Source organism: Streptomyces sp. NPDC006643, from assembly GCF_042870175.1.
GTDB lineage: Bacteria > Actinomycetota > Actinomycetes > Streptomycetales > Streptomycetaceae > Streptomyces.
Map to the genome: position 1 here is coordinate 55,704 of NZ_JBIAHA010000028.1, position 55,772 is coordinate 111,475.

The 55,772-nt window shown below is 70.4% G+C and carries 51 protein-coding genes, 2 tRNA genes, 1 pseudogene and 1 riboswitch (2 of these 55 cut by a window edge); of the genes and pseudogenes, 22 read left to right on the plus strand and 32 right to left on the minus strand.

Features of this window, described 5'->3' with window-relative positions; genetic code table 11:
- Both ACFYNU_RS31760 and ACFYNU_RS31765 read left to right on the plus strand, forming a co-directional pair.
- Positions 1-1,836, plus strand: partial view of a carbon starvation CstA family protein gene (locus ACFYNU_RS31760; RefSeq protein WP_356586296.1) — the 3' portion only. The gene continues 366 nt to the left of window position 1, outside the view; only the last 1,836 of its 2,202 coding nucleotides appear in the window; its start codon lies off the left edge, out of view; its stop codon occupies positions 1,834-1,836.
- Positions 1,833-2,039: a YbdD/YjiX family protein gene (locus ACFYNU_RS31765; protein WP_356586294.1), complete on the plus strand. Its 207-nt coding sequence runs from the start codon at positions 1,833-1,835 to the stop codon at positions 2,037-2,039. Before ACFYNU_RS31760 ends, ACFYNU_RS31765 begins: the two co-directional genes overlap by 4 nt.
- Before the next feature lie 64 nt (positions 2,040-2,103).
- On the opposite strand, the gene ACFYNU_RS31770 is transcribed toward ACFYNU_RS31765, so the two are convergent.
- Complete coding sequence (locus ACFYNU_RS31770; RefSeq protein ID WP_356586292.1) at positions 2,104-2,688, minus strand: Uma2 family endonuclease; 585 nt, start codon at positions 2,686-2,688, stop codon at positions 2,104-2,106.
- 78 nt (positions 2,689-2,766) lie between these two features.
- Here ACFYNU_RS31770 and ACFYNU_RS31775 point away from each other — a divergent pair, with 78 nt between their 5' ends.
- The 3 genes from ACFYNU_RS31775 to ACFYNU_RS31785 all read left to right on the plus strand — a co-directional run bounded on the left by ACFYNU_RS31775 (position 2,767) and on the right by ACFYNU_RS31785 (position 7,085).
- Positions 2,767-3,291 (plus strand): GNAT family N-acetyltransferase, encoded by a 525-nt coding sequence (locus ACFYNU_RS31775; protein ID WP_356586290.1) that lies wholly within the window; start codon positions 2,767-2,769, stop codon positions 3,289-3,291.
- A 77-nt stretch (positions 3,292-3,368) separates the two neighbouring features.
- Positions 3,369-3,500: riboswitch (cobalamin riboswitch) on the plus strand.
- 145 nt (positions 3,501-3,645) lie between these two features.
- The gene (locus tag ACFYNU_RS31780; RefSeq protein ID WP_356586288.1) at positions 3,646-6,066 is read left to right on the plus strand and encodes a ribonucleoside-diphosphate reductase subunit alpha; all 2,421 of its coding nucleotides are present in this window, start codon (positions 3,646-3,648) and stop codon (positions 6,064-6,066) included.
- Positions 6,066-7,085: a ribonucleotide-diphosphate reductase subunit beta gene (locus tag ACFYNU_RS31785; protein ID WP_356586286.1), complete on the plus strand. Its 1,020-nt coding sequence runs from the start codon at positions 6,066-6,068 to the stop codon at positions 7,083-7,085. The genes ACFYNU_RS31780 and ACFYNU_RS31785 overlap by 1 nt, the downstream gene beginning before the upstream one ends.
- Positions 7,086-7,180: 95 nt before the next feature.
- On the opposite strand, the gene ACFYNU_RS31790 is transcribed toward ACFYNU_RS31785, so the two are convergent.
- The gene (locus ACFYNU_RS31790) at positions 7,181-7,738 is read right to left on the minus strand and encodes a dihydrofolate reductase family protein (protein ID WP_356586284.1); all 558 of its coding nucleotides are present in this window, start codon (positions 7,736-7,738) and stop codon (positions 7,181-7,183) included.
- Between the two features lie 164 nt (positions 7,739-7,902).
- On the opposite strand from ACFYNU_RS31790, the gene ACFYNU_RS31795 reads away from it, so the two are divergent.
- The 4 genes from ACFYNU_RS31795 (at position 7,903) to ACFYNU_RS31810 (ending at position 12,469) form a co-directional block, all read left to right on the plus strand.
- Positions 7,903-8,442: a GNAT family N-acetyltransferase gene (locus ACFYNU_RS31795; protein WP_356586282.1), complete on the plus strand. Its 540-nt coding sequence runs from the start codon at positions 7,903-7,905 to the stop codon at positions 8,440-8,442.
- Between the two features lie 481 nt (positions 8,443-8,923).
- On the plus strand, positions 8,924-10,780 hold the full coding sequence (locus ACFYNU_RS31800) for a TerD family protein (RefSeq protein ID WP_356586280.1): 1,857 nt from the start codon (positions 8,924-8,926) through the stop codon (positions 10,778-10,780).
- 116 nt (positions 10,781-10,896) lie between these two features.
- A complete protein-coding gene (locus ACFYNU_RS31805) occupies positions 10,897-11,322 on the plus strand; it encodes a DUF2809 domain-containing protein (protein ID WP_356586278.1) in 426 nt (141 codons plus the stop codon).
- A gap of 184 nt (positions 11,323-11,506) precedes the next feature.
- A complete protein-coding gene (locus tag ACFYNU_RS31810; protein ID WP_356586276.1) occupies positions 11,507-12,469 on the plus strand; it encodes a helix-turn-helix domain-containing protein in 963 nt (320 codons plus the stop codon).
- 24 nt (positions 12,470-12,493) lie between these two features.
- Here ACFYNU_RS31810 and ACFYNU_RS31815 read toward each other — a convergent pair whose 3' ends face one another.
- From ACFYNU_RS31815 to ACFYNU_RS31860, 10 genes are all read right to left on the minus strand, one after another.
- Positions 12,494-13,231, minus strand: coding sequence for a D-Ala-D-Ala carboxypeptidase family metallohydrolase (locus ACFYNU_RS31815; protein ID WP_356586274.1), 738 nt, complete (start codon positions 13,229-13,231; stop codon positions 12,494-12,496).
- A gap of 195 nt (positions 13,232-13,426) precedes the next feature.
- Positions 13,427-14,128, minus strand: coding sequence for a peptide deformylase (def, locus tag ACFYNU_RS31820; protein WP_356586272.1), 702 nt, complete (start codon positions 14,126-14,128; stop codon positions 13,427-13,429).
- A gap of 180 nt (positions 14,129-14,308) precedes the next feature.
- Positions 14,309-15,313: a hypothetical protein gene (locus ACFYNU_RS31825; protein ID WP_356586270.1), complete on the minus strand. Its 1,005-nt coding sequence runs from the start codon at positions 15,311-15,313 to the stop codon at positions 14,309-14,311.
- Positions 15,314-15,418: 105 nt separating this feature from the next.
- Entirely contained in the window at positions 15,419-16,726 is a 1,308-nt protein-coding gene (locus ACFYNU_RS31830) for an HD domain-containing protein (RefSeq protein ID WP_356586268.1), read from the minus strand.
- Positions 16,723-18,306, minus strand: a complete 1,584-nt coding sequence (locus ACFYNU_RS31835; RefSeq protein WP_356586266.1) for an HD-GYP domain-containing protein — start codon at positions 18,304-18,306, stop codon at positions 16,723-16,725. The genes ACFYNU_RS31830 and ACFYNU_RS31835 overlap by 4 nt, the downstream gene beginning before the upstream one ends.
- A 210-nt stretch (positions 18,307-18,516) precedes the next feature.
- Positions 18,517-18,837 carry a mycothiol system anti-sigma-R factor gene (rsrA, locus tag ACFYNU_RS31840; protein WP_356586264.1) on the minus strand — a complete coding sequence of 107 codons (321 nt, stop codon included), beginning with the start codon at positions 18,835-18,837 and terminating at the stop codon, positions 18,517-18,519.
- On the minus strand, positions 18,834-19,493 hold the full coding sequence (locus tag ACFYNU_RS31845; RefSeq protein WP_069627276.1) for a sigma-70 family RNA polymerase sigma factor: 660 nt from the start codon (positions 19,491-19,493) through the stop codon (positions 18,834-18,836). The genes rsrA and ACFYNU_RS31845 overlap by 4 nt, the downstream gene beginning before the upstream one ends.
- A 277-nt stretch (positions 19,494-19,770) precedes the next feature.
- Positions 19,771-20,454 carry an alpha/beta family hydrolase gene (locus tag ACFYNU_RS31850; RefSeq protein WP_356586262.1) on the minus strand — a complete coding sequence of 228 codons (684 nt, stop codon included), beginning with the start codon at positions 20,452-20,454 and terminating at the stop codon, positions 19,771-19,773.
- 128 nt (positions 20,455-20,582) lie between these two features.
- Positions 20,583-21,407 carry an SOS response-associated peptidase gene (locus tag ACFYNU_RS31855; RefSeq protein ID WP_356586260.1) on the minus strand — a complete coding sequence of 275 codons (825 nt, stop codon included), beginning with the start codon at positions 21,405-21,407 and terminating at the stop codon, positions 20,583-20,585.
- A gap of 168 nt (positions 21,408-21,575) precedes the next feature.
- Positions 21,576-22,091, minus strand: coding sequence for a lytic polysaccharide monooxygenase auxiliary activity family 9 protein (locus tag ACFYNU_RS31860; protein WP_356586258.1), 516 nt, complete (start codon positions 22,089-22,091; stop codon positions 21,576-21,578).
- 434 nt (positions 22,092-22,525) lie between these two features.
- On the opposite strand from ACFYNU_RS31860, the gene ACFYNU_RS31865 reads away from it, so the two are divergent.
- From ACFYNU_RS31865 to ACFYNU_RS31880, 4 genes are all read left to right on the plus strand, one after another.
- Positions 22,526-23,263, plus strand: a complete 738-nt coding sequence (locus ACFYNU_RS31865) for a M50 family metallopeptidase (RefSeq protein ID WP_388767978.1) — start codon at positions 22,526-22,528, stop codon at positions 23,261-23,263.
- Positions 23,264-23,429: 166 nt separating this feature from the next.
- Complete coding sequence (gene aroA, locus ACFYNU_RS31870) at positions 23,430-24,806, plus strand: 3-phosphoshikimate 1-carboxyvinyltransferase (protein ID WP_356586256.1); 1,377 nt, start codon at positions 23,430-23,432, stop codon at positions 24,804-24,806.
- Between the two features lie 4 nt (positions 24,807-24,810).
- Positions 24,811-25,821: a ribosome small subunit-dependent GTPase A gene (rsgA, locus tag ACFYNU_RS31875; protein ID WP_356586254.1), complete on the plus strand. Its 1,011-nt coding sequence runs from the start codon at positions 24,811-24,813 to the stop codon at positions 25,819-25,821.
- 136 nt (positions 25,822-25,957) lie between these two features.
- The gene (locus tag ACFYNU_RS31880; protein ID WP_356586586.1) at positions 25,958-26,284 is read left to right on the plus strand and encodes a multidrug efflux SMR transporter; all 327 of its coding nucleotides are present in this window, start codon (positions 25,958-25,960) and stop codon (positions 26,282-26,284) included.
- A 409-nt stretch (positions 26,285-26,693) separates the two neighbouring features.
- On the opposite strand, the pseudogene ACFYNU_RS31885 reads toward ACFYNU_RS31880, so the two are convergent.
- A pseudogene (locus ACFYNU_RS31885) lies at positions 26,694-27,149 on the minus strand (TetR/AcrR family transcriptional regulator); the annotation flags it as partial.
- Between the two features lie 133 nt (positions 27,150-27,282).
- Between ACFYNU_RS31885 and hisN the strand changes: the two are divergent.
- On the plus strand, positions 27,283-28,083 hold the full coding sequence (gene hisN, locus ACFYNU_RS31890) for a histidinol-phosphatase (protein ID WP_354604851.1): 801 nt from the start codon (positions 27,283-27,285) through the stop codon (positions 28,081-28,083).
- 350 nt (positions 28,084-28,433) lie between these two features.
- Positions 28,434-28,835 (plus strand): CBS domain-containing protein, encoded by a 402-nt coding sequence (locus ACFYNU_RS31895; RefSeq protein WP_356586251.1) that lies wholly within the window; start codon positions 28,434-28,436, stop codon positions 28,833-28,835.
- Positions 28,836-28,922: 87 nt separating this feature from the next.
- Here the strand turns inward: ACFYNU_RS31895 and ACFYNU_RS31900 are convergent, their stop codons facing one another.
- Positions 28,923-30,392 carry a catalase gene (locus ACFYNU_RS31900; protein ID WP_356586249.1) on the minus strand — a complete coding sequence of 490 codons (1,470 nt, stop codon included), beginning with the start codon at positions 30,390-30,392 and terminating at the stop codon, positions 28,923-28,925.
- Between the two features lie 126 nt (positions 30,393-30,518).
- Here ACFYNU_RS31900 and ACFYNU_RS31905 point away from each other — a divergent pair, with 126 nt between their 5' ends.
- A complete protein-coding gene (locus ACFYNU_RS31905) occupies positions 30,519-30,935 on the plus strand; it encodes a Fur family transcriptional regulator (RefSeq protein ID WP_356586247.1) in 417 nt (138 codons plus the stop codon).
- Between the two features lie 100 nt (positions 30,936-31,035).
- On the opposite strand, the gene ACFYNU_RS31910 is transcribed toward ACFYNU_RS31905, so the two are convergent.
- The 4 genes from ACFYNU_RS31910 to ACFYNU_RS31925 all read right to left on the minus strand — a co-directional run bounded on the left by ACFYNU_RS31910 (position 31,036) and on the right by ACFYNU_RS31925 (position 36,386).
- A tRNA-Met gene (locus tag ACFYNU_RS31910) sits at positions 31,036-31,109 on the minus strand.
- Between the two features lie 60 nt (positions 31,110-31,169).
- Positions 31,170-33,125 carry a tetratricopeptide repeat protein gene (locus ACFYNU_RS31915; protein WP_356586245.1) on the minus strand — a complete coding sequence of 652 codons (1,956 nt, stop codon included), beginning with the start codon at positions 33,123-33,125 and terminating at the stop codon, positions 31,170-31,172.
- A gap of 237 nt (positions 33,126-33,362) precedes the next feature.
- Positions 33,363-33,436 (minus strand) — tRNA-Met (locus ACFYNU_RS31920).
- A gap of 43 nt (positions 33,437-33,479) precedes the next feature.
- Entirely contained in the window at positions 33,480-36,386 is a 2,907-nt protein-coding gene (locus ACFYNU_RS31925) for a UPF0182 family protein (protein ID WP_356586584.1), read from the minus strand.
- Between the two features lie 151 nt (positions 36,387-36,537).
- Here ACFYNU_RS31925 and ACFYNU_RS31930 point away from each other — a divergent pair, with 151 nt between their 5' ends.
- Positions 36,538-37,143: a PPA1309 family protein gene (locus ACFYNU_RS31930; RefSeq protein WP_388767986.1), complete on the plus strand. Its 606-nt coding sequence runs from the start codon at positions 36,538-36,540 to the stop codon at positions 37,141-37,143.
- Positions 37,144-37,257: 114 nt separating this feature from the next.
- On the opposite strand, the gene ACFYNU_RS31935 is transcribed toward ACFYNU_RS31930, so the two are convergent.
- From ACFYNU_RS31935 to ACFYNU_RS31950, 4 genes are all read right to left on the minus strand, one after another.
- Positions 37,258-38,349 carry a PDZ domain-containing protein gene (locus ACFYNU_RS31935; RefSeq protein WP_356586241.1) on the minus strand — a complete coding sequence of 364 codons (1,092 nt, stop codon included), beginning with the start codon at positions 38,347-38,349 and terminating at the stop codon, positions 37,258-37,260.
- Positions 38,350-38,497: 148 nt separating this feature from the next.
- On the minus strand, positions 38,498-38,671 hold the full coding sequence (locus ACFYNU_RS31940) for a hypothetical protein (RefSeq protein WP_356586239.1): 174 nt from the start codon (positions 38,669-38,671) through the stop codon (positions 38,498-38,500).
- Positions 38,672-38,808: 137 nt separating this feature from the next.
- A complete protein-coding gene (locus tag ACFYNU_RS31945) occupies positions 38,809-39,270 on the minus strand; it encodes a molybdenum cofactor biosynthesis protein MoaE (protein WP_356586237.1) in 462 nt (153 codons plus the stop codon).
- A 135-nt stretch (positions 39,271-39,405) separates the two neighbouring features.
- Entirely contained in the window at positions 39,406-40,515 is a 1,110-nt protein-coding gene (locus tag ACFYNU_RS31950; RefSeq protein ID WP_356586235.1) for an SDR family oxidoreductase, read from the minus strand.
- A 190-nt stretch (positions 40,516-40,705) separates the two neighbouring features.
- Between ACFYNU_RS31950 and ACFYNU_RS31955 the strand changes: the two genes are divergently transcribed.
- Entirely contained in the window at positions 40,706-42,211 is a 1,506-nt protein-coding gene (locus tag ACFYNU_RS31955) for a zinc-dependent metalloprotease (protein WP_356586233.1), read from the plus strand.
- Positions 42,208-42,747: an NUDIX hydrolase gene (locus tag ACFYNU_RS31960; protein ID WP_356586231.1), complete on the plus strand. Its 540-nt coding sequence runs from the start codon at positions 42,208-42,210 to the stop codon at positions 42,745-42,747. Before ACFYNU_RS31955 ends, ACFYNU_RS31960 begins: the two co-directional genes overlap by 4 nt.
- Before the next feature lie 124 nt (positions 42,748-42,871).
- Here the strand turns inward: ACFYNU_RS31960 and ACFYNU_RS31965 are convergent, their stop codons facing one another.
- The 4 genes from ACFYNU_RS31965 to ACFYNU_RS31980 all read right to left on the minus strand — a co-directional run bounded on the left by ACFYNU_RS31965 (position 42,872) and on the right by ACFYNU_RS31980 (position 46,733).
- The gene (locus tag ACFYNU_RS31965) at positions 42,872-43,636 is read right to left on the minus strand and encodes an AIM24 family protein (protein ID WP_356586229.1); all 765 of its coding nucleotides are present in this window, start codon (positions 43,634-43,636) and stop codon (positions 42,872-42,874) included.
- 16 nt (positions 43,637-43,652) lie between these two features.
- The gene (locus tag ACFYNU_RS31970) at positions 43,653-44,333 is read right to left on the minus strand and encodes an AIM24 family protein (protein ID WP_356586227.1); all 681 of its coding nucleotides are present in this window, start codon (positions 44,331-44,333) and stop codon (positions 43,653-43,655) included.
- A gap of 13 nt (positions 44,334-44,346) precedes the next feature.
- The gene (locus ACFYNU_RS31975; protein WP_356586225.1) at positions 44,347-45,996 is read right to left on the minus strand and encodes a TerD family protein; all 1,650 of its coding nucleotides are present in this window, start codon (positions 45,994-45,996) and stop codon (positions 44,347-44,349) included.
- 113 nt (positions 45,997-46,109) lie between these two features.
- Complete coding sequence (locus ACFYNU_RS31980) at positions 46,110-46,733, minus strand: M48 family metallopeptidase (protein ID WP_356586223.1); 624 nt, start codon at positions 46,731-46,733, stop codon at positions 46,110-46,112.
- A gap of 187 nt (positions 46,734-46,920) precedes the next feature.
- Here ACFYNU_RS31980 and ACFYNU_RS31985 point away from each other — a divergent pair, with 187 nt between their 5' ends.
- On the plus strand, positions 46,921-48,156 hold the full coding sequence (locus ACFYNU_RS31985) for a ThiF family adenylyltransferase (protein WP_356586221.1): 1,236 nt from the start codon (positions 46,921-46,923) through the stop codon (positions 48,154-48,156).
- 41 nt (positions 48,157-48,197) lie between these two features.
- On the plus strand, positions 48,198-49,574 hold the full coding sequence (locus ACFYNU_RS31990; protein ID WP_356586219.1) for an AarF/ABC1/UbiB kinase family protein: 1,377 nt from the start codon (positions 48,198-48,200) through the stop codon (positions 49,572-49,574).
- A 132-nt stretch (positions 49,575-49,706) separates the two neighbouring features.
- Here the strand turns inward: ACFYNU_RS31990 and ACFYNU_RS31995 are convergent, their stop codons facing one another.
- From ACFYNU_RS31995 to ACFYNU_RS32010, 4 genes are all read right to left on the minus strand, one after another.
- Positions 49,707-50,030 (minus strand): hypothetical protein, encoded by a 324-nt coding sequence (locus ACFYNU_RS31995; protein ID WP_069630862.1) that lies wholly within the window; start codon positions 50,028-50,030, stop codon positions 49,707-49,709.
- Positions 50,027-50,395 carry a WhiB family transcriptional regulator gene (locus ACFYNU_RS32000; protein ID WP_023538814.1) on the minus strand — a complete coding sequence of 123 codons (369 nt, stop codon included), beginning with the start codon at positions 50,393-50,395 and terminating at the stop codon, positions 50,027-50,029. Before ACFYNU_RS32000 ends, ACFYNU_RS31995 begins: the two co-directional genes overlap by 4 nt.
- A 173-nt stretch (positions 50,396-50,568) precedes the next feature.
- A complete protein-coding gene (locus ACFYNU_RS32005) occupies positions 50,569-50,916 on the minus strand; it encodes a hypothetical protein (protein WP_356586216.1) in 348 nt (115 codons plus the stop codon).
- A 154-nt stretch (positions 50,917-51,070) separates the two neighbouring features.
- Entirely contained in the window at positions 51,071-53,272 is a 2,202-nt protein-coding gene (locus ACFYNU_RS32010; RefSeq protein ID WP_388768000.1) for an ATP-dependent DNA helicase UvrD2, read from the minus strand.
- A 151-nt stretch (positions 53,273-53,423) separates the two neighbouring features.
- On the opposite strand from ACFYNU_RS32010, the gene ACFYNU_RS32015 reads away from it, so the two are divergent.
- Positions 53,424-53,666: a mycoredoxin gene (locus ACFYNU_RS32015; protein ID WP_023538817.1), complete on the plus strand. Its 243-nt coding sequence runs from the start codon at positions 53,424-53,426 to the stop codon at positions 53,664-53,666.
- 98 nt (positions 53,667-53,764) lie between these two features.
- Here the strand turns inward: ACFYNU_RS32015 and nudC are convergent, their stop codons facing one another.
- Both nudC and ACFYNU_RS32025 read right to left on the minus strand, forming a co-directional pair.
- Entirely contained in the window at positions 53,765-54,715 is a 951-nt protein-coding gene (gene nudC / locus ACFYNU_RS32020; RefSeq protein ID WP_356586214.1) for an NAD(+) diphosphatase, read from the minus strand.
- A 37-nt stretch (positions 54,716-54,752) separates the two neighbouring features.
- A protein-coding gene (locus tag ACFYNU_RS32025) for a dipeptidase (protein ID WP_356586212.1) crosses the window boundary here: on the minus strand, positions 54,753-55,772 show its 3' portion. It continues 387 nt past the right edge of the window; 1,020 of the gene's 1,407 nt are visible here — the last part of the coding sequence; the start codon falls outside the window, past its right edge — the gene reads right to left on this strand; it ends in the stop codon at positions 54,753-54,755.

Sequence of the window (55,772 nt, forward strand, 5' to 3'; positions counted from 1 at the left end):
CCGGTGCTGGCCGCCCAGATGGGCTATCTGCCGGGCACCATCTGGATCGTCGCGGGCGTCATCTTCGCCGGCGCTGTGCAGGACATGGTCACGCTCTTCTTCTCGACGCGTCGCGACGGCCGTTCGCTCGGCCAGATCGCCCGTGACGAGATAGGCCCGTTCGGCGGCGCCGCCGCGCTCATCGCGGTCTTCCTGATCATGATCATCCTGCTGGCGGTGCTGGCGCTGGTCATCGTCAACGCGCTGGCCGACTCGCCGTGGGGTGTCTTCTCCATCGCGATGACCATCCCGATCGCGCTCTTCATGGGCGTGTATCTACGCGTCCTGCGGCCGGGCAAGGTCAGCGAGGTCTCGCTCATCGGTGTGGCGCTGCTGCTGCTCGCGATCGTGGCCGGCGGCTGGGTCGCCGAGTCCTCGCTGGCCGACACGTTCACGCTGGAGGCCGGCACGCTGGTCATCTGGATGATCATCTACGGCTTCCTCGCCTCCGTACTGCCGGTCTGGATGCTGCTGGCGCCGCGTGACTATCTGTCGACCTTCATGAAGGTCGGCACCATCGCGCTGCTGGCGATCGGTGTGGTCGTCGCGATGCCGACGATGAAGATGGACGCCGTCACGGAGTTCGCGAGCCGTGGTGACGGTCCGGTCTTCGCCGGTTCGATGTTCCCGTTCGTCTTCATCACCATCGCGTGCGGCGCGCTGTCCGGTTTCCACTCACTGGTCTCCTCGGGCACCACGCCGAAGATGGTGCAGAAGGAGACGCAGATCCGGATGATCGGGTACGGCGCGATGCTCACCGAGTCGTTCGTCGCCATCATGGCGATGATCACGGCGTGCATCATCGACCCGGGTCTGTACTTCGCGGTCAACTCCCCCGCCGGAGTCATCGGCGGCACGGTCGAGTCCGCCTCGCAGGCGGTCGCGAACCTCGGCTTCACCATCTCGCCGGACCAGCTCGCCCAGGCGGCGAAGGACGTCGAGGAGTCGAGCCTGCTGTCCCGTACGGGTGGCGCGCCGACCTTCGCGCTCGGCATGTCCGACATCTTCTCGTCCGTCATCGGCGGCACGGGGATGAAGGCGTTCTGGTACCACTTCGCGATCATGTTCGAGGCGCTGTTCATCCTGACGACGGTGGACGCGGGAACGCGCGTCGGGCGCTTCATGCTCCAGGACATGCTCGGCAACGTGTACAAGCCGATGCGCCAGGTCAGCTGGAAGCCGGGCGTCTGGTTCGCCAGCGCCGTGGTCGTCGGCGCGTGGGGCTACTTCCTCTGGGTCGGCGTGCACGACCCGCTGGGCGGCATCAACCAGCTCTTCCCGCTGTTCGGCATCGCGAACCAGCTCCTGGCGGCGGTGGCGCTCGCCGTGTGCACGACGCTGCTGGTGAAGTCCGGGCGGCTGAAATGGGCGTGGGTGACGGGAGTTCCGCTCGCCTGGGACGCGGCGGTCACGCTCACCGCGAGCTGGCAGAAGATCTTCTCCGACGACCCGAGGGTCGGCTTCTTCACCCAGCGCGACGTCTACCAGGCGGGCATCGACAAGGGCGAGGTGATCCCGCCGGCGAAGACGATGGACGACATGCACACGGTCGTCACCAACTCGACGGTGGACGGCGTCCTTTCGGCGGTCTTCGCGATCCTGATCCTCGTGGTCATCGCCGACGCGGGCCGGGTCTGCTACAACGCGATCCGCCACCCCGAGAACGTGAAGCTGTCGGAGACGCCGTACGTGAAGTCGGAACTGGTCGCGCCGGCGGGCCTGATCCCGACGAAGGAGGAGAAGGCGGAACTGGCGGCGGCGTCCACCGGGGCATCGCCGGGGCCGGGTTCGTCATGACGTCCGGGGCGAAGGTGCGGCACGCGGTGGGCCGGATCCGTTGGTACGTACGGGAGTTGACGGGCGAGTCGGCGTACGACCACTACGTGGCCCACACCCGCGCCTGCGACCCGACGGCGGAGCCGATGACCCGCCGCGCGTTCGAACGGAGCCGTATGGACGCGCGGGAGGCGGACCCGAGGGAAGGGTTCCGCTGCTGCTGAGCGGACGAGAGGGCCGCCGTGTCCCGAGGGGGGCGCGGCGGCCTTCGGCGTGCGGAAGCGGGTGTCAGTGCACCCAGTCCTTGAGCTGCTCGGTCTCCAGCGTGATACCCACGGGGTCGGGCAGGTTGACGGTTTTGCCGAACGGCACGGTGCGGGCGCTCTCGTACCGCACACCGTCCGGCTCGCTGTAGACGGTCACCTCGCAGGAGTCCCGGTCGATCAGCAGATAGACGGGGATGCCGGTCTCGGCGTAGGCGCGGGGCTTCTCCGTGCGATCGCGGGCGTCGGTGTCGGAGTCGTAGGAGGTGACCTCGACGGCCATCAGGACAGGGTCGGGGTCGGGGTACTCTCCTTGACCGACAAAGGCGCCGCTGGGAGCGAGAGAGCCGTCCGGCCGAGCGCGGCCACTGCGGTGGGCCTGCACCTTCAGCCCTTGATCCGGGTAGAGAAACAGCTCTGGCCGCGACTGCATGCAGATGCGAAGCAGCCACTCGATGATGCGCCCGTGATCCCCGTCCGGCACTACCTTGCTCCTGAGCTTCCCGTCGATAAGTTCCATGCGCACGCGCTCATCCGTGCGGGCCACTATCAGGGTCAGCTCGTCGAAGACGCTGGTCTCCAGATGGTTCCGGTCAGTGGTCACGGCCATGGACCCTCCTCGCTCTGCACCCAACGATATCTGCGACCTGTGACAAGGCACCGCCGTACCGTGTCGCACACTTCAAGGATGGATCAGAGAACACAGCCGGAGGCCGGCTTCATCATCAGGGCGGCCGAGGCCGCCGAGTACGCGGCGCTCGGGGAGATAACCGCGCGCGCCTATCTGGACGACGGGCTGCTGGACTTCGGGGCCGACGATCCCTATCTGGAGACCCTGCGCGACGTCGCGGCGCGGGCCGAAGGGGCCGAGGTGCTGGTGGCCGCCGACGCGGACGGGACCGTGCTCGGTGGGGTGGCCTACGTCGTCGCCGGGTCCGCGTGGGCCGAGGTGGCCGGGGACGGCGAGGCCGAGTTCCGCATGCTGGCCGTCGCGCCGGCCGCCCGGGGGCGCGGAGTCGGCGGGGCGCTGGTGCGGGCGTGTGTGGACCGTGCGCGGGCCACCGAGGGGTGCCTGCGGGTGCGGCTGTCCACCCAGAAGGCGATGCTCGGCGCGCACCGGATCTACGAGCGCCTGGGCTTCGTACGTACGCCGGAGCGCGACTGGTCGCCCATCCCGGGGCTGTCCCTGCTCACCTACAGCCTGGAGATCTAAGGCGTTTCGGGGTCGATCCCGGGCAAGCCGAAACACGCTCGACACAACATGTGGGGGGTGCCGCTCCCAACGAGCCCCACATGTATGCTCAACTCTGTTGTCGCCGCAGGAGAATCCGGTGGAAATCCGGAACTGTCCCGCAACGGTGTGCCGTGGTGCGCTTTGCGCGCCCGCGAGTCCGAGTACCTGCCGACGACGCATCCGGTTCGACCGATCCGGGTGCCGAGACGTCCGGGCCCCGAGGTTGGGCCGGTGGACGCCGCACCGCGCGCCGCCCGGTTCCGGGTCGGCGTACGCGGGCGTGCGCTGCCGTGCCCTCCCCCTGGCCCAGAGCCGAGCGAGGGAGAGCACCACGTGACCATCGCGCCAGCCGATCCGGCTTCAGCGATCTCCGAGCGGGTACGGGAGACGGCCGTACCGGCCGCCGGACCGGCCGGTACGGCCGACGGGCCCGGGACGGGCCTTCTGCGGCTCCTCACGGACCTCACCGCCGACCTCCCCGACACCGACCCCGGCAAGGTCGCCGCCGCCGCGCTCCGGGGCCGTAACGCCGCGTCGGACGAGGCCGAGTTGCGCGGGCTCGCCACCGAGGCCGCCGCCGGGCTCATCTCCGAGGACCCCGCGTACTCCCGGCTCGCCGCCCGCCTCCTCACCCGTACGATCGCGGACGAGGCCGCCGGCCAGGGCGCCGTCTCGTTCTCCTCCTCGGTCGCCGTCGGTCACACGGAGGGCCTGATCGCCGACCGTACGGCCGCGTTCGTCACCCGCCACGCCGCCCGGCTCGACGCGCTGATCGACCCCGCCGCCGACGACCGCTTCGGCTACTTCGGTCTACGTACGCTCTTCAGCCGCTATCTGCTCCGGCACCCGATCACCCGCGATGTCATCGAGACGCCGCAGTACTTCATGCTGCGTGTGGCGTCCGGGCTGGCCAAGGACGACTCCCCGGCCGCCGTGGACGAAGTCGCCGCGCTGTACGGCCTGATGAGCCGCCTCGACTACCTCCCCTCCTCCCCCACGCTCTTCAACTCCGGCACCCGGCACCCCCAGATGTCGTCCTGCTATCTGCTGGACTCCCCGCTGGACGAGCTGGACTCGATCTACGACCGCTACCACCAGGTGGCCCGCCTGTCGAAGCACGCGGGCGGCATCGGCCTCTCGTACTCCCGTATCCGCGCCCGCGGTTCGCTGATCCGTGGCACGAACGGGCACTCCAACGGCATCGTGCCGTTCCTGCGCACGCTCGACTCCTCCGTCGCCGCCGTCAACCAGGGCGGCCGGCGCAAGGGCGCGGCCTGCGTCTATCTGGAGACGTGGCACGCGGACATCGAGGAGTTCCTGGAGCTGCGCGACAACACCGGTGAGGAGGCCCGCCGTACGCACAATCTGAACCTCGCGCACTGGATCCCCGACGAGTTCATGCGCCGGGTCGACGCGGACGGCGACTGGTCGCTCTTCTCCCCCTCCGACGTGCCCGAACTGGTCGACCTGTGGGGCGACGACTTCGACGCCGCCTACCGCGCGGCCGAGGCGGCGGGCAAGGCCCGCCGGACCATCCCGGCGCGCGAGCTGTACGGCCGGATGATGCGCACCCTCGCGCAGACCGGCAACGGCTGGATGACCTTCAAGGACGCGTCGAACCGTACGGCGAACCAGACCGCCGAGCCCGGCACCGTCGTGCACTCCTCGAACCTGTGCACCGAGATCCTGGAGGTCACGGACGACGGCGAGACGGCCGTCTGCAACCTCGGCTCGGTCAACATCGGCGCGTTCGTGACGGAGAGCGGTGAGGGCGAGGGCTTCGAACTGGACTGGGAGCGGCTGGACGAGAGCGTCCGCACCGCCGTGACCTTCCTCGACCGGGTCGTGGACATCAACTTCTACCCGACCGAGCAGGCGGGCCGCTCCAACGCCAAATGGCGCCCCGTGGGCCTGGGTGTGATGGGTCTCCAGGACGTCTTCTTCAAGAAGCGGCTGCCGTTCGACTCCGCCGAGGCCGCCGCGCTCTCCACCCGTATCGCCGAGCGGATCATGCTCGCGGCGTACGAGGCGTCCTGCGACCTCGCCGAGCGCGAGGGCCCGCTGCCGGCCTGGGAGCGGACGCGTGCCGCGCGTGGCGTGCTGCACCCCGACCACTACGACGTGGCGCTCAACTGGCCCGAGCGCTGGGACGCGTTGCGGGCGCGCGTCGCGAAGACCGGTATGCGCAACTCGCTGCTGCTCGCCATCGCGCCGACGGCCACCATCGCGTCGATCGCCGGGGTGTACGAGTGCATCGAGCCGCAGGTCTCGAACCTCTTCAAGCGCGAGACGCTGTCGGGCGAGTTCCTTCAGGTCAACGCCTATCTGGTGGCGGAGCTGAAGCGCCTCGGCGTCTGGGACGCGCAGTCCCGCGAGGCGCTGCGCGAGTCCAACGGCTCGGTGGCGGGCTTCAGTTGGGTCCCGGCCGACGTGCGTGAGCTGTACCGCACGGCGTGGGAGATCCCGCAGCGCGGCCTGATCGACATGGCGGCGGCGCGTACGCCGTTCCTCGACCAGAGCCAGTCGCTGAACCTGTTCCTGGAGACGCCGACCATCGGGAAGCTCAGCTCGATGTACGCGTACGCCTGGAAGAAGGGGCTCAAGACCACGTACTACCTGCGCTCGCGCCCGGCGACCCGGATCGCCCGCGCGGCGAAGTCGGCGACCCCCGCCGTACCGCTTCCGATGGCGCCGGACGCCGACGCCATCGCCTGCTCCCTGGAAAACCCCGAGTCCTGCGAGGCCTGCCAGTAATGACCACCCCTGCCGCTGAGAAGAACCTGCTCGACCCGGGCTTCGAACTGACCCTGCGCCCCATGCGCTACCCGGACTTCTACGAGCGCTACCGGGACGCGATCAAGAACACCTGGACGGTGGAGGAGGTCGACCTCCACTCCGACGTCACGGACCTGGCCAAGCTCACCCCCGGTGAGCAGCACATGATCGGCCGGCTGGTCGCGTTCTTCGCGACGGGCGACTCGATCGTGTCGAACAATCTGGTGCTGACGCTCTACAAGCACATCAACTCCCCCGAGGCGCGGCTCTATCTCTCCCGCCAGCTCTTCGAGGAGGCCGTGCACGTCCAGTTCTATCTGACGCTGCTCGACACCTACCTGCCGGACCCGGCGGACCGGGCGGCGGCGTTCGACGCGGTCGAGGAGATCCCGTCGATCCGCGAGAAGGCGCAGTTCTGCTTCAAGTGGATGGACTCGGTCGAGACGATCGACCGCCTGGAGTCGGCGGCGGACCGCCGCCGCTTCCTGCTGAACCTGATCTGCTTCGCGGCCTGCATCGAGGGCCTGTTCTTCTACGGAGCGTTCGCGTACGTCTACTGGTTCCGCTCGCGCGGGCTGCTCCACGGGCTCGCCACGGGCACCAACTGGGTGTTCCGCGACGAGACGATGCACATGAACTTCGCGTTCGAGGTCGTGGACACCGTCCGTAAGGAGGAGCCGGAACTCTTCGACGACGCGCTTCAGCAGCAGGTCACCGACATGCTGAAGGAGGCGGTCGAGGCGGAGCTCCAGTTCGGCCGCGACCTGTGCGGCGACGGTCTGCCGGGCATGAACACGGAGTCGATGCGCGAGTATCTGCAATGCGTCGCGGACCAGCGCCTCCAGCGCCTGGGCTTCGCGCCGGTGTACGGCTCCGAGAACCCGTTCTCCTTCATGGAGCTGCAAGGCGTCCAGGAACTGACGAACTTCTTCGAGCGCCGCCCGTCCGCGTACCAGGTGGCGGTGGAGGGCACGGTCGGCTTCGACGACGACTTCTAGGCCGCCGCCCGCGCTCGGTCTCATCTGCCCCGGCTCGGGGGCGGGCAGATGAGACCGGCGGGCGAGACCGGCGGGTGCGGGTCAGCCGGTGCGGGTCAGCGGGTCCGGTAGCGCGCGTAGATCAGTCCGCTGTCGAAGGCGCGCTGCTCGACCAGCTCAAGATCGAGACGCACGCCGTCGGGGAAGAACCGCTTGCCGCCGCCGACCACGCTCGTGGTGACGAACAGGTGGTACTCGTCCACCAGACCGGCCGCGATCGCCTGGGCCGCGAGGTTCGGTCCGTCGACGGTGAGATCGTGCTCGGCCTCGGCCTTCAGCCTGCGCACCGCGTCCGGGTCGAAGGTCCGCTCGATCCTGGTCCTCGCGCTGGACACCGACTTGAGCGTCGTGGAGTACACGACCTTCTCCGCGGCCTGCCAGTCGCGGCCGTACTGAAGAATGTGCGGCGGCTGGTCGGGCTCGGTGTGCGCGGTCTCCCAATACACCATCGTCTCGTACATCCGCCGGCCGTAGAGGTACGTCCCGACGGGACGGAAGAGGTCGTTGATGAAGGTATGCACCTCCGGATCGTCGGCCCCGGTACCGAGATCGCCCTCCTCCGCCTCGGCGTAGCCGTCGAGCGAGGTGATCATCGAGTAGATGAGCTTTCCCATGCCGCGTCTCCTTCGAGTACGACCACGCCGGGCTGCCGGCCGGTCCTGGGGACTCTGACCTCCGTACGCCCCGGAACTCATCGCTCGACGGACGGACCGGTTCCGTCAACGGTTCGGACGCCGGACGAGTCACCCCGGGCACGCGGCACGGGCAGGATGAGCACATGTTCCACTCTCCCCTCCCCACCGGCGATGGCCTCCACCTGCGCGAATGGACCGAGGCGGACATCCCCGCCCTCTCGGCGCTCTTCGACGAGCCCGAGATGGACCGCTGGACACCGCTCTCCTCACCGTTCGACGAGGCCGCGGCACGCGCGTATCTGCTCCGCGCCCACGAACGCCGGGCAACGGGCCAGGCGCTCCAACTCGCCATCACGACGGACGGACACACTCCCTTGGGCGAGGTGCTGCTGTTCACGGCGGCGGAGGACGGCTCCCAGGTCGAACTCGCCTACGGCATCGGCGCCCCGTACCGCCGCCGGGGCCTGGCCTCCCGAGCGGTCCGCCTGCTGCTCCCCCACGCCTTCACCGCCCCGTCGGTCCACCGGGCGGTGCTCCGCATAGATCCCACCAACGCGGCGAGCGAGGCGGTGGCGGTCAAGACGGGTTTCCGCCTCACGGACGAGCCCCCGGTCGTCCGCGAGAGCGACGACCGAAGCGTACGGCTCCGGACATGGGAGCAGCGGCGCGGCGACGCGTACTGAGGGGAGTTGCACGGGTCGCGACGCGTGACCGGCGCCGTACGCCCCGCGTTGGATGGTGAACTACATTCGCACATCGGTACGTTGGGGCGTGAGGCGTATGGGAACCAGCAGCCGCCAGAAGCAGCAGCGGCCTCCATCGGATCTCGGCTTTCACCCTGGACACAACGGATCCATGGTGGTTCTGGAGACGCTGGAGCACCGCCGGGTCGGATACATCGAGTCCCAGGACGTGGGCCTCGTGATTACCAACCCGGCGAAGGTCAGCACCTTCGGACTGCGCTATGGCAAGTACGAGCTGCGAAGCCGGGTTCCAGACTCTGGAGAACCTTGTCGCAGTCCTCGATGACATTCGCTGAAGTCGTTGCCTTGCAGACCCTCCGGGGCGCGCTGCTGATCGACACGGCATGCCAATGCGAATCCACAACAGGACATAACGGCATGTGGGTTGAAGGAGGGCAAATATCGGATCATCCTGTCCCTCATGCGACTCGCCTCCGCCTCCTTGAACCTGCCCACCACGGGTGACTACGCCCACGACTGGGCCTTGATCGACGTCGAGACGTCGGGCTTCGTAGCGCGGCGGGACCGAGTGCTGTCCGTCGCGGTGGTGACGATCGGTCCGGACGGCGAGCAGACCGGAGAGTTCTCGACGCTGCTCAACCCGGGATGCGACCCGGGTCCGGTGCATGTCCACGGTCTGACCGCTGAGCGGCTGCGGGACGCGCCGACCTTCGATCAGGTCGCCGGGCAGATCGGGTCCTTACTCCAGGACCGGGTGCTGGTCGCCCACAACGCCCAGTTCGACTACGACTTCCTGGCCCATGAGTTCGCCCGTGCGCGCATGTGGCTGCCGGTGTCCAGGCGGCTCTGCACTCTGGCCCTCAACCGGCAGGTGGATCCGCCGACGGACGACATGAAGCTGGGCACGCTGGCCGCTCACTACGGCGTGCCGCAGACCCGGGCCCATGACGCGCTGGACGACACCCGCGTGCTGGCCGGAATCCTGCGGGCGTCGCTGCGTGAGGCGGCGCGGCTCGACCTGCCCCTGCCGCTGGTGGCCTGCCCGCCCCGGGCGGAGTCGCAGTTCACCCCGAAGCCGCCAAAGACACCTTGCGCCTACCGGAACCCGGGTCGGCTGACTCCCGGCGAGCCACTTCGGCAGGGGATGAAGATCGCGATAACCGGTGAGACCGCCCACGCCCGGGCGGAGTTGGTCGGGCGGGCCGTGGCCGCCGGGCTGAACATGGTGACGTCCGTCAGCCGCCACACCAGCGCGCTGGTCACCAACCAGGCGTCCGATTCAGCGAAGGCGCGGCGCGCGGCATCCGAAGGCGTGCCGGTCATCGACGAGCACACCTTTCTGCGGATGCTGGCCGACGTACGGGCCGGGACAGCACATGAGGCGACAGCCTCCGTGGCGGTTCCGGTCAAGGCGCCCACGACACCACAAGCCCACTTCGCGCAGCTCGTACCCGAATCCGTTCCGGCTCCCGTTCCCGTACCGCGCCAACCGGTAGGCGTGGTCGACACCTTGGGCGCCTCCCTGTCAGGGCACCGGGTGCTGGTTCTCGGCGGCGTCCACGCCGATGCCGTCACGGCCCGGACCCGCGTCGTCGAGTTGGGCGGGTCCGCAGCAGTCAATCTGTCGGTCAGCGTCACCGACGTCGTCCTCCTCGCCGGCGGCGAGAGAGACCGTCGCATGAGCCGCATCACAGCACTTGAACTCCCCGTGCACGACGAACAGTGGCTGACCGCGCCCACAGCCGCCGCCCCGGGCATCATGACGGCCCGGACACAGGACCCGCAGGTGATGCCGAGGGGTGGCGTCATCGACCTTCCCATGCCGCACGGCACGCCCGCGCCCGAGTGGTACGTCACCGCAGGCTGGGCTCCGCAGGCCAACTGCGAGATCGATGTGGTCGCCTTCATTCTCGACGAGGACGAACAGGTCACCTTCGATGAGGACTTCGTCTTCTACGGCGCCCCGGAAAGCCCCGCCGGCACCGTGCGACTCCTCACCGGCGGCCCTGCGGAACAGACCATCGCCCTTGACCTCGCGTCCATGCCGCCCGCGACCCGCAAGATCGTCGTCGCCGCGGCCATCGATGGCGCCGCCACCTTCGGGACGATCGGCGCGATCCAGATCGGGGCCGCTGCCGGCAGTAGCGGATCGCCCATCGCCAGGGCCACCCTGGACGCCGCCACAACCGAGCGCACGGTGCTTCTCGCTGAGATCTACCGCCGGGGACCGGTCTGGCGTCTGCGCGCCGTCGGCCAAGGCTACGACCACGGCCTCGACGCCCTCGCGCGCGGTTACGGAGTCAGCATCGCCGACTGAACGGGGAGGCCGGCGGTGATCGCGTGCCTGCGACGGCGCCACCGGCTCAGCTGCCCCGTGACAGCTGAGCCGGCCGCCGCCCGTCCCCCGTCAGGGGCGCGCATAGGCTGCCCGCCATGGACGACATACGGGTGCGTACACGCACGCGGCTGGTGGCGGCGGCAGTCGCCGGGGGGACCGTCGCGGCCGGGCTCGGGGTCAGGGGCGTCGCGGACGGGGGTGTCGCCAAGTACGGCGGGGTCGCGCTGTACACCGTGCTCGCGTACGTCCTCGTCGTCCTGGTCGCTCCCCGTGTGCGGGCCGTCGTCGCCGGCGCCGTCGCGTTCGGGTTCAGTTGCGCCGTCGAGTTGCTTCAGCTCACCGGGGTGACCGCCGGGCCGGCCGAGCGGAGTGTTGTCGTGCGGCTCGTGTTCGGGTCGACCTTCAATGCGCCTGACCTGCTGTGGTACGCGGTCGGGGCCGCAGCTGCCGCGCTGGTGCATAGGTCGGTGAGCGGCCGAGGGGCGGCTTTGGTGCGTCGTCCGGGAGTTCCGCGCGCCTGAGTTGGCGGTCGATGGCGCGGTCCTTGAGGTGACCGATAAGCCCGGGGAGCGCGAGAAGGGCGAAAAGGGACAGTACGACGAGGTAACCACCGATTGCGTTCATGGCTCTACTGTCGTCGCTCCACGACAGAAAAAGCAGTGGCAGGACTGTCATGGACCATCGAATTACTGCCACACTGGCGCCATGCTGAGAAACGTCGCGGTCGTCCTGCTCGACGGAGTCCACCCCTTCGAACTCGGCGTGCTCTGCGAGGTGTTCGGCCTCGATCGCAGCGCCCAGGGTCTGCCCGTCTACGACTTCGCCGTGGTCTCCGCCGAGGGCCCCGTCCTGCGTACGCACGCCGGGTTCACCATCTCCGCGCTCCAGGGTCTCGGCCGGCTGGACGCGGCCGATCTGATCTGTGTGCCGGCCGGGGACACGTACGTCGTCCGCGACTATCCGCCCGAGCTGCTGGACGCCCTGCGCCGGGCCGTGGACCGGGGCGCGCGCGTGCTCAGTGTCTGCGCGGGCGTGTTCACCCTCGGCGCCGCCGGGCTGCTCGACGGGCGCCGCTGCGCCACCCACTGGATGCACTCCGCCGAACTGGCGGAGGCGTATCCGCTCGCCGACGTGCAGCCCGACGTGCTGTACGTCGACGACGGCCCGGTGGTCACCTCCGCCGGTACGGCCGCGGGCATCGACGCCTGCCTCCACGTCGTACGCCAGGAGCACGGCCCCGAGGTCGCCAACGCGATCGCCCGCCGCATGGTGGTGCCGCCGCACCGGGACGGCGGACAGGCGCAGTTCATCGAGCGCCCGCTGCCCACCAGGTGCGACACGGTGGGCGGGGTCCTCGCCTGGATGGAGCGGCATCTGGACAGCGAGATGACCGTCGAGCAGCTCGCGGAGCGCGCCCATATGTCGCCCCGTACCTTCGCGCGCCGCTTCCAGCAGGAGACGGGCACCACCCCGTACCGCTGGCTGCTGCGCCAACGCGTGCTGCTGGCACAGGAGTTGCTGGAGGGGACGGACGAGACGGTGGACGCGATCGCCGGCCGGTCCGGCTTCGGGAACGCGGCGGGGCTGCGGCACCACTTCCTGCGTACGCTCGGTACGACCCCGAACGGCTACCGGCGCACGTTCAGGGGCCCCACGCGCGTCGCGTGAGGCCCCGTCAGCCGGAACGAACCGTCAGATGCCGCAGCTCGGCGCCGACCAGAAGCGGCTCGGCCGGTGGTCGACGTGCGCGTGGTCGTTGTGGTCCGGGTACCCCGGGCCGAGGATGCCGTTGAAGCCGTGGTTCCGCGCGTTCTGGGCCAGGCTGCACAGCGTGTGCGGTCCGGACCCGATGTCGGCGGCGTCGCCGTACAGATGACGGCTGCTGGAGGCGCCGCCGACCGCGTTGTTGCAGGCGTGCGAGCGGAATCCGCTGGTGATACGGAGCGGCTGGTCACCCATCGCGTGCCGCATCGCCTCCAGCTTCCACATGGTGCGCAGGGCGTTGGACTTGGCGGTCGCCGCGCTCACCGCGCCGCCCGACCAGTCGGAGTTGCAGTTGTTCAGCTCCGCGTACGTGAAGTGGATCGGCGTGCAGTCGTCGTCCTGGAGCGCGTAGATCTTGTTGAAGGTGGCCGGCCCGGCGACGCCGTCCGCCGCCAGCCCGTACGCGGACTGGAAGCGCTTGACGGCGGCGGCGGTGGCGGGCCCGTAGGCGCCGTCGATGCCGAGCACGGCGCCGTTGCCGGCGTGACCGGCGACCCGGATCTGGAGCTGGGTCACGGCGGCGCCGCTGGACCCCTGGGAGAGGGTGCCGGACCAGGTGTAGCAGCCGTCGGCCTGCGCGGTGCCGGCGGTGGCCACCGCACCTGCCCAGGCAAACGTCAGGGTCATGACAAGGCTGAGCAGAAGTCTTGAGGTACGTCGCAACATCGGGTCTCCAGAGTCAAGGCAAGGCGAGATGTACGGCCAAGATGTACGGCAGAGAGTGGCGCACGGGTCGACGCGCGTCAACCCGTCCCCGGACAGGGCCACTTGTCGGACCAATGGCGCTTCCGCGGCCGGCCGCCGTCATGCCGACGGCCCCGCTCCCGGAGATCCGGAACGAGGCCGCCCATTCCTCGGGCCTCAGGCGTTCGGCACGACCTCGTAGCGAGGCGTGCCCTCTTCCATCTGCCGCAGCGCGTCCTTGCGGTCGCGCTTGGAGAGCCGGTCGATGTACAGGTATCCGTACAGATGGTCCGTCTCGTGCTGGAGGCAGCGCGCGAAGTAGCCCGTGCCGCGCACCTTGATCGGCTTGCCCTGGGCGTCCTGGCCCCGCACCACCGCGTAGTCGGGCCGCGCCAGCTCCGCGTACGCCGTCGGGACGGACAGGCAGCCCTCGTTGCCGTCCTCCAGATTGCGCTCCTCCGGCGGGAGTTCGTCCAGCACCGGGTTGCACACGACTCCGACGTGCCGCACCCCGTCGTCGTCCGGGCAGTCGTAGACGAAGACCTTCAGGTCCACACCGATCTGGTTGGCGGCCAGGCCCACGCCCTCCGCCGTCCGCTGGCTCGCGAACATGTCGTCCACGAGCGCGGCGAGCTTGTCGTCGAACTCGGTGACGTCCTGGCACTCCTTGTGCAGGACCGGATTGCCGACGACGGTGATCGGGCGCGACGTGCCGCGCTCGCGATGGGCCAGCTCACGCGCCTCCGCGTCCCGCGAATCGACGACAAAGCCCTCGTCGTCCACGATCCCCGCGCCGTCCGCAATCGCCACGAACCCGTCCCCCCGCTCCGCCTGGGAGGCCCCGCCCTCGGTCTTCTGGTCCGTCTCCTGCTGCGCCATGTCCGCAGTACGCCTTCCTCGGTACCCGCTGCTGCCTGTACACCGCTGCCTGCGCGATGTGCCCGTACAGCCTACGGCCCCCCGGTCGCGCCGTCCGGCGCGATGCCCGAGATACCCCCTCAAGGGCCGCCGCAGGACTCCAGGGCCGCCGTAGGACTCAAGAGCCTCCGTAGGACGGAGTCAGCAGACCTCTTCCAGATCCCGCCACTCACGCGTCTGCGGACTGTCGGCGACCCAGCCGTCGAGCAGGCCACGGACCAGTCCGGGCGGCGCGGCTATCCCGCACTCGCGCTCGGGGACCCACAGCTCGCCCTCCGTGCGGTGCCCGAGCGGCCCCGGATGGCCCGGCTCGCTGTGGTCGTGCGGGTCCAGGTGCTCGCCGTCGCCCTCGGCGCTCGGCATCCGGCTCTCCGAGCAGGCCCGGCAGAGCAGCCGTACGGAGGACGACCAGTCCTCGGCGGCGAAGCCCGCGTCGGCGGCGAGCCGCTCCAGCGCGTCCCGGTCGGACTCGGTCGCCGCTTCCAGCAGCACCACCCAGGTCGGCACGGGCGACGGGGCCCACAGCTCGATCTCGTCGAAGACGGGGAAGGCCCGCGCGGAGCCGCTGGACCCCGCGGCGGTCGTCCGCTCCCCGTTCGGCACGCCGTCGTGCAGGACGACCTCGCCCCAGCGGCGGCCCGAGGACGGCAGCGGGATGGACAGGATCTCGATCCTGGCCGGGTCGAGCCTGCGGCCCCAGACGACCTCGGCCTCGCCCTCGGGCGAGAGCCGCACGGCCGCGCTGCCCAGCTCCATGCCGACCGGCTCACCGGTCGCCGCGGACGTGAACTGATTGCCGGGGACCTTGAGGCCGTACGCCTGCCAGGCCCGCCGGGCCAGCGGCCAGTCCTGGAGCGCGGTGGCCGCGATGCCCACGTTCCACCAGTCGGGTGCCCCGGTCTCCTTGTCGAGCAGCGCGACGGCGCGCAGCCCGGCGGCCCGCGCCTGCTCCCAGTCGTGCCGGAACTTGTGCAGCAGCGCCAGGTTGAACCAGGACTCGGAGAGCCAGGGCTCCAGATCCGCCGCCCGGGTGAGCAGCGCGCCCGCGTCCTCGTACCGTCCGTCGCCGATCAGCGTGAACGCGCGGTCGGTGGCCTGCCGCCATGAGGCGGAGGGCCGATGCCGTACCTTCCCGAAGATCTTCACGATTCCCGCCTGCCGGTCGCTCGGGTCTGTGCCCCCAAGACACCCTCTTGGACTCCTCTTCGCATCCAACCATGCCCGGTCGGACGCTCGCTCCTTACCCATGGGTTACCCAGCCCGACCAGGGGTCAGACCACCGCGTGACAGGACACGCGCCAGAGATTCGACCACCTCGGGCTGGTAGTCGTGACCGGTGCCGAGGCGCAGCCGCTCCAGGGCGCTGAGCGGCCCGGTCGCCCCTCCGGGGCCGCTCGTGCTCGCACCGGTGAGATCGTCGTAGGCGTTGACGGCGCGGATGATCCGCGCCGGCAGAGGCTGATCGCGGTACGGGTCGGCCTGCCGCTCCACGACGACGGCGACCGCCGACGGGACCCCGGTCTGGCGTACGACGGCCCCGCCGAGCAGCGCGATCCGGCGCTGCTCGGCGACCGGCAGCAGGGCGGTCGCGCCGTCGGGCACCGGATCGACGAGCGACAGCTGGCCGATGTCGTGCATCAGCGCCGCGTGTTCCAGGACGGTCAGCTCGGCCCCGGAGAGCCCCAGCTCACGGCCGACGGCGCGGCTCAGCTCGGCGACCCGGTGGGCGTGGCCGTGGCGGGTGTATCCGGCGATCTCGGTGGCGCGGGCGAGCGAGGCGATGGTCTGGCCGTAGGTGGTGCGGACGGCCGCGTAGCGCCGGAACGACAGCTGTGTCAGCAGCAGCGGCACACAGAAGACGGGCAGCGCCCACAGCCCCGCCACGGCGACGCCGAGGGCCATCACGGCGCCGGTCGCGCAGACGGCCGAGCCGATGCCCATCAGGGCGCGCAGTTCGTCGCGGAGCAGCGGTCCGTACGGATGGCGGGTGCGGGCGCGCAGCAGCAGCGCGGCGAGGACGGCGTCGCACAGCGCGGTCAGCATCAGTAGGAGGAGGAGCAGCAGCGCGTACCAGGGGCCTTCGCCGACCCATGTCCCCCGCGCGCCCGAGGCGACGAACGGCTGGAAGCAGACGGCGGCGAAGCCGACGGTGAGCACCCGGCGCGCGACATGGTCGCGCGCGGGGCCGTGGCCGCGGGCCAGATGCGGTACGGCTCCGACGAGGACGGCCGCGACGACGACGGCGACCGTCTGTAGGACGCCGTGCTCGGCCGGCCGGCCCGCGCTCTGCCCGAGCAGGGCGTACGCGAGGGCCCCGGCGGCGCCGAGGGGTGCGGGCTCGCGCTCGCCGGGGAGGGCGCCCTGGCGGACGAGTTCGCCGACGGTGATGAGCACGCCGAAGGCGAGGGCGGTCCGGGGCTCGGTGACCCCGTGCCAGAGGGTCCGGCCGAGACCGAGCGCGGCGAGGAGGAGCGCGGCGCCGTGGACGGCGGTGACGGTGAGCGCGGGACGGGCGGCGGAGGGGGCGGGGCGGGGCGAACGGATGCTCGGAGGGTTCATCCGGGACCGCCGGGCGTACGCGGGTCGTCCGGCCGACGTGGTGGCGTGACGTTTTTGCGCGGGCGGCCGGGGTCGGCGGGCAGCGGCGCACCGGCGGGCACGGCGAGCGCCTCCCGCGCCGGGGCCGACCCGGGAGCCGTGGGAGCCGTGGGAGGCGGGGGCGGCGAGGGAGGCGGGGGTGGCTCAGGAGGCGTGCGAGGCACGGGCGGCTCGACAGCCGCCTCGTCCGAGGTGACCGCCGTCTGCCAGCCGTACCGGTCCAGCGCCCGTACGAGCGCCCGCACCATCCGGGGGTCGAACTGGGTCCCCGCACACCGCCGTAACTCCGCCAGGGCCGTCGCCACGGGCCGCGCCCGCCGGTAGGACCGGGTCGAGGTCATCGCGTCGAAGGCGTCCGCGACGGCGACGACCCGGGCGAACTCGGGGATCTCGGCGCCCGCCAGGCCGTACGGATAGCCGGTGCCGTCGAGCCGTTCGTGGTGGTGCAGGATGGCCAGCCGGGCCTCGCCGAGGAATCCGATGCCGCGCACGATCTCGTGGCCGTACTCGGGGTGCAGCTCGATCACGCGCCGCTCCTCCGGGGTCAGCGGCCCGTCCTTGCGCAGCACCCGCGTGGGGACGCCGAGCTTGCCCACGTCGTGCAGGATCCCGGCGAACCGGAGCACCTCCAGGCGCTCACCGTCCATCCCCAGCTCACCGGCGATCATCGCCGACGCCCGCCCGACGCGTTCGCTGTGGCCGCGCGTGTAGCGGTCCTTGAGATCGACGGCCTGTACGAGCGCCCTGATCGTCGCCTGGTGCGCGGCCCGCTCCCGGTGGTACTGGGCGAAGACCCAGCAGGAGATGTACATGGGCAGCAGGACGAGGAGCGCGGAGAGCGGACCGTACGGGCTGCGCCAGAGGACGGCCATCATCAGGCCGGCCAGGGCGTGCGCACCGTACGGCGCGAGCGAGCGCGGCAGCAGGCCGCGCCAGGCCGTGCGGACGGGCTGCCGGTCGGCGGTCACGAAGATGCCGCCGTCGAGCGCGCTCAGGACCAGGCAGAAGGCGAGCACGCCGGCCCCGGCGGGCAGCAGGGCGTACGGGAAGTCGGGGATGCCGGGGGCGGCATGGCCGGGGTGCGCGGTGCCGCCCAGCGCCGCCGGACCGCCGAGGAGCCGGTGGGCCTGGGCGGCGGCCCAGGTGGCGAGGGCGAGCTGGGCCGCGCGCCATACCCGGCGGACCCCGGCCGGCGGCTGCGCGACCCGGCCGCAGAGCGCGCCGGGGACGGCCACGAGCGCCGCGGCGGCGGGCGGCAGCAGGAACGCGGCGGCGAGCAGTACGGGAAAGAACGATCCGGTGACGACGGGCATCGAGCCGCGCACCGACCTCCCCAGGAAGCGGCAGCGGGCGGGCGCCTCGCAGAGCGCGTACAGCGCGCCGAGCAGCAGGACGGCGGGCCACGGGCCGTCGGGGCCGGGCAGACCGGGGAGGGCGGAAGGGGCGAAAGCGGGAGTGGTGAACGCGGGGAGCACGCACGCGAGCGCGGCCAGTACGGCGAAGCAGATGTAGGAGCGCGCCGCCACCGGAATGGAGTTCATCCCGCCTCACCCCGCACACGGTCCTCGGCACCGGCCCGGTACCGGCCCCAAACAGAGCGTCAGGCTAGCGAGTTGGGTACGGGCGCACCGGCGGACGGCGACGATTAGCACCATCGGGTGATGCGTACGAACACACACGCGGGGCGCGCCGCGATGTGCGCGGCGCGCCCCGTAGGCGTGTCGTACTACCGGCGGACTGCCGTCGGCCGGCTACTCGTTCGCGGTGGCCGGCTGGTCCGAGTCGACGTCCGTCACGTCCCGCTCGGGCACGGCGTGGCCGGCCCGGATGAGATCGATCCGGCCCATGACCTTGGCCCGCAGATCGGTCGGTACGTCGTCATGTCCGCAGCACCGCTTGACCAGCTTCTTCACGGCCTGTTCGAGTCCGTACTTCTCCAGACACGGCGAGCACTCGTCGAAGTGCTCCTCGAACTTCGTGCAGTCCTTGTCCGGCATCTCCCGGTCGAGGTACTCGTAAAGATGGTCGAGAACTTCGGTGCAATCCGTCTCGTGCGGCTCTCCGCAACTCATGAGCCCGAGCCTTTCCGATCGTCCGACGACTCTCCGGCGCCGGCCGGGGCGAGCCCGCGCTCGCGCGCGTAGTCCTCAAGCATGCCGCGCAGTTGACGCCGGCCACGGTGCAGTCGGGACATCACCGTACCGATGGGTGTCCCCATGATGTCCGCGATCTCCTTGTACGCAAAGCCCTCTACGTCGGCGAGATACACCGCGATGCGGAACTCCTCGGGAATCGCCTGGAGCGCTTCCTTCACATCGGAGTCCGGAAGGTGGTCCAGCGCCTGGGACTCCGCGGAGCGCAGACCGGTCGACATGTGCGACTCGGCGCGCGCCAGCTGCCAGTCCTCGATCTCCTCGGCGGCGCTGCGCTGAGGTTCACGCTGCTTCTTGCGGTACGAGTTGATGAAGGTGTTGGTGAGGATGCGGTACATCCACGCCTTGAGGTTGGTGCCCTCACGGAATTGGTGGAAGGAGCCGTACGCCTTGGCGTAGGTCTCCTGCACGAGGTCCTCGGCATCGGCCGGGTTGCGCGTCATGCGCAGGGCGGCCGAGTACATCTGGTCGAGATAGCCGAGAGCGTCCCGCTCGAAACGGGCATTGCGCTCGGCGGCGGACTCTTCCCTGTGGCCGTCGTCGGTCCCTGTGTCGGTCCCAGTGACCGGACCCACCTCCTCCAACGCTGCGGCAGGCCCGAAGGCGGACCCACTCGAATCGGAGAATAGTCGACCTTGTGCCGGGGCGGGCTTCGTGGCCGCCTCGGCCGACGGCCGAGCGGGCGCGGTCCTGGGTGCGGAGAGCACCGTCCACTCCACTTCGGTGGCGTGCGACCGGGCGGGGCAGATGGTCGAACCCATGCGACGGACTCCCTTTCCAGGATCTGTGTACCGACATCTCGCACAACAGTCGCCGCCTACGACGCATTCCCGGGTACGCGTGCACGCTGCGTCAGCGGGCCGACTGTGACCGGATCCACTCTCCGACGCCGTCCGTAAGGAGGGTGAGGGCCTCGTCCTGGGTGAGGGTGGCCCGCTTGGGGACGGCGAAGGAGTGGTCTCCGTACGGCACCTCAAGCAGCTCGTATCCGTCGCCGGAAACGCCGCCTCCTACCTCGGCGGGGAATTCGGCGGGTTTCCCGAAGGGGTCGTTGCCGCCCTGGACGACGAGCGTCGGCACCCCGGCCGCGAGCAGTTCGTCGGCGCGGGACTTCTCCGGCCGGCCCGGCGGGTGCAGCGGGAAGCTCAACGCCAGTACGGCGTGGGCGCCCAGCTCCCGTGCCGTACGGCAGGCCACCCGCGCCCCGGCGCTGCGCCCGCCCGCGACGACAGGCAGTCCGGGCCTCGCCAGCGCGGGCCAGAGCGCCCGCCAGCCGGTGTCGAGGGTCTTGGGCGCGGGGGCCAGCTTCTTCCCGGCCACCCGCCAGGGCTGTTCGACCAGCGCCACCGTCACCCCGAGCGCGGGCAGCGTCGCGGCGAGCGCCTGGAGGTCGCGTGCCTCGATGCCGCCGCCCGCGCCATGGCTGACGGCGAGGACGAGAGGGGCCGCGGTCTTCTTCGACGCCGTCCCCTTCTTGGGAGGGTGCCAGGTGATACGGGCGTCGCCCGCGAGGGTGTCGACGATCTCGCTCTGCATGGCACCAGGATCACACCGGGACGGGCGTACGCCGCCGAAGGCAGCCGCGTCCTCCGTAGAAGGTCCTCCGCGACAGGTCCTCCGTCAGAGCGGCCTCCGTCAGAAGGTCCTCCTCAGCGGGCCCACCGTCAGAAGAGCGTGCTCTCCTCGGGGGCGGCCAGTTCCTCCAGCAGCTCCGGACCGTTGTTCCGTACGTTGCTGACGGCCGTCGTCACGGGATAGGCGCGCATCAGCCCCTCCGGCGGCGGCGCCAGCAGTTCGCGCAGCTGTTCCACGTCCGTACGGGCCGGATCCAGCCAGGCGTCCCACCGGTCGGGCGTCAGCATCAGCGGCATCCGGGGGTGGATGTCGGCGAGCGACCGTGGCCCGTCGGCCGGAGCCACGCCGAGCGGGCCGGTCTCCGCCTCGGTGGTGACGACCGAGCACGTCACCCACCACGCGTTCGGGTGGTCGTCGGGCAGGGTCTTGTCGCGCCAGAACTCGTACAGACCGGCCATGGCCATGACCGACCCGTCGGCCGGGGTGACGAAGTACGGCTGCTTGCGGGGCCGCTTCTTCTTGCCCTGCTCCTCCAGCTGCCGCTCCTCGGGGGCGGTGACCCACTCGTAGTAGCCGTCGGCCGGTATGAGGCAGCGCCGGGAGGCGAAGGGCCGCCGGAAGGACGGCTTCTCGTGGACGGTCTCCGCGCGCGCGTTGATCATCCGGGCGCCGCCCTCGGGCGTCTTGGACCAGGAGGGCACGAGCCCCCACCTGAGGGTGCGCAGCTGCCGTACGGGGGTGGGATCGTCGGCGCCCTTCACGGGGCGCTCCAGGACCACGTAGACCTCTTTGGTAGGTGCCACGTTCCAGTCGGGCGCGAGGGTCCCGCCGCTCTCGGGCGGATCCCACTTCTCGACCTCGAAGAGCCCGACGAGATCCTCCGGCCTACGGCTCGCCGCGTACCGACCGCACATGCTCAACCACTCCTCGCCCATGACCCGGCGCATCCGCGCCCGGTCACGCTACCGACACTCCCCCAACCCTCGCAGACGCACTGTTGGGGCGCGGGGGAATCCCCGCGCCCCAACAGGCACTGTTGCCGGTTTCGGCCCTGCTTCGGCCCCGCTAGGGCCCCGCTACGGTCAGCGGATGTTGACGTCGATGCAGGCGTAGAACGCGTTCGAGGTGTCGTAGACGTTCCAGACGGCCAGGACCTTCTGGTTGCCGCGGATGCTGCCGAAGTTGACGTTGTGGCTCACGTTGGCGCCGGGGGTGGCACCACCGTCGTTGAACTCGGCGACCTTGGTGTTGCCGACGAAGTACTGCCAGGTGCTGGTGCGGTGCCGCGCCGTCAGCGTCCAGTTGAACGTCTGGTTGACGCCGATGTTGGAGCGGCGCCAGCCCTTGCCGTCGTCGCTCAGCTCGGAGAACCGGCCGACGCCACCGTGACAGTTGTTCTGGCCCTTCGGGCCCTCGACGCTCTGCGGCTCCCACTTGATGTCGCCGCAGGAGACGACGCCGGTCTTGCACTGGTCCTGCCGGCTGGCGGGTGAGTTGATCCAGCCGTGCGCGGAGGCGGTCGGGGCGGGGAGGGTGACGGCGATGATCGGTGCGACCGCCGCGCTCAGGATGAGCGCGAGACGAGTTTTCTTGTGCATGACAACTCCTTCGTCGTGACGCCCGGCGGGACCCGCGCCGACACGGCGGTCGGCCCAAGCCCGCTACGGACTCACTGCGTGTGGGGAACTCGCGAAGGTGCACGAACAGTTGCATCGACAGCAGAAGAAGACCGGTGACGGTCCGGCGGAGCGCTGTCGCAGGGCTAACCACTCCAATGTTCTACTAGGTCTAGACCATGGCAGCCGCTTTCGGGTGTCGTCAAGACTTGAACTGCCCTTGACCGCACGTGGCTTGAAACCCTCCAGCCCCTGTGCGGCGACCGGATCCCGCGCGCAAGTGCCACACTTCGACGACGTACAACCGCCGCACAACCGCCGCACAACCGCCGCGTACCCGCCGCGCACCCGCCGCCCATCCGCCACGCATCCCGACGCACACCCGTCGTACGCCCTCCTGAGGAGCCGCCCGAGCGATGATCAGCACCGATTCCAGCGACATCGCCGCCGCCTCGATAACCGATCTGTGGGATCGCGTTTTCGGCACCCAGCCCGTCCCCGAGGACTGGCTGGTGATCGCCACCGCCGTCGTCGCCCTGGCCGCCGTCACGCCACAGGCCCTCTGGCGGCTGTCACGCAACGCCGTCACCATCGCCCACGAGGGCGGGCACGGCCTCGTCGCCCTCCTCACCGGCCGCAAGCTCGACGGCATCCGGCTGCACTCCGACACCTCGGGCCTCACCGTCAGCCGCGGCAAGCCCACCGGCGTCGGCATGATCCTCACGGCGGCGGCCGGCTACACGGCCCCGTCCCTGCTCGGCCTCGGCGGCGCCTGGCTGCTCGCCTCGCACCACATCACGCTGCTGCTGTGGCTGGCGACGGCCCTGCTGCTGGTGATGCTGGTCATGATCCGCAACGCGTACGGGGCGCTCACCGTCGTCGTGACAGGTGCGGCCTTCCTGCTGATCTCCTGGCTGACCGGTCCCACCGTGCAGGCCGCGTTCGCGTACGCCGCCGTATGGTTCCTGCTGCTCGGCGGCGTACGGCCGCCCTTCGAGCTCCAGTCCAAGCGGCGGCACGGCGGCGCCCCCGACTCCGACGCGGACCAGCTCGCCCGGCTGACGCATGTGCCGCCGACGATGTGGCTGTTCATGTTCCACGCCGTATCGCTGTGCTCGCTGATCGGCGGAGGCACCTGGCTGCTCGGTCTGTGACAGCGGCACCGACGTCCCGCCGCCCGCCGGTAGGGAATAGGCCGTCCGCAGGTCGCGAGCCGGTCACATGCCAGTGGCGTGCCCCCATACCACCTTCGTATTACGCCCCGATTTCAACGTATTTGATCGGGATCGCGGTCGTTGTGCAGCCATTAAAGTAAAGGCCATGACCGAAAGCGCCGTGCACCCTGCCCTCTGGCCCGCCCCTTACGCGAGCGGGGCCGTCGAAGCGACGGTCACCGTGCCCGGTTCGAAATCGGTCACGAACCGCGGCCTCGTCCTCGCCGCGCTCGCCGCCGAACCCGGCTGGCTGCGCCGCCCCCTGCGCTCACGCGACACGCTCCTGATGGCTGAGGCCCTGCGCGCGATGGGCGTCGGCATCGAGGAGACCGTCTCCTCCAGCTCTGCCGCGGCCGGCTCCATGACACCCCCACGCGGCGCGGGCGCCCCGTCGTTCACCGGCGAGGCATGGCGGATCTTCCCCAACGGCCTGCACGGCCCGGCCACGGTCGACGTCGGCAACGCCGGTACGGTCATGCGCTTCCTGCCGCCCGTCGCGACCCTCGCCGACGGCCCCATCCACTTCGACGGCGACCCCCGCTCCTACGTACGCCCGCTCCACGGCGTCATCGACGCCCTGCGCACCCTCGGCGCCCGCATCGACGACGAGGCCCGCGGCTCGCTCCCGCTGACCGTGCACGGCGGCGGCGCGCTCGACGGCGGCACCGTCGAGATCGACGCCTCCGCGTCGTCCCAGTTCGTCTCCGCGCTGCTGCTCTCCGCGCCGCGCTTCAACCAGGGCGTCGAGGTACGGCATGTGGGCGCCACCCTCCCGTCACTGCCGCACATCCGGATGACCGTCGACATGCTGCGCCGTGTCGGCGCCCAGGTCGACGAGCCGGAGACCGGCGGCGAGCCCAACGTCTGGCGGGTCTCCCCCAGCGCGGTGCTCGGCCGCGACCTGACCGTCGAGCCGGACCTCTCCAACGCCCAGCCGTTCCTCGCCGCCGCCCTCGTCACCGGCGGCCGGGTGACGGTACGGGACTGGCCGGCCCGCACCACACAACCCGGTGACGCGCTGCGCCGGATCTTCACCGAGATGGGCGGTTCCTGCGAACTGACCGCGCGCGGGCTGACGTTCACCGGCGGCGGCCGGATCCACGGCATCGACGTCGACCTGAGCGAGGTCGGCGAACTGACCCCCGGCATCGCGGCCGTCGCGGCCCTCGCCGACGGCCCCTCCACACTGCGCGGCGTCGCCCATCTGCGGCTCCACGAGACGGACCGGCTGGCCGCGCTCACCAAGGAGATCAACGAGCTGGGCGGCGATGTCACCGAGACCGCCGACGGTCTGCGGATCCGCCCGCGCCCCCTGCACGGCGGCGTCTTCCACACGTACGACGACCACCGCATGGCCACGGCCGGCTCGATCATCGGCCTCGTTGTCGACGGCGTGGAGATCGAGAACGTCGCGACGACCTCCAAGACGCTGCCCGACTTCCCGGAGATGTGGACCGAGATGCTCGCGGGAGCGGGAGCCTGACGCGATGCGGCGCTACGGCAAGAACCCGGACGAGGACGACATCCGCTCCCGCCCCAACCCCAAGGGCAACAGGCCGCGCACCAACATCCGTCCCAAGCACGAGGACGCGGCCGAGGGCATGGTCCTGACCGTCGACCGGGGCCGGCTGACCTGTCTGGTCGGCGACACCGTCGTCCTCGCGATGAAGGCGCGTGAGCTGGGGCGCAAGGCCGCCGTCGTCGGCGACCAAGTGATGCTCGTCGGGGACCTCAGCGGAAGGAAGGACACGCTGGCGCGCATCGTACGGATCGAGAAGCGCCGCTCCGTACTGAGGCGCACGGCGGACGACGACGACCCGTTCGAGCGAGTGGTCGTCGCCAACGCCGACCAGCTCGCCGTCGTCACCGCGCTCGCCGACCCCGAGCCGCGGCCCCGGCTGATCGACCGCTGTCTGGTCGCGGCGTTCGACGCGGGCCTCGAACCGCTGCTGATCCTGACGAAGTCCGACCTCGCGTCGGCGGACGAACTGCTGGAGACCTACCGGCCGTTGGGCATCCGTTACGTCGTCACACGACGGGACGAACTGGCCACCGGCGAGGCGGCCGACCGCGTACGCGACTACCTCGAAGGCCGGATGACCGCGTTCGTCGGGCACTCCGGCGTCGGCAAGACGACGCTGGTCAACGCGCTCGTGCCGGACGACCGCCGCCGGACGACCGGCCTGGTCAACGCGGTAACCGGGCGCGGTCGGCACACGACCACCTCCGCGCTCGCGCTGCCGCTGGAGAAGGCGGACGGCTGGGTGATCGACACTCCCGGCATCCGTTCCTTCGGCCTGCACCATGTCGACCCTTCGCGCGTCATCCTGGCCTTCCCCGACCTCGTACCGGGGACGGAGAACTGCCCGCGCGGTTGCAGCCACGACGAGCCGGACTGCGCGCTGGACGCGTGGGTGGCCGAGGGGCACGCCGATCCGTCGAGGCTCGACTCGCTGCGCCGGCTGCTCTCCACTCGGGAGCGGCGCGAGGGCGACTGATCCCGCGATGTCTGCCGCTCGCAAGCCTCGGTGAGTGCATAAACTCACCAAGTCTTGGCAAGGTCTGTCAAGACGTACCAAGGCATATCGAAGGCACATCGAGAACGTGCGGTCACCGATGCGGGAGGCACAGACGATGGCGTGGCTGCTGGTGGTAGTCGCGGGGCTGCTGGAGACGGGCTTCGCCGTCTGCCTCAAGCTCTCGCACGGATTCACCCGGCTCTGGCCGACGCTCGCGTTCGCGGCCTTCGCGCTCGCCAGCTTCGGCCTGCTGACCCTCTCGCTGAAGAAGCTCGACGTCGGGCCGGCGTACGCGGTCTGGACGGGTATCGGCGCGGCCGGCACGGCGATCTACGGGATGATCTTCCTGGACGACCTGGTCTCCACGCTGAAGATTGTCTCGATCTCACTGGTCATCATCGGTGTCATCGGCCTCCAGCTCTCGGGTTCGTCCCAGCACTGACCGCCGCGACCGGTCCGGCGACGGCCGCGCGGACCAGGCGCCCGACAGGCTCCCCGTCGGGGGCGACGACGTGGGCGAGGGCGAGGCGTACGGCCAGCTCGCAGCGGAAGGCCAGCTCGGCGGACTCGTCCTTCGTACGGAGGACGGGCTCGGGGGCCCTGGGCGGGCCGGGACGGCCGTTGTCGGACCGGGTCTGTTCGGTCCGGGGCTGATCGGGCCGGGCGCCCTCCGGTCTGCGGTGCTGCGTACGCCCCTGCTCGCCCCTGGCCCGGTCCGCCCTCGCCTGGTCCACTCGTGCCTGCTCGACGCGGGCGCGCTGCACCCGGCCCGCCTGTACGCGCAGCGGCTCCGTACGCGACGGGGAGCCGGTCTCCGTACCGCGGCCCCTGCGGTCCGTCCGCCCGGGATCGAGCGCGGCCACGGCCCGGTTCCGTACGGCCGCCACCAGATCCGCCGGCGCGGGCGGCCCGGCGTCCGCGCGGCGCTGGGCGGGCGCGCCCCCCGGCGGGGCCGTGGGGCGTACGCGACGGGGCGCCGGGTGGCGCTCGGTCCAGCCGTCGGTGAGAAGGGCCCGCAGCAGGGGCCTGGAGCGCGCCTCGGACACCGTCCACTCGGCCACCGACACCAGCCGGTCCACCGGGTCCGCGGGCTCGGCCAGCAGCCGCTCGACGCCGTGCAGATACAGATCGGCCTCGCGCCGTACCAGCGCGCGGGCGAGACCGTCCTTGCTGCCGAACTCGTTGTAGAGGGTCTGTCGCGAGACCCCGGCGGCCGACGCGACGTCGACCATCCTCACGGCGGACCAGGACTGGTCGGTGAGCGCCGAAAGGGCGGCGTTGAGTAGGGCTTCACGCGCTGTAGGCATCGTTGCCTCCCGGGCCGTTCGGCTCCGCACTCAGAGTTGACGCAGCCTCGCGCGCTGTCAAGAGGACCCGGCGCCGCCGCGGCGCCCCACCGGCCGTAGCCCGATCTTGGGCGCTGTCGATACTGTGACGACCATGCCCGATTACCACGATGATCTGCGACTCGCCCATGTCCTCGCGGACGCCGCCGACGCCGCGACGATGGACCGGTTCAAGGCTCTCGACCTGAAGGTCGAGACCAAACCGGACATGACCCCGGTGAGTGAGGCCGACAAGTCGGCCGAGGAGCTGATCCGTGGCAATCTCCAGCGCGCGCGGCCCCGGGACGCCGTGCTGGGCGAGGAGTACGGCATCGAGGGCACCGGCCCGCGCCGCTGGGTGATCGACCCCATCGACGGCACCAAGAACTATGTACGCGGCGTCCCCGTCTGGGCGACGCTGATCTCCCTGATGGTGGCGGGCGAGGGCGGCTACGAGCCGGTCGTCGGCGTGGTGTCGGCGCCCGCGCTGGCGCGCCGCTGGTGGGCGGCCAAGGGCGGCGGCGCGTACTCGGGCCGCAGCCTCTCGTCGGCGACACGGCTGCGGGTCTCGAAGGTCTCACGCATCGGGGACGCGTCGTTCGCGCACGCGTCGCTGAAGGGCTGGGAGGAGCAGGGCCGGCTGGACGGGTTCCTGGATCTGACCCGGGCCTGCTGGCGTACGCGCGGATACGGCGATTTCTGGCCGTACATGATGGTCGCCGAGGGGTCGGTGGACATGTGCGCGGAGCCGGAGCTGTCCCTGTGGGACATGGCGGCGCCGTCGATCATCGTCCAGGAGGCGGGCGGCCGGTTCACGGGCCTCGACGGGCGTTCCGGCCCGCACAGCGGCAACGCGGCGGCGTCGAACGGTGTGCTGCACGAGGAACTGCTCGGCTATCTGAACCAGCGCTACTGACGCGGCCCTCTTTGGGAGGGCTCGGTTCGCCTCGGGGCGCTTCGGCTCACTCGCCGGGGATCGCATCCGGCCGTCCCGGACTGCTCACCGGGTCCCGGCTGTACAGAAGTCCCGTGCGCGACCGGACACCCGGCAATCTTTTTCACCGGGCGTTCGGCCATTCGGGGGAATGGAACTCCCTTGGGACATCCGGGGCGTGCGGTTCTGATCATCGCGCGCCGGGTGTCTCGCTCCGTCCGCCCCCTTGTTGACTCACCGTGTCGGTGTCACTCTGAAAGTCCCCCCACTTGTGAACTTGTGAATCCGTTCTCCAGCCAAGGGACCGGTTCACCGAGGAGGTGGCTCCATCCATGCTCGTCCGTGACGCCATGAGCACGGTGGTCCTCACCATCGGGCCCACCCATACCCTCCGCCAGTCCGCAGAGCTGATGGCGGCACGCCGTGTCGGCGCGGCTGTCGTCCTGGACACCGACACCTGCGGGCTCGGGATCATCACCGAGCGTGACATCCTGATCTCGATCGGCGCCGGACAGAATCCCGAGGTGGAACTGGCCGGTACGCACACCACGACCGATGTCGTGTTCGCCTCACCGGTCTGGACCCTGGAGGAGGCGGCCGAGGCGATGACCCACGGCGGCTTCCGCCATCTGATCGTCTGCGACGAGCGGGAGCCGGTCGGCATCGTGTCCGTACGCGACATCATCCGCTGCTGGGCCCCGGTCAGGCGCCGCCCGCCGGCGCTGACCGGCTGAGCGGGGCGAGCGGGGTCCCACCGGGGCAGCGGTGGAGGCCGGATCCGTCCCGGAACCCGGCCGCCACCGCCTCATCGGCGAGGGCCGTCAGCCGCGCAGGGCCTGGACCGCGGTGTCGAGCCGCTTGCCGAAGTCTCCGTCCGCCTGACGGAAGTTGTTGACCGCCCGCTCGGCGATGTCGTCGCGCGAGACCTGCGAGATGAACCCGGCCAGGTTGGCGACCAGCCGCGCCTTCTCGTCCTCCGACATCAGCCGGTAGAGATTCCCGGCCTGTACGAAGTCGTTGTCCTCGGCGTGGACGGGCGCCTCCGTGTTGCCGGTGGTGCCGGTGACCGAGATGGCCTGCCAGAGGGGCCGGTCGGTCTGGAAGGGGCCGCCGAAGCTGTTGGGCTCGTAGTTCTTGGCGCCCTTGTGCCGGCCGTCGTACAGAGATCCGTCCCGGCTGTTCGTACGCGCCTCGGTGGCGTGCGGACGGTTCACCGGCAGATGGTCGGCGTTGATGCCGACGCGGTAGCGGTGGGCGTCGCCGTACGCGAAGAGACGGCCCTGGAGCATCTTGTCGGGCGAGGGGCCGATGCCCGGCACGAAGTGCGCCGGACTGAAGATCGACTGCTCGACCTCCGCGAAGATGTTCTCCGGGTTGCGGTTCAGCTCCAACTTGCCGATGTCGATCGGCGGGTAGTCCTCGTGCGGCCAGACCTTGGTCAGGTCGAACGGGTTGAAGCGGTAGTCGGCGGCGTCCGAGGCCGGCATGACCTGGATCTGCACGGTCCAGGACGGGAAGTCACCGCGCTCGATGGACTCGCGCAGATCGCGCTGGTGGCTGTCCGGGTCGGCGCCGGCGAGGACGGCGGCCTCCTCGGAGGTGAGGTTCTTGATGCCCTGGTCGGTCTTGAAGTGGTACTTGACCCAGAAGACCTCGCCGGCCTCGTTGTTCCACTGATACGTGTGCGAGCCGTACCCGTTCATGTGGCGCAGCGAGGCGGGGATGCCGCGGTCGCCGAACAGCCAGGTCACCTGGTGCGTCGACTCGGGGCTCAGACCCCAGAAGTCCCATACGTTGTCAGCCTCCTGGCTGCCGGTGTACGGGTCGCGCTTCTGGGTGTGGATGAAGTCGGGGAACTTGATGGCGTCCTTGATGAAGAACACCGGGGTGTTGTTGCCGACGAGGTCGTAATTGCCCTCCTCGGTGTAGAACTTCAGCGCGAAGCCGCGCGGGTCACGCACCGCGTCCGCCGAGCCGAGGTTGCCGGCGACGGTGGAGAAGCGCAGGAAGGTCTCGGTCTGCTTGCCGACCTCGGAGAGGAACTTCGCCCGCGTCCACTGCGAGACGTCGCGGGTGAGCGTGAAGGTGCCGTACGCTCCGGCGCCGCGCGCGTGCACGATGCGCTCCGGGATGCGCTCGCGGTTGAAGTGGGCGAGCTTCTCGAGAAGAGCCTGGTCCTGAACCAGAACGGGACCGCCGGCGCCCGCCGTCTCACTGTTCTGGTTGTCGGCCACCGGCGCACCGGCCTCCGTGGTAAGCGGTCCCTGCGTCACGTGCGCCTCCTGCGTCATACCTGCCGTACCTGTCGCTCGGCGATTGCCTGAGATGATCCTACGATGGACTTTGTCTAAGTCAAGTAGGGGTCCAACTCGACACTCATTCAGGATCTGGGCGCCCTCACTGTTAAGCTGACCCTCATGAGTGACCTGTTGGAACGACTTCGCGAACGCGGCTGGCGGATGACCGCCCAGCGCCGTGTGGTGGCCGAGGTCCTCGACGGGGACCACGTACACCTCACGGCGGACGAGGTGCACGCGCGCGCCGTGGCCCGGCTGCCCGAGATCTCCAGGGCGACGGTGTACAACACCCTCGGCGAGATGGTGACGTTGGGCGAGGTCATCGAGGTCTCGACGGACCGGCGCGCCAAGCGGTACGACCCGAACGCCCACCGGCCCCACCACCACCTGGTCTGTGCGCACTGCGGCACGATCCGCGACGTGCACCCGGTGGGTGATCTGCTGGCCGACCTGCCGGCGACGGAGCGCTTCGGCTTCGCGATCTCAGACGTCGAGGTGACGTACCGGGGCACCTGCCCCAACTGCGCCCACGCCTGAGCCGACCGCCCGCACCGGCCCCGGGAGCCCTCCGCACACATCACCGGAACACGACGAAGGCCCGGATCCTGATCGGATCCGGGCCTTCGCTCTCTGCCAGTAGCGGGGACAGGATTTGAACCTGCGACCTCTGGGTTATGAGCCCAGCGAGCTACCGAGCTGCTCCACCCCGCGTCGGTGAACACGACATTACGTCACCCCGCCGACCAGCGCAAATCCCTTCTCCGGCACCGCTCACGCGGTCAGTTCCTGGTGCAGCGCCTCACGCAGCCGCGCCGCCCGCTCCGTCACCTCGGACGGTCCCAGCTCCACCGCGCGGGCGCACCAGCGCTGCCCCTCGGTCAGCTCCCCGCGCCGGGCCGCGAGCAGCGCGAGCCGCAGCGCGGCGCGTCCATGACCGGCCTGCGCCGCGCGGGACCACCACAGGGCCGCCTCCCGCTCGCTGCCCTCACGGGCCAGCAGCAGCCCGAGGTTGAAGGCCCCGTTACGGCTGCCCGCCTCCGCCGCCTCCCGGTACCAGCGCGCCGCGTCCGTCATGTCGCCACGGCCCGCCGCGAGCATCCCGACCCGCACCTGGGCGCGCCGGTGACCGTGCTCGGCCGCCCGCTCGTACCACTGCTCGCACTCGGTCTTCTCCGGCTGCGCCTCACCGAGCCCCGGCGCGGCCGGCGGCTGCCGCGCGTCCAGCACCGTCGCCAGCCGGAAGGCCGCCTCCGCGCTGCCGCCGCCGGCCGCGCACCGCAGATGCCGCTCCGCCGCCTGCTCGTCGCCGTCCCTGAGGCACGCGATGCCCACCTGGAGGGCCGCCTCCGTGTGCCCGGCCGCCGCGGCCCGCTCGTACCAGACCAGGGCCGTACGGTCGTCGTCCCGGCCCGCGTAGAGGATGCCCAGGTTGAACGCGGCGTCGACGCTGCCCGCCTCGGCCGCCTTGGAGAACCACGGCTCGGCGCCGGTCGGGTCGCCGGCCTGGAGGAGCAGGACGGCCAGCGCGTTGGCCGCCTCGCGGTGACCCGCGTACGCGGCGCGCCGGTACCACTGCTCGGCCTGCGCCGTACGGTCCTGGGCGGCGCAGAGCAGCCCGAGGTTGTAGGCGCCGTTGACGTCGCCCGCGTCCATCGCGGCCCGGTACCAGCGCTCGGCGGTCTGCTGCTCGCCACGCGCGGCGTGGAGCGCGCCGAGCGCGTTGGCGGCGTTGCCGTTGCCGTCCTGCGCGGCGCGCAGCCACCAGACGGCGGCGCTCTCCTCGTCACCGGCGTCGCGCAGCAGGAAGCCGAGGGCGCAGGCGGCCCGCGCCTCGCCGTCCTTGGCGGACGTCAGATACCAGCGCCCCGCCTCCTTCAACTCCCCGCGGCTCTCCAGGATCGCGCCGAGGTGCAGCGCGGCGCGGCGGTGCCCGCGCGCCGCCGCCTGCCGGTACCACTGCGCGGCCTCGGCGAGCAGCGACTGCCCGGCGTCGGCCTCGGCGCCGGGGCCCGCGCCCTCGGCACCGGCCCGGGCCGCGCGGACGCCGGTGTCCGTGTCGTTGTCCCGGCCGGCGATGACGGCGCGGACGGTGTTGCCGGTACGCGCTGCCTGCCGCGCCCGGCGCTCCAGGGCGCGCGCGAGACGGTACGAGGCCTCCCGGTGGCCCTGCTCGGCGGCGGCCCGCAGCCACCGCTCCGAGCCGACGTCGCTGCGGTGCTCCAGCAGGTCGGCGAGCGCGTAGGCGCCCAGCGCGTGGCCCTGCTCGGCGGACTGGCGCAGCCAGTACTCGGCGGCGGGCTCGTCGCCCTGCTCGCGGTAGTGCCTGCCGAGCGCGTGCGCGGCGGCGGCCGAACCGGCGACGGCCGCGACGCGCCACCAGCCCGACGCCTCTTCGGTGTAGCCGCGCTGATGGAGGAGGACACCCAGGTTGTTGGCGGCGGCGCGGTCGCCCTCGGCGGTGGCCGCGCGCAGGTACTTCTCGGCGGCGTCGAGGTCACCGCGGCGCAGCAGCAGCGCGCCGAGCACGCTCATCGACGCGACGTCGCCGCTGTCGGCGGCACGCCGGTGGCGCGCCTCCGTCTCGGCGTCGGCGCTCTCGGTGGGACCGCCGGCGTCCGTGGCGCCGGTCGCGCCCCCGAACCTCTCGGCGCCGGCGGCATCTTCCGCCTGTCTCCGCACAAATCGCCCTGTCTCCAACAGAGTTGCCCTGTCCCCCATAAAATCCATCGTTGCACCACCTGTACCCGCGTACACCTGGTATATCGCGGCCACCAAGGTCACTTCAGCGTTTTGTCGACATGCCCACAGAGAGACAACTCAAACGCTTCTGCGGCCAACTCCCCGCGCCCGCCGCCCACTTGATCGGACGGACGGTCACGGAGCGACCACGAACAGGTACGAACACACCACAACGCGCGGCAAAGGCCCGGATCCTGATCGGATCCGGGCCTTTGCCTTCGTGAGTAGCGGGGACAGGATTTGAACCTGCGACCTCTGGGTTATGAGCCCAGCGAGCTACCGAGCTGCTCCACCCCGCGTCGTTGTGTTCCAAACCGTATCACGACGCGGGGTGTTCACCGATCAGGTCTTGTCTTCGCTCCCGCCCGCCGGTGCCTTGGCGGACTTCTCCGCCTCGGCGGCGCGCTCCAGGGCGTCCTGGAGGGCCTCCTGGGCCTTCCCGTACGCGACCCAGTCCTGCTTCGCCAGCGCGGCCTCACCGTCCGTGTACGCCTTCTGGGCGTCGGCGATGGCCTTCTCCAGCGCGGCGTCACCTGTGGCCGGCGGCGTCGTCGTGTCGCCGTCGCCCGGTGGCTGCGTCTCCTCCGGCGGTTCGGCGCCGTCGACACCGAACACCGCGTTCAGCGCCTCGGACAGACTGTCCTTGAAGACCGGCTTGCCTCCGTAGGAGACGGCGATCTTCTTCAACAGCGGGTAGTTGGCGCTGCCGCCTCGGGCGTACACCGGCTCGATGTACAGGAAGCCTCCGCCGAGCGGCACCGTGAGCAGGTTGCCGTACTCGATGTCCGAGTCGGTACCTCTCAGGTTCCGTACGAACTCGGCGACTTCGGGCACGCCGTTCAACTCGCTCTGCACCTGTTGCGGTCCTTGGACCGTGGAGGTCACTCTCAGGACTCTGATCTTGCCGTAGTCGTCACTGGTGGCATCGGCGTCGACCGCCATGAACGCCCCCAGATTGGGACGTCCGTTGGGCGTGAAGGTCGTCGTCAGCGAGAACTTCTGGGCCGACTGCCCCGGCATCTTCAGGCTCAGGTAGTACGGCGGGACCGCACTGCTGTCCTTGTTCGTCGGGTCGTCCGGCACCTGCCACGCGTCGGAGCCGCTGTAGAACTGGGCGGCGTCCGTGACGTGGTAGCGGGTGAGCAGCTCGCGCTGGACCTTGAACATGTCCTGCGGGTAGCGGAGATGGGCCAGCAGATCCGGCTTGATCTCCGACTTCGGCTTCACCGTGTTCGGGAACGCCTTCATCCAGGTCTTGAGGACCGGGTCCTCGGTGTCCCACTGGTACAGGTTGACCGAGCCGTCGTACGCGTCGACGGTCGCCTTCACCGAGTTACGGATGTAGTTGACCTGGTTCTGCTGGGCGACGACCGCGCGCTGGTTGTTGGTCAGCGAGTCGGTCGTGGTGTCGCCCAGCGTCGTCCGGGACGCGTACGGATAGCCGTTCGTCGTGGTGTAGGCGTCGACGATCCACTTGATCTTGCCGTCGACCACGGCGGGATAGGCGTCGCCGTCGATGGTCAGCCACGGCGCGACCGCCTCGACGCGCTCCTTCGGCGTGCGGTTGTACAGGATCCGCGAACCTTCGCCGATGGCGCCCGAGTAGAGCATCTGCGGCTCGCTGAACGCCACGGCGTAGGCCGCGCGGTTCACCGGGTTGGAGAGATCGACTCCGCTCTTGCCCTGGTAGCTGGTGGTCTGCTCACCGTTCTTCTCGTAGTCCAGCTCCTTCTGCGGGCCGCCCACGATCGAGTACTGCTGAGTCTTCTCGCCGTAGTAGATCCGCTGCTCGTACTTGCCGAGCTGACCGCTGGTCGGCAGGCCGGACTCCGTGAAGTCGGGGGCGCCGATCGTGCCGTCGTTCTCCTCGGTGACCGTCCCGGTGCCCTTGGACGCGATCGCTCCGTACCCATGGGTGTAGGTGAAGTGGTCGTTGATCCAGTTGCGCTTGGGGATACCGGTGATGTTCAGCTCGCGCAGACCGATGACCGTGTCCTGCGGCTTGCCGTCCGGACCCTTGTAGCGGTCGACGTCCAGCGTGTCCGGGAACTGGTAGTACTTGCGTTCCTGCTGGAGCTGCTGGAAGGCGGGCGAGACGACATTGGGGTCGACCAGCCGGTAGCTGGCGGCCGAGTCGGCCGCCTCGCGCTGCTGCGCCTTCTTCTCGGGATCGCCCTTGCCGGAGTAGTCCGTCACATCGGCGTCGTCGATGCCGTACGCGGCGCGCGTGGCATCGATGTTCTTCTCGATGTACGGGGCTTCCTTGGCCTGCTCGTTCGGCTGGACCTGGAACTTCTGCACGATCGCCGGGTAAAGGCCGCCGATGAGGATGGCGGACAGGACCATCAGACCGAAACCGATCACCGGCAGCTGCCAGGTGCGGCGCCAGAGCGTCGCGAAGAACAGCACGGCGCAGATGGCGGCGATGCAGAACAGGATCGTCTTCGCCGGCAGATAGGCGTTGGCGTCGACGTACCGCAGGCCCGTCCAGTTGCCGGTGGCCTTGAAGTCACTCGCCTTGACCGCGAGGCCGTACCGGTCGAGCCAGTAGGCCACGGCCTTGAGGGAGACGAACACACCGAGCAGCACCGAGAGATGACCGGTGGCCGCGCCCGTCGCGCGCGCGCCGGGGCTGGTGACGCGCAGCCCTCCGTACAGATAGTGCGTCAGCGCGGCGGCGATCAGTGCCAGGACGACGGCGGCGAAGCCGAAGCCGAGCATGAAGCGGTACCAGGGCAGGTCGAACGCGTAGAACTTCACGTCCAGGTTGAACTGCGGGTCCTTCTGTCCGAAGGCCACGCCGTTGACCCACATCAGCCACGTGCGCCACTGACCGGCCGCGGACGCTCCGGCGATCAGCCCGACGAGGGCGGTGATCGCGAGCAGCACCCACTTCTTGTACGGGGCGATGCCCATCCGGTAGCGGTCGAGGCTCTGTTGCTCCAGCGACATCGCGCTCAGCGGCGGACGCAGCCGGTGCGCCAGCCAGATGTTGACGCCGACGGCAGCAGCCATCAGCAGACCGAAGACAGCGAACAGGCCGATCTTGGTCCAGAGGGTGGTGGTGAAAACGGACGAGTATTTCACCGAGCGATACCAGAGCCAGTCGGTCCAGAACCCCGCGAACATGACGAACATCATGGCCAGGACGGCCAGAATGCCCAGTGTCATGAGCAGGGTCCGGGCACGTCTGGACGGCCGGCCCACTCTGATCCGTGGCCCGGTCGGGCCTCCGCCGCGGTCCGGCATCTGGAAAGCCAACGTGCGCACCTCGAAGTTCGCGGTCGTGTGAAGCAGCTGAAATCAACGTCTGTAAGTAGGCCCCAGCGATCGTAGGGCCCACTCATGCAACTTACTGAGGCTTTACCTAGTTCCCGCAGGGGGGTCGGAAGGAGGCAGGATGTTGGCCATGTCCAACCTTTCCTCCTCCTCTTCCTCCTCGTCCTCGTCCGATCAGCCGCCGTCGGCTTCGGGCCCGGTCGCCTCGACGCCCATCACCCGCGCGGTGCTGGAGATCGACGAATACGCCTCCGGCCTGGGCTGGGACCAGCCGGCCAGGCTGTTCGCACTCGTCGACACGGCCCGACTGCGCACCGACGAACCGGAGCTGGCCACCCAGCTCGGTCTCGACGACGGCTCGACGCCCGCCCCGCTCACGCCCGTCGAGCAGGACGAGATCCCGGCGGGCACACCGCTCGACGAGTTCCTCGCCACCATCGCGTGGCCCGGCGCGGTGGCCGGCTGCGCGATCACGGTGGAGCGCCTGATGCTGCCGCCGTCCGCCGAGGCGTCCGTACCCGAAGACCTCGACGAGTCCGCGCTCGTGGACTGGGTCGCCGCCCACCCGGACCGCCAGGAGGTACGGATGACGGTCGCCGTACTGCGCGACGGGACGCGGGACTCGGCGCTGCGGCTGCGTGAGAAGGACTCACCGACCCAGGTGCTGACCGGCGCCGGCCTGGTGCCGGGCCTCGCCGAGGCCCTGGCCGCCACGTTCGAGGCGTAGCACCCGCGCGTTCGAGGCGTAACGCCCGTGACGCCGGAGGGGCCGCGTGTGCGGCCCCTCCGGCGTTCTGACGTACGGGCCGGGAGTGCGTCCCTCTCCTGGCCGGTCGAACTCCTAGCTGGTCGAACAGCTCGGCAGACCGGCCGTCTCACCGCTCTTGATCTTCTTCAGTGACGCCGTGGCGTCCTTGATGTTCTTCACCCGCACCAGGGTGAGGCCGTCCGGGATGTCGGAGGCGGCCGTGGCGCAGTTCTCGTCCGGCGTCAGGAAGTACCGGGCGCCCGCCTGCCGCGCGCCGACGAGCTTCATACCGATGCCGCCGATCGGCCCGACCTTGCCGTTGTCGTCGATCGTGCCGGTGCCGGCGACGAACTTGCCGCCGGTCAGATCGCCGGGCGTGATCTTGTCGACGATCCCCAGCGCGAACATCAGTCCGGCGCTCGGCCCGCCCACGTCGGCCAGCTTGATGTCGATCTCGAACGGGAACGTGTGGTCCGTGCCGGCCTGGATGCCGACGATGGCCCGGTCGTCGCCCTCGTCGGACTTCACCGTCCTGATCGTGACCTTCTCGGTGCCCTCGGGCTCCTTGCCGGCCTTCTCGGCCGCCTCGGCGACCTTGGCCGGGACGATCGTGAAGACGACGTCCTCGCCCGGCTTGTGCTTGGTGACGATCTCCGCGACGTCCGGCGGCGCGTCGACGGTCTTGCCGTCCACCGCCCTGATGACGTCCCCGGCGTGCAGTGTGCCGTCGGAGGGGCTGTCCTTGACGACCGCGGAGACGATCACCCGCGACGTGACGGGGATGTTCTCCTCCTTCAGGGCCGCGACCTTCGCGCTCTCCTGGGACTGGCTGAACTCCTCGGCATTCTCCTGCGTGGACTGCTCTTCCGTCTTGCCGTCCGGATAGAGCGTGTTGTGCGGCACCACGATGTTGTCGTGCGACAGCCAGCCGTAGACCGCCTCGACCACATTCATCTTGTAATCCGCGCCGGTGACCCTGACGGTCGTCATATTGAGATGACCCGTCGTCGGATAGGTCTTGCGACCGGAGATATGGAGCACCGGCTCACCATTCGCGTCGCCCAGCGTGTTCACCGTCGGTCCCGGACTCATCTCCGAGTACGGCACGGGAATGAACACTCCCGCACAGAGCAGCGCGATGAGGACGAGGGTGGAGGCGAGCATCGTCGCGGTGCGGCGTGGCATGGAACGACAGTACGGTAAGGGTCTGTCGGCGCACCCCCGGGGCCGGTCCGTACGGGGCGACTTGGCCCGGGTCCGTGGCCTGGCGAGCGGCCGGACGGGGCCTCGGGCCACCGGAGCGACGAGGTGCGCGGGGTGCGGGCGCGATACCTCAGGTGACGTCCGTGGTGGCCGGGTGGGATTTCGCCATCGCGTCGCGGAAGCGCGCGTAGCCGGCGAGTTCGGCTATGTCTCCGGTGGTGCGGTTCCTTGAGACCCAGCTTCCCCATATCGCCGCGCCGACAGCGGCGAAGAGCGGAATCAGCAACCAGGCAAGCGCGGCCATCCCGACCTCCTTACCAAGTGTGTGAAGGGACTGATCAGCAGATTAGTCATCCGCTGCTTCAACGCTCCGGGCAGGGGGGCGGTTACGCAAATCGGGCCACATGGGAACGGAGGGCGACGGGCGGTGCGGGAAGGGCGTCAGCAGGCCCCGACCCATTCCTCGGTGCCGTCGGAGAATGTCTGGTGCTTCCATATCGGCACGTCGTGCTTGAGGTCGTCGATCAGCTTGCGGCAGGCCTCGAAGGCCTCCGCGCGGTGCGGGCACGAGACGGCGACGACGACCGCCAGGTCTCCGACGGCGAGGTCACCCACACGGTGGACGGCCGCCAGCGCCCGGACGGGGTAATCGGCGACGACCTTCTCGGCCACCCGGCGTAGCTCCGCCTCGGCGGACGGGTGACAGGAGTATCCGAGGGTGTCGACATCGGCGCCGCCGTCATGGTTGCGGACGGTCCCGACGAACAGGGCGGTCCCGCCTGCCGCGTCGTCGCCGACGGCGCGGAAGATCTCGTCGACGGACAGCGGGCTCTCGCGGATCGCCAGCAGCCGGATGGGGTCCTGTGCCGCCTGCTCACCCGGGTGCGCCTCGATGCGTGCCATGGGGCCCATCGTGCCGTACGGCACGGGCATCGCGTAATGGCGCGTTCGACCGGCTGTCCGCCCGCCCGCTTGGAGCCTCCTACAGAGGGCGGCGTACATCCGGCACCCGGCGTGCACCCGGCGCCCGGCGCGGACTCAGCGCCGGCGTGCCTTACGGGCGCGGCGTACCACCGCTGCCGCGCCGAGCAGGGCGACCGTCGCTCCGGCGGCTCCGGCGGCCGTGGCGTCCTTGCGGCCCAGCCGGCGGCCGGCGACGGTGTGACGGCCCTCGACCTCTTCGAGGAGCGCGCCGAGGACTTCCTCGTTGGTCCACCGGGGCCGCCAGCCCGCGTCGTGGAGACGGCTGACGCTGACCACCCAGGGATGCATCGTGTAGGCGAGGTCACCGGCCGGGGACGGGGTGAGGCCGATGCGGTGCAGCCGGGCGGCGGCGCCGAGGGCGACCGCGGAGGGCAGCTCCATCCGGCGGATACCGCTCAGCTCCTCGATCTCCTCCTGTTCGAGCCAGCCGTCGCAGCCGACCGCGAACTCGCCCTCGACCTTCTCCAGAGCCGCGTACTCCAGGGCGCTGACCAGGTCGTCGACGTGGCAGAACTGCCAGGTGGGCCGGGACCCGGCGACGACCAGCAGCCGGGGCGACTCGAAGTAGCGGGTCAGGGCGGTGTCCGTACCGCCGACGAGGACGGCCGGCCGTACGACCGTGACGTTCAGGCCCGGGTGTGCGCGGGGTGCCCGGCGGCCGAGCCGTTCGATCTCCAGCAGGTCCCCGACGCCCGTGGCCTCCGCCGTGGCGCGCAGCTCGGCGTCCTCCGACAGCGGGATGTCGTTGTCCGGCAGCGCTCCGTAGACCATGGCCGAGGTGCACAGGACGACCCGGTGCACCCCCGCCGCCGCGGCGGCGGTGAGCACGGTCTGGGTGCCGCGGACGTTGTACGCCGTACGGGCCGCCGCGTCCCGCTCCAGGTCCAGATCGAGCGCCAGGTGCACCACCACGTCCGCGCCGCGCAGTTTCTCGGCGATGGCCGGATCCCGTACGTCGAGGATGTGCCACTGCGCCTCTGTCACCTCGCCGCGGCGCTCGTCGATGGCGACGACCTGCTTGATCTCCTCGGACGCCGCGAGGCGCCGGGTGAGCAGGTCGCCGACGCCGGAGGCGGCTCCGGTGACCGCGACGACGGGGCCGCGCGGCGGGGTCGGGGTTGAGCGGTTTCGCGCTGCGCGAACCTGTGGATCTGGGGAACTCACCGGGCGTCTCCAGCGGTTGTCTTCAGTACGGACGTGTAGGAAACGTGCGTACCAGGTGGCGTCCATCCTGCCGCAGGCCGAGCGTTGGCGGAGCACCGAGCCCGGATGCGGCCTCGGATGTCTACGCTGGGTGGTGTCGGGCAGTCGCCGTCGGCGGAATCGCCGGCGGCCCAATGAGCCGAGGAAACCCGTGAGTGACACCCCATTCGGATTCGGCCTTCCGCCGGAGGAGCCAGAGGACGGCGACGGCAAGAAGAACGACCCCGCCGGAGGTGGTCAGGGTGCCGGCGGCAGAAGCGGCGGGGGCAACCCGTTCTCGGGGTTCGGCCTGCCGGGCGGTCCGGGCGGTGGCGCGGGCGGGGACAACCCGTTCGCCGCGATGTTCGGATCGATGAACCCGAACGACCTGGGCGCCGCCTTCCAGCAGCTCGGCCAGATGCTCAGCTACGAGGGCGGTCCCGTGAACTGGGACATGGCCAAGCAGATCGCCCGCCAGACGGTCGCACAGGGCACGTCGGACGGCACGAAGGACGCCAGCGTGAGCCCCGGCGAGCGGATCGCCGTCGAGGAGGCCGTGCGGCTGGCCGACGTGTGGCTGGACGCCGCGACGTCGCTGCCGTCGGGCGCCGGATCGACCGTGGCGTGGAGCCGCGCCGAGTGGGTCGAGGCGACACTGCCCGCCTGGCAGCAGCTCGTGGACCCGGTGGCCGAGCGGGTGGGCGCCGCCATGGGCGATGTGCTGCCCGAGGAGATGCAGGCCATGGCCGGGCCGCTGATCGGCATGATGCGCTCCATGGGCGGCGCCATGTTCGGTCAGCAGATCGGGCAGGCCGTGGGCGTCCTGGCGGGCGAGGTGGTCGGTTCGACCGACATCGGACTGCCGCTGGGTCCGGCCGGCAAGGCCGCGCTGCTGCCGCTGAACATCGCGGCCTTCGGTAAGGACCTCGGCATCCCGCAGGACGAGGTCCGGCTGTATCTGGCCCTGCGCGAGGCCGCCCACCAGCGGCTCTTCGCCCATGTGCCGTGGCTGCGGTCGCATCTGTTCGGCGCGGTCGAGGGTTACGCGCGCGGGATCAAGGTCGACTCCTCCAAGCTGGAGGACGCCGTCAGCCAGCTCGACCCGTCCAACCCCGAGCAGCTTCAGGAAGCACTCCAGCAGGGCATGTTCCAGCCGGAGGACACCGTCGAGCAGAAGGCCGCCCTGGCGCGTCTGGAGACGGCGCTCGCGCTGGTCGAGGGCTGGGTCGACGCGGTGGTGCACGAGGCGGCCAGGACCAGGCTGACGTCGGCCGACGCGCTGCGCGAGACGCTGCGCAGGCGCCGCGCGTCGGGTGGCCCGGCCGAGCAGACCTTCGCCACCCTCATCGGCCTTCAGCTGCGCCCCAGGCGGCTGCGGGACGCCTCCCGGCTCTGGGCCTCGCTCACGGACGCGCGGGGCGTGGACGGCCGTGACGGGCTCTGGGAGCACCCGGACATGCTGCCGACCGCCTCGGACCTGGACGACCCCGACGGTTTCGTGCATCACGAGCACGCGGACTTCTCCGAGCTGGACAAGATGCTCGGCGAGGCGGCGGGCGGCAAGCCGAAGCTGACCAAGGAGCCGGAGCAGGAGCCCGGGAAGGGCGCCGACGCGCCCGAGGACAAGGGCGACGACGGCAAGGGCGACGACGAGGGCAAGGACGACAGCGCCAAGTGAGCCTGCACGACGACGCCGTCCGCGTACTGGAGACGTACGACGGACAGGAAGAGCTGCGCCGCGTCTATCTGGCGCATCTGGCGGCCCGGCCGGACGGGATGTGGAAATCCTGTGAGGCCGGGCATGTCACGGCGAGCGCGCTGGTGATCGACCCGGCGAGCGGCCGGGTTCTGCTCACCCTCCACAAGAAGCTCGGCATGTGGCTGCAGATGGGCGGCCACTGCGAGCCCGGTGACAGCTCGCTCGCCGAGGCGGCGCTCCGTGAGGCCACGGAGGAGTCCGGGATCCCAGGGCTGACGCTGCTGCCCGGCGGGCCCGTACAGCTCGACCGTCACGCGATTCCGGCGCCCTGCCACTGGCATCTGGATGTCCAGTACGCCGCTCTGGCGCCGGTCGGCGCGGTCGAGGAGATCAGCGAGGAGTCGCTGGATCTGCGCTGGTTCGCGTACGACGAGGTGGCGGCGGTCGCCGACGGGTCGGTCGTACGGCTCCTGGAGCACACGCGCGCCGCGCTGTCCGGGCGGGTGCCGGGCTGACGCGGCGGTCAGGGGCGGCCTCCGAGGAGACCGCCCCTGAAGGACCATGGGCGGGCTGTCCGGTCGGGACGGACGGCCCGGACGGCCCGGACCGTACGGCGCGGTCCGGACGGCCCGTACGGAGTCAGCGTCCGTTGTTCCAGACGTTGTTCTGGTTCTGCGCGTGGGCGCCCTGCTGGCCCACGCCGAACTGCGCCCGCGCGCCCTGCCCGATGTCCGCGTTCTGCGGCGGCATGACCTCACTCGGCTGTACGAGCGCGAAGCCCTGGCCGAGGAAGCTCAGCTCCCAGCCCTCGCCCGTGTTGCCCCGCCTGCGCCGTACGCCCGAGGAGTGCGTCTGCGCCTGCATCTGCACCCGCAGCGCGGACGACCACGCCACGATCGCGTCGGCGTCGACGTTGACGTACTTGTCGGGCGTCACGTGCATCATCAGCGGCTGCCCGGACGTCATCAGCGCGACCTTGCCCCGGCCCGAGATGTTGAGCTGGTACTTGCCGGAGCCGGAGATGCCGTACTGGCTGTCCACCGCGATGACCTCGGTGTGCAGCGTGGAGTCGAGCGCCAGGACATAGGCGCTGTCGACGGTCATGCCCTCCTGGTCGACGTCCACGACGTGCACGTACTGCGCGAGGTTGGCGAAGTAGACGGTCCCCTGGCCCGAGCAGCGCATCAGGTCCAAGCCCTCGCCGGTGTTCGCCCTGGCGCGGCGCTGGCCCGCGGACTGGTACTCACCGTCGAAGTCGATGAGTCCCTGATAGGCGACCATCGCGCCCTTGCGGGCGAGGACGTCGTCCTGGCCGGTGAGCGCGACCCGCAGCAGCTGCGGATTCTGCACGACGTAGCGATCCTGGGACTGCGTTTCCGCGAGTCCGAAAAGCGGGCTCTGCATGTTGTTCTCCTCCCCCTCAGCCCCGGATCCGCAGGCGGTCCGTGCTGTCCTCGCTCGGTTGTACGACGACGATGCCCTGGCCCGAGAAGGCCATCTGGAAGGCCTCCCCGCTGCCCCGTCCGATCAGCGACGAGGCCTTGAAGCTCCGCTTGCCCTTCACCTTGAGCCCGGGTGACCAGGCCACGAGGGCGTCGGGGTCGACGTACGTCTCGTCCTCGCCACGGCCGCAGTCGACGACGATCGGCGTGCCGCGCGAGGTCAGCGCGACCCAGCCGGTGCCGGCGATCGTGACGTTCCACAGGCCCTGGCCGGCGAACTTCGCCAGTCCCTTGACCTTCTCGACGCCCCACTGGAGGTGCGCGTCGAAGGCCAGCAGATTGGTGCCGTTGACCGAGAGCGAGTCGTTGTTGAGGTTGATGACGACGACGTCGGCGCCGTAGTCGGCGAGATAGAGCAGACCGTCACCGGCGCACTTCATGATCGGCGCGCCTTCGCCCGTCACCCACTGGCTGGCGATCTGCCGTACGGCGGGCGGGTTGGGCTCGTACTGCACGAAACCCTCGTACGCGACCATCGATCCGGTGCGCGCGAAGAGGTCCTGGCCGCCGGCCATGGCGACCTTGAGCATGGTGCGGCCGTGATTCTCCATCCGGGCCGTGACGGGGGTCGGGGCGAAGCCCGCGAGTTGCTGGTTCATGTGCCGGACTCCCTCAGACCTCGTACGGCTGGACGACGATGAAGTTGCCGGGTGCTCCCCGGAACTGGAGATTCACGGTCTCTCCGCTGTGCCCCGGATACGCGTTGCGGCGCAGCCTGACCTGGCTGGAGAGGATCACCTGGGAGGCCGCCGACCAGGCGACGACGGCGTTGCAGTCGGCGAAGGTCGTGGGCGTGACCGGCAGGACCACGGGGGTGCCGTGCGTCTTCACGACGACGGTGCCGGTGCCCTGGAACTGCATGGTGAAGAGGGCTCCGCCGGGGATGCCGTGCCCCTCGATGCGGCGTACCTCGTACTGAAGGGTCTCGTCGAAGGCGAGCACGTTCTCCGCGGAGACGCAGATGGCGTCGCCCTGGAGTTCGATCGGGTGCAGATGCGAGCCCTCCTCGGCGAGGAACACCTGGCCGCGGCCGGTGCAGCGCATGAGCTGCATCTCCTGGCCGGTGGCGTTCCCGACGATGCGGCCCGCGAAGCCGGCGCTCTTGTAGCCGAATTCGACCTTGCCCTGGTACATGACCATGCTGCCCTGGCGGGCCAGGACGGGGGTGCCGCCCATGGCGAGGTCGACCCGCATCAGCTGCTGGTTCTGCGGGGTCCAGCGCTGGCCGGTGGCCGCCTCGCGGTACGGCTGGAGGGCGGCCTGGAGTCCGGGGCCGGCCTGCTGGCCCGCTTGCGGCATGCCGGGGGGCGGGGCGCCCTGGGGGTGGCCTCCGTAGGGAGGCGGCGTCTGTTGCCCGTACGGCGCGGGCGCGCCGGGTGGCTGTCCCTGACCGGGGAACTGGCCGGGGGCCTGGCCCGGGATCTGGCCGGGGGCCTGACCGGGAGCCTGACCTGGGACCTGACCGAACTGCGGCTGCTGCGGTGCCTGCGGCGGACCGGGCGGCTGCGCGTACGGCGACGGCGCGGGGGGCGGCGCCATCGGCGCGGCGACGGTGGGCGCGCCGTGCATCGGGTGCGGCGCGGGCGCCGGGGCCTGCGGCGGGGCGCCGAACGACGGCGGAGGCTGCGGGGCGGGCGGCGCTCCGAAGGACGGAGCGGGCGCGGGACCGCCGGGCGGCGGCGCGAACGCCGGTACGGCTCCGCCGGCGGGCGGCTGGGCCGCGGCCGGCTCCTCCTCGGCGACCTCGCCGCCGAAGTTCTTGAGCAGCGCGTCGAGTCCGCCGTCGAAGCCCTGGCCGACGGCGGCGAACCGCCAGACGTCCTTGAGGTAGAAGTCCCCGAGCATCACCGCGCGTTCGGTGCTGAACTCGGATCCGTTGAACGCGTAGCGGACGACCTCTTCACCGCCCGCGACGATGCGTATGTATCCGGGACCCACCTGGGACATCTGTCCGGCGCCGTCGATGGTGGCGGTGAAGGAGAGCCGGTGGATGTTCGCCGGAATACGGTCGAGAGTGACGCGGAAGGATTCGGTGTCCCCCGACTGCGCGCCCAGCAACTGGACGGATTCCTCTGGGGACTTCGGCTGATTGAAGAAGATGAAATACCGGTCGTCCGAGAGCTGTTCATTGGCGTCGAGGCCGAAACAGCTGATGTCGAACGTCAAGCCGGGCGCCGCGATCTGCACACCTACGTACAGATCCGTCCCCGGCGTGAGGTCACTGATCTTGGCCTTGTGGCCGCGTTGGAATTCCCTGGCCATGCGTAACGACCGTCCCCCATCCCGAGCTGAACACGTCGCGTCAGGCTAACGGCTAAGTGCGAGAACGAGCCAAGCCGGTACACATTCGGTACACGATCACCGAACGGGCGCGATCACTCTCCAGGGGCGGTGGGCAGATGCGGCAGCCGCTCGGCGGCGACGACTCCTTCGAGATAGCCGCGGGCCCGTTCGGTACGGGGGTACGCGGCCAGCAGCTCCCAGAAACGCGGGCCGTGTCCCGGCACGAGCAGATGGGCGAGTTCGTGGACGAGTACGTAGTCGACGACGTACTCGGGCATGCCTTGCAGCCGGTGCGACAGGCGGATGCTGCCCTCGGCCGGGGTGCAGGAGCCCCAGCGGGTGTTCTGGTTCGTGACCCACCGGACGGAGGCGGGGCGGGCCCGGCCGTCGAAATACTGCGCGGACAGCCGCTTGGCGCGATCGGTGAGATCACCGTCGTCGAGGATGCGCCTGCTCTCCTGGGCCGCGAGTTTGTCGAGCATCACGGTCACCCAGCGCCGCTCCTCGGCCTCCGACATCCGGGCCGGGATGAGCACGATGGTGCGGTCGCCCTCGCGGTAGGCCGAGACGGTCCTGTTACGCCGGGCGCTCCTGCGGACCTCGACGGCGCTGGTGGCCGGTCCGCGCTGTGGGCGGCCGGTCACGCCGCGCTCTTCGCTTCCGGCGCCGTGCGGTGGGGATTCCCCCGCAACGCGAGGGGAAGGGTCGGCGGACACGCTTCGACGTTACCCGCTGTCAGTGGAAGACGTCCCGTCGCGGGGACCATTCGATCTTGATCCACTCCATACACCCGTCATTTGAACGGCTAATTCCCCACGCCTGTGGATAACTCTCCGCGGCTCTCACCAGTTCCCTGCATTCTGGAATCGGATCTGAGGACAGGAAGCACGGGGGAGACGGAATATGCATCCAATGGTGAAGCCCGCGCTGCGCCGGGCTTGGCGGGAGCGGCAGACGGTGCAGTTCGGGATCACACCCGCACACGCGGTGGTGGTGGGCCCGGTCGATACGGCCACGGGCAGCTTTCTCGACCTGCTCGACGGCACCCGAGGACTTGAGCTGCTGCGGGACGAGGCACGGAACATGGGACTGCCGGACGGCAAGGCGGACGCGCTCGTGGACCGGCTCGCGGCGGCCGGACTGCTGGACGACAGCACGGCGGGCGGGCAGGCCGCCGAAGCGTTACGGAATCGAAAGGTCGAGCTCGACCGGTTGCGGGCCGATCTGGCGTCCCTGTCCATCACCCGACGGGAGCCGGGCGCGGCGATGGAGCGGCTGGCGGCGCGGCGCACCATGCGTGTCCAGGTGCGCGGGGCGGGTCGTGTCGGTGCGGCCGTCGCCGCCATGCTCTCGGCCTCGGGGGTGGGCCGGGTGGATGTGCTGGACAGCGGGCTCACCGAGGCATGGGACGTGGCGCCGGGCGGGCTGCCCGTTGAGTCGGTGGGTGAGCGCAGGGACGTGGCGGCCCGGCTGCTGGTGCGGCGCTCGGCTCCCGGAAGATCCGCCAGAGCCGCGGAGCCGGGTGGGGCGGAGCCGGGAGGCCCCGACGACCTGCCGGGCGGGCGGGGGGACGAGCGGACCGGGCGGGCCGAGCGCGCCGACGCGCGGGCGGCCCTGGCGAGCGGTGGTGGGGCGGGGCTGTCGCTGGTGATCGTCGCGCCCCGGGACGGGCTCGCGGCCTACGCCCCGGATCCGGCGTCCGCGGAGCGCTGGATCGCCACCGGGACCCCTCATCTCTACGCGGGAGTGGTGGAGGCCACGGGTGTGGTGGGTCCGCTGGTGCTGCCGGGTGGCACGGCGTGCGCGGGGTGTCTGGCCGAGGAGCGGACCGGGCGGGATCCGGGGTGGCCGCTGATGCTGGCGCAGTGGCGGTCGGGTCGCAGGGCGTCGGTCACACCGGCCTGTGACCTGGGGCTCGCCACCACCGTGGCCGGTCTCGCCGCCGCCCACGCGTTGTCGTTCCTGGACGGGGAGCTGCCGGCGAGCACCGGTGCGCGCTGGGAGATCACGTCGCCCCTGCTCGACTGGCGTTCGGAGCGGATCGCGCCGCATCCCGTCTGTCCCTGCGGCGCCGCCGGAGAACTGGAGGGAGAGGGGATGGCGGCGTCCGGCGGTCCGCACGACACAATGGTGCGGTAACCGCCGTACGCGGCTCGGCTGTCTGGGAATTGGAGGGGCGCATGTCTGATCTTCCCCGGAAGGCGGTCACCCGAACTGCCAAGTTGGCCGCGCTGCCACTGGGTTTCGCCGGTCGTGCCACGTGGGGTCTGGGCAAGCGGATCGGGGGCAAGTCCGCCGAGATCGTGGGCCGGGAGCTCCAGCAGCGCACGGCGGACCAGCTCTTCAAGGTGCTCGGCGAGCTGAAGGGCGGTGCCATGAAGTTCGGGCAGGCGCTGTCCGTCTTCGAGTCGGCGCTGCCGGAGGAGGTGGCGGGGCCCTATCGGGCGGCGCTCACCAAGCTCCAGGAGGCGGCCCCGCCGATGCCGACCAGCACGGTGCACAAGGTGCTGGCGGAGCGGCTCGGCGAGGAGTGGCGTGAGCTGTTCCTGGAGTTCGAGGAGAAGCCGTCGGCCGCCGCGTCGATCGGGCAGGTGCACCGGGCGGTGTGGCACGACGGGCGGGATGTGGCCGTCAAGGTCCAGTACCCGGGGGCCGGGGAGGCGCTGTTGTCGGACCTGGCCCAGCTGAGCCGGTTCGCCCGGCTGCTGGGGCCGCTGATCCCGGGCATGGACGTCAAGCCGCTGATCACCGAGTTGCGCGACCGGGTGTCGGAGGAGCTGGACTACGAGCTGGAGGCGCGGGCGCAGCGGGAGCACGCGGAGGAGTTCGCGGACGACCCCGACGTGGTCGTGCCCGATGTGGTGCACCAGAGCGAGCAGGTGCTGGTCACGGAGTGGATCGACGGCACGCCGATGGCCGACGTGATCACCGGCGGCACCGAGGAGGAGCGTGACCGCGCGGGTCAGTTGCTGGCGCGCTTCCTCTTCTCGGGCCCGGCCCGTACCGGACTGCTGCACGCGGACCCGCACCCGGGCAACTTCCGGCTGCTGCCGCCGGCCGGCGACGAGGGGGAACTGCGGCTCGGTGTGCTGGACTTCGGCACCGTGGACCGGCTGCCGGGCGGGCTTCCGGAGACGATCGGCGAGTCGTTGCGCCTGACGCTGGAGGGCGAGGCCGACGCGGTGTACGAACTCCTGCGTACGGAGGGGTTCGTCAAGGAGTCGATCGATCTCGACCCGGACGCGGTGCTGGAGTATCTGGTGCCGATCATCGAGCCGGCGGAGGCGGAGGAGTTCACCTTCACCCGGAGCTGGATGCGTACGCAGGCGGCCCGGATCGCCGATCCCCGGTCCCCGGCGCACCAGTTGGGGAAGCAGTTGAATCTGCCGCCCGCCTATCTGCTGATACATCGCGTCACGCTGAGCACGATCGGCGTGCTGTGCCAGCTGAACGCCACGGTGCGGCTCCGCGAGGAGCTGGAGGAGTGGCTGCCGGGCTTCCTGCCGGAGGAGGAGTTCGTCTACGAGGAGGCGGCCGAGGCCGAGGCGGGAGCCTAAGGCTTGAGCCCAGGACCTGTCTTTCGGGCGGCTGTCGCGGCCCGACGACGCACTGCGGGGGCCGGTCCTTTCGGACCGGCCCCCGCAGTGGTGTTCATGGCTTGAGGCGTTGTCGCGCCCGGCCGGTGGTGGTCAGTTCATGACCGCCATGGCCAGCGCGCGTCGGGCGCGCATCGACACGCGCTCGGCGCGGCGCTGCATCCGCCGGGCGGCGACCAGGCGCACGGCCTGGCGTTCCGCGTCGGCTTCACGCAGGCGCTCGGTCATATGCGCGCGTGCCATGGCTTCTGGGATGAGTTGCATCTCGCGGGTCCTGTTCTGACGCGAGTCGCTCGCGCCGGTGGTACTGACAGCTGAAATGGCGGAGCCGGACGGCTCTCGCAGGGAAGAGGTCATAGGGGCCTGCTTCTTGGGATCGTGCGTGAAAGGGCGGTCGATGGTGCCGGTGGCGTTCATGCCGCGACCGGGTTCTTGCGCGGACGGCCACGGGGCCGCTTGCGGGCCACGACCACACCCTGGATGAAAAGCTCGCCGCCCCAGACACCCCACGGCTCACGCCGCTCCTTGGCGCCGGCGAGGCAAGCCTCCATCAGCGGGCAGGTGCGGCAGAGCGACTTGGCGTACTCGACGTCGGCCGGGGACTCCGCGAAGAAGACCTCCGGGTCGTAGGCACGGCAGGGAACGGGTACGCCGAGGTTCTCGATGGCGTCGTCGAGCGCGGTGAGCGCGGTGAGCGGGGTCAAGGTGGAGTCCTCCGTGGTGCGGGCCTGGTCGATCGTTTCGGAAGGCGGTACGGACGGGGCGTGCGCTTCGAGTTGCACGGTGGTGTCTTCCTCGTCTGGTCGGTCCGGCCTGTTGGCCAGGTGTCGGCTGGTACCGGGTGGTGTCTTCTCCCGAGGCCCCTTCGCTCCATCCGTCCCGTTCGGGACAAACAGAAGGGCCGCGGATCCCGGGTGGGGTTCCGCGGCCCTGAAGGCGCCGGCCTGATCTTGAATCAGGCTGGATCTCTCCAGGGTTCAGGCCCACGGATGGCCCACATCGTGTGGTGCTGCTTGGTCTGCTTCTTCGATTCGGCACCGGCTGCCGCAAACGCATAGGCCTGGGCCTCTGCTGCTGCTACTTCTGCTGCCAGTGCCTTGCTCGGTCGCTCATTGCCGCCCGTGACAAGGAGAGCCACGGGGTTGATCCGGCCGGCGCCGACGCCGGACAGACCTGTGGTGACGAACGAAGATCCTTCAGTGGCGAGCAAACCGGGACGCAGAACGTCGAGAGAGCAGGCGGAGACGACCGAGCGATCGGTCATTTTGGCGGTGCTGACGAACTTGCTGTTGATGCTGATCACTGGAATCGCCTCCTCTCGGCGTATCGAAATCCGGATACCACTTCGGACAAGTAGAGCACGGGGACAGGGCTTCGGAGAAGCCCGCCGTTCCCGTGGTTAAGAACCTATGGTGATTCGCGGGGCGGGCGCAAACTATTTTCTCGACGAGTTTGTATCAGCTCTCCTCGTCCTCCCCAACAAGCTCCTCACCTGCGCAGATGGCAAGGACATCGGCTCCGAACCGCTCCAGCTTGCGACCGCCGACGCCGGAGATCCTGGACAGCTCGCCGTCGTCGCCCGGGACGGACTCGGCGATCGCCATCAGCGTCTTGTCGGTGAACACGCAGTAGGCGGGCTGGCCCAGCTGCTTCGCCTGGTCTGAGCGCCACTCGCGCAGCCGCTCATACAGCCCCTCGTCCATGTCCGAGGGGCAGCCCTCGCAGCGCATCAGCTTCATCTCGCCCGCGTCCGTGAGCGTCGTGCCGCAGACACGGCACAGCACCGGGCCGCGCCGCTTGCGCCGGCCGCCGCGCTCGGCGGCGCCGCCCGCCGCCGCGCCCGCGCCCCGGGTCCCCGGGGCCGCTGAGCCCGGCCGCAGACCGCTCAGGAAGCGGGTGGGGCGCCGGGAGGCCCGGCCACCGGGGGCCCTGGAGAGCGCCCACGAAAGGGAGATGTGCAGCCGGGCGCGGGTGACGCCCACGTAGAGGAGCCGGCGCTCCTCCTCGACCTGTTCGTCGGTCTTGGCGTACGTGATCGGCATCATGCCCTCGGTCAGTCCGACCAGGAACACCGCGTCCCACTCCAGGCCCTTGGCCGCGTGGAGGGAGGCGAGGGTGACTCCCTGGACCGTCGGCGCGTGCTGGGCGGCGGCGCGCTCGTCCAGCTCCGCCACCAGATCGCCGAGGGTCGCCTCCGGCTTGGCCCGTACGAAGTCCTCGGAAAGCCGCACGAGCGCGGCCAGCGACTCCCACCGGTCGCGCACGGCGCCGGAGCCCGTGGGAGGTTCGGTGGTCCAGCCCTTGGTGGAGAGGACGGCCCGCACCTGTGACGGCAGGTCCACGACGTCGTCCAGCAGGGAGTCGTTGCCGCCGAAGCGGGCCGCGCCGCGCAGGGCGGCGCCCGCCTCCCGTACCTCCTGGCGCTCGAAGAACCGCTCGGCGCCCCGGAGTTGGTAGGGCACTCCGGCGTCGGCGAGTGCCTGTTCGTAGACCTCCGACTGGGCGTTGATCCGGTACAGGACGGCGATCTCGCCGGCCGGGACGCCCGCCGCGACGAGGTCGCGGATACGGCGCGCGGTGCCTTCGGCCTCGGCCGGCTCGTCCGCGTACTCCGTGTAGACGGGCTCGGGGCCCGCGTCGCGCTGCGAGATCAGTTCCAGCCGGTGCTCGGCGGCGCGGCCCCTGGCCTGATTCAGCAGACCGTTGGCCAGGTGGACGACCTGGGGGGTGGAGCGGTAGTCACGGACCAGCTTCACCATCGTCGCGTTCGGGTGGCGCGTGCGGAAGTTCAGCAGATGGTCGGGGGTGGCGCCGGTGAACGAGTAGATCGTCTGGCTGGCGTCGCCGACGACGCACAGATTCTCCCGGTCGCCCATCCACAGTTCGAGGAGGCGCTGTTGGAGCGGGCTCACGTCCTGGTACTCGTCCACCACGAAGTGCTGGTACTGACCGCGGATCTGGTCGGCGATGTCGTGCCGGTCCTGGAGGATACCGACCGTGAGGAGCAGGACGTCCTCGAAGTCGATCACCGACCTGTCTCGTTTGAGCTGTTCGTACATCGCGTAGATCTGGCCGATTTCCGCCGGATCGCGCGGGGCGTCGCGGTGGGACTTGGCGACGGCGGCCGGATAGTCGGCGGGGACGGTCTGGGTGACCTTGGCCCACTCGATCTCGCCGGTGACGTCCCTCAACTCGTTGCGGTCGAGCCGGATGCGGCAGCGGGCCGCCGACTCCGCGACCAGCTGGACCTTGCGCTCCAGCAGACGGGGCAGCTCGCCGCCGACCACCTTGGGCCAGAAGTACTGGAGCTGGCGCAGCGCCGCCGAGTGGAACGTGCGCGCCTGGACACCGCCGGAGCCGAGCTGGCGCAGCCGTCCGCGCATCTCCCCCGCCGCCCGGTTGGTGAACGTGACGGCGAGGACGCTGGCGGGCTGGAGGATCCCGGCCCGGACGCCGTACGCGATGCGGTGGGTGATCGCGCGCGTCTTGCCCGTGCCGGCACCGGCCAGCACGCACACCGGACCGTGCAGCGCCGTCGCGACCTCGCGCTGCTCGGGGTCGAGCCCGTCGAGCACCGCGTCGGCGTCGCGCGGCGGGGCCACGAACTGGCTGCCGTCGGAATCCTGCGGGAACAGTGGGGAGTGCGTTGCTGCTGTCACCCCGCCATGCTGCCAGGTCTCGTGGGGCTGGTGCCGCACTTGTCCACAGGGGAGCCCCGTTGGTCGTACAAGTACGGGAATGGTGACCAGGTCACGTACGTTCACCTGACAGCGAAGACATTTCGAGCCTGCCAGAGGAGCGCGAGAAGACATGCCGGGGACCGTGACGATGTACAGCACCACGTGGTGCGGATACTGCCGTCGGCTCAAGGGCCAGATGGACCGCGAAGGCATCGCGTACACCGAGATCAACATCGAGCAGGACCCGGATTCGGCGGCGTTCGTCGAGAAGGCCAACGGCGGCAACCAGACGGTGCCGACCTTGCTCTTCGACGACGGTTCGACGCTGACGAACCCGTCGCTCGCGCAGGTCAAGCAGAAGGTCGGCGCCTGAGCCGTCCTCCGCACGAGAGCCCCCGCCGGTCCGGCGGGGGCTCTCGTGTCTTCCGGTGCCGAATCCAGTTCCCGTTCCGGCTCCGGCTCTGGCTCCGGTCAGTTCAGCGGCTTCGGCAGCGGCTTTCCGTACCACAGCTCCGTCAGCCGCGCCGCGATCGAGATGCCCGACGGCGGCAGGACCTCGCCCGACTCGATCGCGACCCGCAGGTCGTCGCGGGAGAACCAGCGCGCCTCCTGGATCTCGTCGCCGTCCACGGTGATCTCGGAGGACGTGGCACGGGCCATGAAGCCCAGCATCAGGCTGGAGGGGAACGGCCAGGGCTGGCTCGCGATGTACTCCACGTCGCCGACCGTGATGCCCGCCTCCTCGAACACCTCGCGGACCACGGACTGTTCGATCGACTCGCCCGGTTCCACGAAGCCCGCCAGCGTCGAGAACCGGCCCTCCGGCCAGTGCACCTGGCGGCCGAGGAGCGCGCGGTCCTGTTCGTCGGTGACGAGCATGATCACGGCGGGATCGGTACGGGGGTAGTGCTCGGCGCCGCACGCCGGGCAGCGGCGGATATGGCCCGCCGCCGCGATCACCGTGCGTTCGCCGCAGCGTGAGCAGAAGCGGTGCAGCCGCTGCCAGTTCTCCAGCGCCACGGCGTGGACCATCAGGCCCGCGTCGCGCGGGGACAGCAGCAGCCCAGCCTCGCGCAGCCCCGCGGGGCGCGCCGACTGGTCCATACGGCCCGGCAGCGAGTCCTTCTGGAGCGCGAAGTAGCTGACTCCGTCCTCGTCCGTACCGAGGAAGTAGCGGTGGGTCTCGGTGAGGGGCGCCTCGAAGGACGGGGTCATGACGAGTTCGGTGCGGCCGTCCGGGGTGTCGTCTATCAGCACCTGACCGGCGGAGACGACGAAGACCCGCGTCGTCGGGTGACTCCAGGCCGCGGCCAGCCACGCCTCGTCGAGGCGGTGGTGCGCGGCCCGGTCGATGCCGCTGTGGGCGGCGAGGACGATCGGCCGGTCTGCGGCGGAGCCTCCGCCGCTGGTGGTGGTACTCACTGGTACTTCCAACTCCCCCGGATGGATGGGTGTCTGTTCAGCGGAGAGCGGCGGCGAGATCGCTCCAGAGGTAGGCGGTCGTCTCCACGCCCTTCATAAGAAGGTCGATCTCGACCTTCTCGTCGGGCGCGTGCCAGCCGTCGGACGGTACGGAGATGCCCAGGAACAGCACGGGTGCGCCGAGCACGTCCTGGAGGTCGGCGGCGGGTCCCGAGCCGCCCTCTCGGGTGAAGAGGATCTTCTGGTCGAAGGCGCGGCCCATGGCCCGTGCGACCGACCGGAGCGCGGGATGGTCCAGCGGGGTCAGACAGGGGCGCGTGCCCGCGGCGAAGGTGGTCTTGTGGCGGATCCCGGCCGGGATCCTGGTGTCGACCCAGTCGGCGACGGCCCGCTCGATCCGGTGCGGGTCCTGGCCGGCGACGAGCCGGAACGAGAGCTTCAGCCGGGCGGACGACGGGATGATCGTCTTGCCGCCGGGGCCCTGGTAGCCGCCGCCCATGCCGTTGACCTCGGCGGTGGGGCGGGCCCAGACGCGCTCCAGGGTGGAGTGGCCCGCCTCGCCGAGTGTGCTGTGCGACTTGGCCGTACGCAGCCAGGCGTCCTCGTCGAAGGGCAGCTCGGCGATCAGCGCACGCTCGGCGTCGCTGAGCGGCGTGACGCCGTCGTAGAAGCCGGGCACGGTGACCCGCTCGTGCTCGTCGTGCAGCGCCGCCACGAGGCGGGCGGCGACGGTCGCCGGGTTGGGTACGGCGCCGCCGAAGGAGCCGGAGTGGATGTCCTGGTCGGGGCCGTACAGCTCGATCTCGCACTCCGCGAGGCCGCGCATCCCGGTGCAGACCGTGGGGGTGTCCTCGGACCACATGCCGGTGTCGGAGACGATCACGGCGTCGGCGGCGAGACGGGCCGCGCGCTGTTCGACGAGGGCGCGGAAGTGGGGTGAGCCGGACTCCTCCTCGCCCTCGACGAGCAGTTTCAGATGTACGGCGGGGGTGGTGCGGCCGGTGACGGCGAGATGGGCGCGGACGCCGAGTGTGTGGAAGAACACCTGCCCCTTGTC

Coding starts and splice junctions, on each gene's coding strand:
- ACFYNU_RS31765 (WP_356586294.1), top strand. CDS start 1,833: ATGACGTCCGGGGCGAAGGTGCGGCACGCGGTGGGCCGGATCCGTTGG.
- ACFYNU_RS31770 (WP_356586292.1), bottom strand. CDS start 2,688: ATGGCCGTGACCACTGACCGGAACCATCTGGAGACCAGCGTCTTCGAC.
- ACFYNU_RS31775 (WP_356586290.1), top strand. CDS start 2,767: ATGGATCAGAGAACACAGCCGGAGGCCGGCTTCATCATCAGGGCGGCC.
- ACFYNU_RS31785 (WP_356586286.1), top strand. CDS start 6,066: ATGACCACCCCTGCCGCTGAGAAGAACCTGCTCGACCCGGGCTTCGAA.
- ACFYNU_RS31790 (WP_356586284.1), bottom strand. CDS start 7,738: ATGGGAAAGCTCATCTACTCGATGATCACCTCGCTCGACGGCTACGCC.
- ACFYNU_RS31795 (WP_356586282.1), top strand. CDS start 7,903: ATGTTCCACTCTCCCCTCCCCACCGGCGATGGCCTCCACCTGCGCGAA.
- ACFYNU_RS31800 (WP_356586280.1), top strand. CDS start 8,924: ATGCGACTCGCCTCCGCCTCCTTGAACCTGCCCACCACGGGTGACTAC.
- ACFYNU_RS31805 (WP_356586278.1), top strand. CDS start 10,897: ATGGACGACATACGGGTGCGTACACGCACGCGGCTGGTGGCGGCGGCA.
- ACFYNU_RS31810 (WP_356586276.1), top strand. CDS start 11,507: ATGCTGAGAAACGTCGCGGTCGTCCTGCTCGACGGAGTCCACCCCTTC.
- ACFYNU_RS31815 (WP_356586274.1), bottom strand. CDS start 13,231: ATGTTGCGACGTACCTCAAGACTTCTGCTCAGCCTTGTCATGACCCTG.
- def (WP_356586272.1), bottom strand. CDS start 14,128: ATGGCGCAGCAGGAGACGGACCAGAAGACCGAGGGCGGGGCCTCCCAG.
- ACFYNU_RS31830 (WP_356586268.1), bottom strand. CDS start 16,726: ATGAACCCTCCGAGCATCCGTTCGCCCCGCCCCGCCCCCTCCGCCGCC.
- ACFYNU_RS31835 (WP_356586266.1), bottom strand. CDS start 18,306: ATGAACTCCATTCCGGTGGCGGCGCGCTCCTACATCTGCTTCGCCGTA.
- rsrA (WP_356586264.1), bottom strand. CDS start 18,837: ATGAGTTGCGGAGAGCCGCACGAGACGGATTGCACCGAAGTTCTCGAC.
- ACFYNU_RS31850 (WP_356586262.1), bottom strand. CDS start 20,454: ATGCAGAGCGAGATCGTCGACACCCTCGCGGGCGACGCCCGTATCACC.
- ACFYNU_RS31855 (WP_356586260.1), bottom strand. CDS start 21,407: ATGTGCGGTCGGTACGCGGCGAGCCGTAGGCCGGAGGATCTCGTCGGG.
- ACFYNU_RS31860 (WP_356586258.1), bottom strand. CDS start 22,091: ATGCACAAGAAAACTCGTCTCGCGCTCATCCTGAGCGCGGCGGTCGCA.
- ACFYNU_RS31865 (WP_388767978.1), top strand. CDS start 22,526: ATGATCAGCACCGATTCCAGCGACATCGCCGCCGCCTCGATAACCGAT.
- aroA (WP_356586256.1), top strand. CDS start 23,430: ATGACCGAAAGCGCCGTGCACCCTGCCCTCTGGCCCGCCCCTTACGCG.
- rsgA (WP_356586254.1), top strand. CDS start 24,811: ATGCGGCGCTACGGCAAGAACCCGGACGAGGACGACATCCGCTCCCGC.
- ACFYNU_RS31880 (WP_356586586.1), top strand. CDS start 25,958: ATGGCGTGGCTGCTGGTGGTAGTCGCGGGGCTGCTGGAGACGGGCTTC.
- hisN (WP_354604851.1), top strand. CDS start 27,283: ATGCCCGATTACCACGATGATCTGCGACTCGCCCATGTCCTCGCGGAC.
- ACFYNU_RS31895 (WP_356586251.1), top strand. CDS start 28,434: ATGCTCGTCCGTGACGCCATGAGCACGGTGGTCCTCACCATCGGGCCC.
- ACFYNU_RS31900 (WP_356586249.1), bottom strand. CDS start 30,392: ATGACGCAGGAGGCGCACGTGACGCAGGGACCGCTTACCACGGAGGCC.
- ACFYNU_RS31905 (WP_356586247.1), top strand. CDS start 30,519: ATGAGTGACCTGTTGGAACGACTTCGCGAACGCGGCTGGCGGATGACC.
- ACFYNU_RS31915 (WP_356586245.1), bottom strand. CDS start 33,125: ATGGATTTTATGGGGGACAGGGCAACTCTGTTGGAGACAGGGCGATTT.
- ACFYNU_RS31925 (WP_356586584.1), bottom strand. CDS start 36,386: ATGCCGGACCGCGGCGGAGGCCCGACCGGGCCACGGATCAGAGTGGGC.
- ACFYNU_RS31930 (WP_388767986.1), top strand. CDS start 36,538: ATGTTGGCCATGTCCAACCTTTCCTCCTCCTCTTCCTCCTCGTCCTCG.
- ACFYNU_RS31935 (WP_356586241.1), bottom strand. CDS start 38,349: ATGCCACGCCGCACCGCGACGATGCTCGCCTCCACCCTCGTCCTCATC.
- ACFYNU_RS31940 (WP_356586239.1), bottom strand. CDS start 38,671: ATGGCCGCGCTTGCCTGGTTGCTGATTCCGCTCTTCGCCGCTGTCGGC.
- ACFYNU_RS31945 (WP_356586237.1), bottom strand. CDS start 39,270: ATGGCACGCATCGAGGCGCACCCGGGTGAGCAGGCGGCACAGGACCCC.
- ACFYNU_RS31965 (WP_356586229.1), bottom strand. CDS start 43,636: ATGCAGAGCCCGCTTTTCGGACTCGCGGAAACGCAGTCCCAGGATCGC.
- ACFYNU_RS31970 (WP_356586227.1), bottom strand. CDS start 44,333: ATGAACCAGCAACTCGCGGGCTTCGCCCCGACCCCCGTCACGGCCCGG.
- ACFYNU_RS31975 (WP_356586225.1), bottom strand. CDS start 45,996: ATGGCCAGGGAATTCCAACGCGGCCACAAGGCCAAGATCAGTGACCTC.
- ACFYNU_RS31985 (WP_356586221.1), top strand. CDS start 46,921: ATGCATCCAATGGTGAAGCCCGCGCTGCGCCGGGCTTGGCGGGAGCGG.
- ACFYNU_RS31990 (WP_356586219.1), top strand. CDS start 48,198: ATGTCTGATCTTCCCCGGAAGGCGGTCACCCGAACTGCCAAGTTGGCC.
- ACFYNU_RS31995 (WP_069630862.1), bottom strand. CDS start 50,030: ATGAACGCCACCGGCACCATCGACCGCCCTTTCACGCACGATCCCAAG.
- ACFYNU_RS32015 (WP_023538817.1), top strand. CDS start 53,424: ATGCCGGGGACCGTGACGATGTACAGCACCACGTGGTGCGGATACTGC.